The organism is Mangrovibacterium sp., assembly GCF_041596335.1.
Taxonomy (GTDB): domain Bacteria; phylum Bacteroidota; class Bacteroidia; order Bacteroidales; family Prolixibacteraceae; genus Mangrovibacterium.
Map to the genome: position 1 here is coordinate 1 of NZ_JBFHIT010000003.1, position 57,671 is coordinate 57,671.

Genomic DNA, 57,671 nt, shown 5'->3' on the forward strand with positions numbered 1-57,671 from the left:
GGAGTTACTTTTTTATCGGAATACTCGATAGGAAGATTAACCATATGGGTGAAATGTAATAGGTTATAGAATACCTCTAAATTAAAGCTTTCTGTAGATTTTTCTATTCTCTATTGCATAAAGTAGGGTCAAAGGCCTTTGTTGCCATAAGAGCGGTTAATACCGTATTGGAAAACATAAATTTATTAAAAGAATATCCTGCAGAAACGGGTTATACAGCTGAGGAATTGGAAGATCAACTGATTGGTCAATGTTATTTTTTAAGAGCATTTCACTATTTTCAGATTATCCGTCGTTATGGGGGCTATACGATTATGAATCAGGTTTTTGGACCAGATCATGATTTTGATAAAGCAAGGCCAAGTTACTTACAAAGTTCTGATTCGTTGGTAGCTGACCTTGATAAGGCTATTAAATTACTTCCGGTTAAATGGAATGATCAAAACAAGGGACGTGTAACAAAAACAACAGCTCAGGCCTTAAAAGGAATGGCTTTGTTATATGCTGCCAGTCCGTTGATGAACCCACAGTTAAATCCTTATGGTTCAAGTTCAAAAGAATATAATCTGGAGTATGCTGAGAAAGCTGTATTTGCAACGCTAGAAGCTATCGAGAGTTATGCGGAAGGAGGCTATCAAATGTATTCTAAAGAAGATTATACAAAAAACTGGTATCGCCGCGAATATGGTTTTTCTGATGAAGCTCTTTTAGTGCCCCCATTATCAAGCGCAAGTTCTCCAGATGGAACAGGATTAGCTGGTAAGGGTTGGTTTTTGCCTCAATTTATGGGAGGATGGTTATCTGAAGGGCAACCTACTCAAAACGCAGTTGACTGGTTTGAAACTGCAGACGGTTATGATGTTAATGATCCTGACGCGATTACAAGTGGAAGTTTTGACCCTGCAAATCCTTATGAAAACCGTGACCCACGATTGAAAATGCTTGTTTTTGTTCACGGTGATGATATGTATGGGGAGCTTTCTTCTCCAACAAGTGGTGTTCCTCGTGATTTACAGGCTACTCCAGATGGGTATCACTATAAGTACGAAGAAGGCAAAAGTAAGTTTTGGTGTGGATACTACCATAAAGGCAAGCACAGATGGCCGGGATGCGATAAGTGGCATACGTCAACAGGATGGTATCGAAACTTCCCGCATATCAGGGTTGCACAATTGTATCTGGATTTTGCTGAAGCTGCCAACGAAGTTTATGGTCCAACAGGTGCTGTTCCAGGAACATCTTTAACCGCTGTAGGTGCTATTAATCTTCTTCGCCAAAGGGTAGATATGCCTCCTGTTTTAGCCAAGTACACAACCGATAGCGAGGCTTTTAAAGAGCGGATTTACAATGAGCGAGCTGTTGAACTTTACCACGAATTTCATCGTTGGTTCGATCTTCGGAGATGGAAATTGGCAAAAGAAGTTTTACCACAGGGGATCTATGCTGCGGATATTCGTAAGGTTGATGGGCAACTGGTTTATGGTAAAAAGAAATTAGAAACGTCTATGCGTGTATTCGAAGATAAACATTATTGGTATCCGTTCCCGACCGATATGATGAATATGATGTCCGAATTTGAACAAAATCCAGGATGGTAATCTAAAAACTGAAAAAAAATGAAGTATTATATATTAATATTATTATTGCTTATAGGGGGCTTTGCTTCGGCACAGCAAACGAACGTCTTATTGGCAAATGATACAACAGCTACACCTAAAATGGATGCTAAAGTGGCATTGCCCTTTGGTAATTTAACCAAAAACAGATTAGTTGGTGCTGTTGATGTGATTAAAGGCGAAAACCTGATGCACTCTTCGGATTATAATGTGGAATCGGTTTTGGCAGGGCAAGCACCTGGTTTAATTGTAACAAAGGGGGCTGGCGATCCGGGTATAGACAATACCTGGTTGAAAATACGGGGGCTGTCGCGTGGAGGGAGCGAAGATTCGCCTCTTATTGTGATTGATGGAATTGCAAACCGTTCGCTTTCAAGTATCACCCTAGAGGAAATTGAAAGCATTGAAGTGTTAAAAGACGTAACGGCAAAAATGCTTTATGGTAGTAAAGCTGCCAATGGTGTAATTCAGGTTACGACAAAACGCGGTTACAACGGCAAGAAAAAAATTAGCTTTTCTGGGGAGTATGGAATTAAAGCACCATCGGTATTGCCGGACTATGTAACCTCGGCACAATATGCACGCTTGTACAATCAGGCGCGTATAAACGACGGACTTGAGCCAATCTATTCTGATGAGGATATTGCCGGATATGAAAATCCATCAATATTGTACCCAAATGTTGATTATTACGACGAATTCTTAAAATCCAATACTTCTTTTCAACGTGTAAATGCTCAGCTGATTGGTGGCGATGACAATACTCAATACTTTTTGAATGTGGGTTACGTTGGCGAAAAGGGCTTGGAGAATATTGGAAAACAACAAACATTCAATCGGTTAAATGTTCGCAGTAACCTTGATTATGAAGTTAACGAGGTCCTTTCTATGTTTCTCGACATTGCAGGACGTATGGATATGTGGGAGAGAGCCGATATTTCGAACAATGCATTTTTTGATGCCTTGTCTTCTCATCGTCCAAACGACTATCCACTATACGTTAGTCAACAACCCGATATCGATTCTTTGGGATGGAGTCCTCGGGTAAGTGAAAACCTTGTTGGGGAATTGGCGCGTTCAGGCTACTTAAATACTAAGAATTACTACGCGCAAACCAACATCGGTATTCAATTAGACTTGAATAAATATGTAAGCGGTTTAACTGCCGGAGCATATCTTACATTCGATGTTTACAATGAAATTAAATTGGGTAAGTCGCTCGATTATTCAAGAATCGCACCGAGTGATATGACCCGAATCGGAACGGATGTTTTAGAATCAGAGGAAAGTCGGAAAGGCGATGATATGAAACAAAATGTTGGCATTGTTGGAAGTATCGATTACCTAAAAAAATGGGGTGATCATGATTTCCAGTTGAACTTTGCCAGCGTTACACAAACATTAAGTCGCAAGGCAACGCTCGATGGCCGAAGTACACAGCAGGACGAGAAAAGCGTAAACCTCGGCTTGCGTGCCAATTATGTTTTTAAAGGTAAATATACCTTGGAGGGAACGACTTCGTATATGGGGTCTGACAAATTCACAAAAGACAACCGTTGGGGGTTGTTTGGCGGTGGTGGCTTGGGCTGGATTGCTTCAAACGAAGATTTTCTGAAAGGCAGCAAAATCATTAATTATCTGAAGTTAAAGGGGGCTTTTGGTGTGATGGGGTACGATCGGCAAGGCGATGATGCGTTCGATTATTTGTTGTATGAGGATTTCTATGTGAGCAGCGGTTCATTCCGGACCGGCGAAAAAAACTCAACCATCGATTACGGCTGGAAAGCAAGCCAGATAGGTAATCCTGACCTTACTTTCGAAAAATAGAGAGAACAAATGCTCCAATATTCTCATTTTAATTGCCGTTTTATCGTTTGCTGCCAGTTGTACATCTACAAAAAAGATTCAGGAGAGCATGAATGCCGGAAGTTATTCTATGGCTTACATAATGGATTCAAAAATCTCCGATTTGCCTAAGAATATTGCTGTAACTGTTGATGATGTTTCATTCAACGTAGTAGCAATGAGTGATACAACTACTGTTAAGCGGGAGAAGGGGTGGTTTTTGCCCTTGGTTTTAGTTACGGTATGGAATTCCAAGAATAATTGTACGCAGGGAAAATCAATGATTGAAGAGGATATCCCTTCGTTTTTTAAAGGCTCATTGAGACAAGAAATCAGTCGTTCCGGGGATTTTAAAGTAGATACTTTAAATATCAGTGATTATTCAGTCGAACTATCCATTGATGAGCTAAAAACTGAAGGCCCTTATGTTAGTTCGGGGTTCTTTTATTTTGCACTTTATGCTTATGGTTATTCCTATTCCGATCGGGCCGGCCCTGCTCATTCAACACTGAAAGTATCTTATAAATTAAAAAAGGGCGATCAACTTATTCATAGCAATACGTTTACGTCCGAGAAAATTACCGAACAGATCAACCGAAAGTATACCAGTATTAACATGTTGCAGCAAGACTATGCCATCAGTATGGTCGAAGCGACATCGTACAACTTTAAAAACACTATTCAGCAAATTGTCAATGATTTAAATACGTTTTTTGCCGGAAGTTGATATCAATATTTTACAGAAGGAGTCAGCGTTAGTTTTAATAGATCCCCAGCAGAGTATTTACGTTTTTTGAAAGGGAGTGTAAAATAAACTCTGCATAAACTCTTTACACTTGGCCTAAACATTTGCTTCTGAATAATCTGGGATAGATTCCCTGTTATAAACGAACTGTAATTATTCCTGGTTGCTGAGCCGTTAATAGGTATTTTTGTGTCACATTTTAAAAGTTGAATAAATGATTACCGGACAACAACGCGACGATATTGATAAAATTTGGAAAGAGTTTCGTCAGCAAGCGCTTCAGAAAGAAGGAATCAGCAAACAGAGTGCACTTAAGTTGCTGTCGGAAAATGGCCCTTGCTTTATCGCCAGCGGGTTAGAGACACTGCATGCGACTAAAACTACAGCTAAACGTTCTTAGCTAAAAAAAATGCGAGGTTGCCCGGAAAAAAAATGAAAAAATAATAAAAGTGTAAGGTACTATTAATATATTTGTCACAGACATGTATGTTATGGGGGATAAGTACAACAAATTTTCAAAATATTTTGTAGCTGTCGACTGCGTCATCTTTGGGTACGAAGATGGCGACCTAAAGCTTCTACTTTACCATCGAGGTTTTGAGCCGGCAAAAGGAATGTGGTCGTTAATGGGCGGATTTGTTGGAGAGGAAGAATCATCGGATACAGCTGCCCGAAGGATCCTAAAAAATATAACCGGTTTAGATGATATCTATTTAGAGCAAGTGCAGGCATTTACTGATCCTAAGAGGGATATGGAAGGCCGGGTTGTCAGTCTTGCCTATTTCGCTTTGATAAGGATCGACAGGCACAAGTCGGATAGTGTTCGAGAAAATGGCGCTCATTGGTGGTCTCTTAAATCTTTACCAAATTTAGTCTTTGATCATAAGGAGATGGTTGAAAAAGCTTTGGAGAAGCTACAAAACAAGGCCGGGTTGGAGTTGGTTGGTAGTGAGTTGTTGCCTGACAAATTTACGCTCTTACAGCTAAGGCTGCTTTATGAGGCGATTTTTCAACGCGATCTGGATCCCGGAAATTTCAGAAAGAAGATATTGTCTTTAAACGTCCTTCAGCGTTTGTGTGAAAAAAATACGACAGAATCGAGACGTGGTGCACACTATTTTAAATTTATTGACGGAGCTACCGAAAGATCGTTTGAGCGGATAGTGAAAATTTAGACATCAATTTTTGAAATATATTTTTTGATATTAAGATAGTGTAAAGTACTATCTAAATGAGAATGTTTTTGTTCTGGATTTCTAGATGATCAGTTAATCAATTTGTTATATAATAGTATAAAGGGTTTTATTGTGAAATTTAATTAGATAAATATGATAGCGTTAAATCAATTAGAGGTTTGGTTGGTAACTGGAAGTCAGCATCTGTATGGGCAAAAGACATTGGATCAGGTTGCTTCGCATTCAAAAGAAATAGCAGCAGTATTTGATGCTGCATCAGAAATTCCGGTTAGAGTGGTTTGCAAACCCACAGGAACAGGATCTTCGGAGATTCATAAGATTTGTAAAGATGCCAACAGTGCCAAAAACTGCATCGGTATTATAACATGGATGCATACTTTTTCTCCTGCAAAAATGTGGATTCATGGGCTGCAAGAGTTGAGAAAGCCACTTCTTCATTTACATACCCAATACAATAAAGAGATTCCATGGGATGATATTGATATGGACTTTATGAACTTGAACCAAAGTGCTCATGGAGACAGGGAGTTTGGTCATATCATGGCTCGTATGAGAATGAATCGCAAAGTTGTTGTCGGGCATTGGCAAGATCCTAAAACTGTTTCGAATATAGCTGGTTGGACGCGTGTAGCTGCGGCATGGGCTGATTCTCAAGATATGTTGATCGTACGGTTTGGTGATCAAATGAACAATGTGGCAGTAACAGATGGAGACAAAGTCGAAGCTGAAAGAGTTTTCGGCTATCATGTCGATTATTGTCCAATTTCCGAATTAGTCAAAGCTCAGGACGAAGTGACCAATTTTGATGTTGCCGAATTAGTAAAAGTGTACGAGTCAGAATATGATTTAGCTGATAATTGCAGGGAAGGCGGAAAAGACCGGGGTCAAATTGTAATGGCAGCCCGTATTGAAATCGCGCTGCGCAGACTGCTGGAGGCAAAAGGAGCGAAAGCGTTTACTACTAACTTCGATGATCTTGAAGGAATTGATCAGCTTCCCGGACTAGCATCTCAGCGTTTGATGGCGGAAGGTTATGGATTTGGAGCAGAAGGAGATTGGAAAACAGCTGCTTTGTGCCGTACGATGTGGTATATGGGAATCGGATTGCCGAATGGTTGTTCTTTTCTGGAGGATTACACCCTTAATTTCGATGGTGAAAATAGTTCTATTCTTCAAGCCCATATGTTAGAAGTGTGTCCGTTGATAGCGGATCATAAACCAAAACTAGAAGTTCATCCACTAGGAATTGGAGGTAAAAACGATCCTGCTCGTTTGGTATTTACCAGCAAAAAAGGGTCAGGCGTTGCCGCTACTATCATTGACATGGGGAGTCGTTTCCGTATGATTATTAATAGGGTTGATTGTATCGAATCAAAGGCACTTCCTAAACTCCCCGTTGCCAGTGCACTTTGGATTCCACAACCAAATTTCGAAATTGGTGCTGCTGCATGGATCTTAGCAGGAGGAACACATCATACCAGCTTTTCATATGACTTAACAGTTGAAAACTTACTTGATTTTGCAGAGATGGCTGGAGTTGAGGCGGTAGTTATAGATGAGGACACTACGATCCCTGAGTTCAAAAAAGAACTGAAATGGAATGATCTCTATTATCACTTAGCAAAAGGACTATAATAGATTAACTAATTACGGGGTAGCTGTTAAGTTCTGATGCAAGCCCCCTTTAAAACTTGTAAAATGGTAACATTAGATTGGATTGTTATAGGGATATTTTTTGTTCTGCTAGTGGCTATTATTGTTTGGGTAGTTAGTCAGAAAAATAAAAATTCTGAAGACTATTTTTTAGGCGGGCGCGATGCATCCTGGATTGCTATTGGTGCATCTATTTTTGCATCGAATATTGGCTCAGAGCACCTGATTGGACTCGCAGGGGCAGGAGCGTCGAGTGGCATGGCTATGGCTCATTGGGAGATTCAGGGATGGATGATCCTGATCTTGGGCTGGGTGTTTGTTCCTTTTTATTCCAGAAGTATGGTGCTGACCATGCCCGAGTTTCTGGAGCGTCGATATAATAAAGAATCAAGGACGGTGCTGTCGTTAATCTCGTTGGTAAGCTATGTGCTAACCAAGGTTGCCGTAACAGTATATGCCGGAGGGCTGGTGTTTCAACAAGTATTCGGTATTGAAGAGATGTGGGGAATTGATTTTTTCTGGATCTCTGCCATAGGACTGGTAATGCTGACGGCGGTGTATACCATTTTCGGGGGAATGAAATCGGTATTGTATACTTCTGTTCTGCAAACGCCAATTTTGCTTGGAGGTTCGCTTATTATTCTTGTTTTGGGCCTAAAAGCCGTAGGCGGGTGGGAGCAAGTACTAGAAATATGTGGAGCGACAACTGTAAATGAATATGGCGATAGTATGGTAAACTTGATAAGAGATAACCGAGATCCGGATTTTCCTTGGTTAGGTGCGTTGATTGGATCTGCTATTATTGGTTTCTGGTATTGGTGTACTGATCAGTTCATTGTGCAGAGAGTATTATCCGGTAAAAATGAAACGCATGCGCGCAGGGGGGCCATTTTTGGCGCTTATCTGAAATTATTACCTGTATTCCTTTTCTTGATTCCAGGGATGATTGCTTATGCGATGAGTGTTAAAGGTGATATAATGCTCAATGGAGTAATATATGTGTTGCCAAGTGCAGATGCTGCTTTCCCTTCGTTGGTTGCGCAGTTGTTACCTGCAGGAGTGAAGGGATTGGTTGTATGTGGGATTTTGGCCGCCTTGATGAGTTCACTGGCTTCGCTTTTTAATTCTTCCGCTATGTTATTTACGATTGACTTCTATAAGCGGTTCAAACCGGAGACACCAGAGAAGAAATTGGTTAAAATCGGCCAATTCGCCACTGTTGTGATTGTGACGCTGGGGGTGTTGTGGATTCCAATAATGCGTAGTATCGGAGATGTTCTTTATGAGTATCTTCAGGATGTGCAATCTGTTTTGGCCCCAGGTATTGCGGCTGCCTTCTTGATGGGGATAACCTGGAAGCGTGCCTCAGCCCAGGGCGGATACTGGGGATTGATGTCAGGTTTTATTATAGGCGTCACTCGTTTGGGGGCTAAGGTGTATTATAACACGATTCATGATGCCCCGGATACTCTGTTTAAATCCGTGTTTTTCGACACGAATTGGCTTTTCTTCTGTGGTTGGATGCTGTTGGCCTGTATAATTGTGGTGGTCGTTGTAAGTTTGAATACAAAAGCTCCGAGTGCTGTACAAATCCAAGGTCTGGTATTTGGGACTTCAACACCAGATCAAAAGGCTCAATCTCGAGCTAGTTGGAATGTATGGGATGTTGTACATTCGGTGATCATAATAGGTTTTACGACTGCCTTCTATATTTATTTCTGGTAAAAGTTAAAGTTATGCTTGAACAATTGAAAAAAGAAGTATTTAAAGCAAATGTCGCCCTGGTAAAACACGGGTTGGTTATATTCACTTGGGGAAATGTGAGTGCTATCGACAGGGAGAAAGGTTTGATCGTTATCAAGCCCAGTGGCGTTGATTATGACGTAATGAAGGCTTCTGATATGGTCGTGGTTGATTTGGATGGAAAAGTGGTAGAGGGAGATTTAAAACCTTCATCAGATACCCCGACTCACCTTGAGCTATACAAGAACTTTTTAGAAATAGGTGGCGTTGTACACACGCACTCTACCTATGCAACAGCCTGGTCGCAGGCTGGTGTCGATTTGCCTGTGTTGGGAACTACTCATGCTGATTATTTCTATGGAGATATTCCTTGTGCGCGTTCGATGACGAACGAGGAGATTGATCGCGCTTACGAAAAAGAAACAGGTACAGTGATAGTAGAAGCTTTTGCAGATCGAAACCCGATGCACGTACCGGGTGTCGTAGTGAAAAATCACGGCCCATTTACCTGGGGGAAGGATGCTCATGATGCAGTGCATAATAGTGTCGTATTGGAGCAGGTTGCGAAGATGGCGTATATCGCACGACAGGTCAATCCGAGCACCAGTATGAATAAATATCTGGTTGAAAAGCATTTTAAGCGCAAACACGGCGACAACGCCTATTATGGTCAGTGACCGTGATTTTCCAGTCAGAGAGTATTGCTATGATGCTTATGGATTTTTGGGGGCTATTGGAGGCATCGCCAAAAATAAAAAATTTCCGATTGGGGTGCTTTTATTAAGAAATCAGAGAGATAAGCGTGTATGCGGCTCTTAAATATTATGAGAATTCAATATCTCTGCCTGACCTTTGGCAGATCTGAGTTTATCGTTATAAATAAAATGAGAAAATGAAAAAGCAATATGTAATAGGGCTAGACTATGGCTCAGACTCAGCACGATCAGTGATTGTAGATGTTGCAACAGGTGACGAATTGGCGTCATCGGTAAAGTATTATCCGCGTTGGGCGGAAGGTAGATACTGTTGTCCCGAAAAAGATCAGTATCGTCAGCATCCCCTTGATTATATTGAGGTAATGGAGTTTATCGTAACCGATGCTCTTAGGCAGGCTGGAGATGATGTTGCCCGAAATATCATCGGAATGTCGTTTGACACCACTGGAAGTACGCCGGTGATGGTAAATGAGCATGGCACACCATTGGCTATGTTGCCCGAGTTCGCGGAAAATCCAAATGCCATGTTTGTGCTGTGGAAAGATCATACAGCAGTGAAAGAAGCGGCAGAGATTAACGAATTAGCTGCAAAATGGAGTGAGAACTACACTAAGTTTGAAGGTGGAATTTATTCTTCAGAATGGGTTTGGGCAAAAGTACTTCATATATTGCGTGAAGACGACGAAGTGCGCGAGGCATCGTTTTCGTGGATTGAGCATTGTGACTGGCTGCCTGGGTTGATCACGGGAAAAGAAAATCCATTGAAAGTTCCTCGTAGTAGATGTGCCGCAGGACATAAAGCTATGTGGCATCCCAGTTGGGGTGGACTTCCTCCTCAGGATTTTTTATCTGCTTTAGATCCTGTGTTGGATGGCTACAGAGAGAGGTTATATCAAGATACTTATACCAGTGATATAGCAGTTGGTAATTTAATACCAGAATGGGCTGAGCGTTTAGGCCTGACGACCAACGTTAAAGTTGGAGTAGGAGCGTTTGATTGTCATATGGGGGCAGTAGGAGGAGAAGTGAGTCCCAATGTGTTAGCTCGTGCTATTGGCACATCTACATGTGATATTATGGTTGCAAAATGCGATGAAATTGGAGACAAACTAATCGCCGGTATATGCGGACAAGTAGATGGTTCTGTAATCCCTGGTTATGTCGGATTAGAGGCTGGGCAGTCAGCTTTTGGTGATATTTATGCGTGGTTTAAGCGTGTTGTGGCATGGCCTTTAGAAAATATTCTATCTAAATCAACTGTTATTGACGCGGAGACCAAAGCGACATTGATTGAAGAAACAATGAATGCGATCATCCCAGAGTTGTCAATGCAAGCTATGAAAATACCTATTGAGGAATCCTCTATTATTGCTGTTGATTGGATGAATGGAAGAAGAACGCCTGATGCCAGTCAGGAGGTAGCCGGTTCAATCGCTGGATTGAAATTGGGCTCCTCGGCTCCTCGGATCTTCCGTGCTTTGGTTGAAGCAACAGCTTTTGGATCTAAAGCTATCGTTGATCGATTTGCAAGGGAAGGGGTTGAAATTAAAGAGATTATTGGTTTGGGAGGTGTTGCGAAAAAGTCTCCTTTCGTGATGCAGACATTGGCTGATGTATTGAATATGCCGCTGAAAGTTGCGACCACAGAACAAACCTGTGCATTTGGGGCTGCAATGTTTGCAGCAGTAGTCGGTGGCGCATATGATAAAGTGGAAGACGCACAAAAGGCAATGGGGAAAGGATTCGAAAAAGAATACCAGCCAATAGTTGCTAATGTGCAGGCTTATCTTTCCATCTATGAAAAATATGTAAAGTTGGGTGAATTTACAGAAAGAGAGCTTTAGTTAATAATTTGAATAAAGCAGGGGAGGAAGTTGTGTCTTTCTGGATACAGGGCATTAGTCGTTATACTCTATGTTTGATTAGATCTGATCGATGCATGTACGATAGAAGAGTTGGCTCGCTTCCGTCAATGGGGGAGCTCAACACCAGACCATCCCGCGGTGGATTTTGTAAGGAGTATAGAAAACGCATGCGATCCTATGGGGCAGGGCATACGATGGCTGTGTAGAGCTATTGCGGATAAAATTTAAACGAGAGTTTTTGGATCGTTTTATCCCCATATTGTGGTTTAAAATTAGAGTCTTTATTGAATTTAAAATGATTGTTATGAAAACTAAAAGATTAGGACAGTATGCAAAGTGGTTGGTAAGTGGTACTTCGTATCTGTATATTAAAAACTATCTTGACAAGCAGGATAAGGTTCGTGATTTAAACCACAAAAAGTCTAAGTCTAACTAGGCAAGTAAAAATACATATTAGGTGTTATGTTCGATTTTTATTGCAAAGATAGATAAACGATTTCTGAGGACTATTAGGACAATAAAAATTCTATCTCCGCTGGCTTTGTTTTATTTTGGTGACAATCAGGAGCGGTTATAAATATTGAACAGAAATGATTTAGCGAATTATCAAAGAGAGGGTGGAATTCGACTAAGCAAGGGATACGGAAATTGAGATATCGCATGCTATAATGTTCCGGTAATTAGCCGTTAGGTTAGAAATGAGTAGGTTTGGGAGACATGAATTTTTAGACTTTCTCTGAGCCACAAAAGTATCCAATAGAGTGTTGCAGAGAGTTTATTTCTTGATTTTAATCAAGATTGGGATGTAAACAAGTTGGTTTACCAGTGATTTTTGAGTAAGTAGATTCGCTGTATAATGATTTGTATATAAGCTTATTAATTTTTCTTTTGAGGAGGCAAGTGAGAGGTTAAAACTTATCGGTAGCCTTAAATTGCCTTCTAGGTTTTAAGAAGCAGATTTCGAGAATAATTTAAATAATTACAAAATGAATAGAAACAAATTCGTTCTGATTATTGGTCTATTAGTTAGCGTGTTTAGTTGCACATCGCAAAAAACGAATGATGCAGTATGCTTTAATCTTAAAGTTGCTGATTTCCAGAAAACGATTGATGGAAAGCAAACGAGTTTATATTTTCTGAAAAACGGAAATATTGAGGCCGCGATTACTAACTATGGTGGGCGGATTGTTGGCTTGTGTACACCTGATAAAAATGGCGATATGGGAGATATTGTGTTGGGATTTAGCAGTATAGACGGTTATCTTGGTTCAAAGGAAGTTTTTCATGGAGCATTAATAGGGCGTGTTGGAAACCGTATAGCGAAAGGAGAGTTCATGCTAGACGATAAAGAGTATACGCTTCCATTGAACGATGGAGTAAACCATCTGCATGGTGGCCCAAAAGGCTTTCACAATGTGGTTTGGGATGTTAAAGCAGCAACTGATTCTTCAATCGTTTTGAAGTATCTTTCAATGGAAGGGGAAATGGGGTATCCCGGAAATCTTAGTGTCGAAATTCAATACCTGCTCGACTCAAAAAACGAACTTGTGATCAGCTATCGAGCGACAACGGATAAAAGCACCCCGGTTAACCTCACGAATCATGCTTTTTGGAACTTGGCAGGAGAAGGTAATGGAACTATTAACGACCATATCCTGACTATTAATTCTGATACTTTTACTCCCGTTGATTCAACATTGATTCCGTTTGGGCAGAATATCCCGGTTGAAGGAACCCCCTTCGATTTCAGGGTAGGTAAACCTATCGGGCAAGATTTGCATATGCAATCAGGCGATGAGCAGTTGAAAAATGGTATGGGGTACGACCATAATTTTGAGTTGAACAAGTCGAAACGAGATGAAATGGCGTGGGCAGCAACCGTTGTAGAGCCAGTAAGTGGGCGGAAGATTGAAATATTTACTCAGGAACCTGGCATACAGTTTTATGGTGGTAATTTTATGGATGGGACTGATACAGGTAAAAGTAGGAAAGCGTACAAATATCGTGAATCTTTTGCTTTAGAGACACAACACTTTCCTGATTCCCCCAATCAGCAACACTTTCCTTCAATAATCTTAAACCCCGGCGAAGTTTACCAAACAAGTTCAATTTACCGGTTTGGTGTTGATATGTAAGATTGGTAAGAAGGGCAAACCAATATGTAGTTAGAACCTCGAAATATTCTTCAACTACTCATTATGTAAAGCTAACTGTATTGATAAAAACAACTCAAAATGAAATTCAAAAACCTACTACTGACGCTTGCCGTTGTGCTGCTGGCGACTCACAGCTTTGCCCAACAGGATAAAATAGCATGGAATGAGATTTACCCGCAGATTTTGCAGCAGATCAAGCAACCAGTTTTTAAAAATGCTACATACAATATCACTGATTATGGTGCTGTAGCAAACGATTCGGCTGTGCTTAATCACGAAGCCATAAACCGAGCCATTGCTAAATGTAGCTTGAATGGAGGGGGAATGGTGCTGGTGCCTGCTGGTACATGGCATACCGGGCCAATTACGCTAAAAAGTAATGTCAATTTGCACCTTGATAAAGGTGTTGTCCTTCTTTTTACAACTGACACCAAATATTTTCCACCCGTCTTAACCCGTTGGGAAGGAGTTGATTGTTATAATCTCAAGCCTTTGGTTTACGCTTATGGCGAAACTGATATTGCCATTACGGGAAAAGGAACAATTGATGGCGCGGGTTCCAACGACAATTGGTGGAAAATGTGTGGCGCTTCGCATTTTGGATGGAAGGAAGGCGATATTTCGCAGAAAATCGGACGCCCGAAATTGCTGCAATGGAACAACGAAAATGTTCCGGTTACCGAACGGGTACTGACAGCCGAAGATGGTATGCGTCCACAGCTTATCAATTTATACTTATGTAAGAACGTGTTAATTGAAGGGGTGACCCTTTTGCGCTCACCGTTTTGGGTGATTCATCCGTTGTTGTGTGAGAACGTTACAGTGCGTGACGTGAAAATGATAAATGACGGCCCAAACGGAGACGGCTGCGATCCGGAATCGTGCAAAAATGTGCTAATTGAAGATTGTTTTTTCAATACTGGCGATGATTGTATCGCCATCAAATCCGGAAGGAATAACGACGGACGTCGTTGGAACAAACCAAGCGAAAATATAATTGTTCGCAATTGCGAAATGAAAAACGGACATGGCGGGGTGGTTGTCGGAAGTGAGATCACCGGTGGATATCGTAACCTGTTTGTCGAGAATTGCCGAATGGACAGCCCCGAATTGGATCGCGTAGTCCGCATAAAAACCAACACGCTGCGGGGCGGTATTATTGAAAACATTTATGTCCGCAACATCGAAGTAGGACAGTGTAAGATTGCGGTATTCAGCATAAACCTTTCGTATGATCCTAATGAAGTTGGTGAGCGGGGATTTATGCCTTTTGTGAGGAACGTTTATCTAAATGACATACGTTGCCAAAAAAGTCAATATGGAGTCTGGCTTAGCGGATTGGAAGAGCAGGAAAATATTGAAAATATAAGTATTAAGGATTGCATATTCAATAATGTGGAAATGGGAAATTTATTGAAAGGAGAAATCGGTACAATCCAATTGGAAAGCTTACAGATTAACGGCCGTTCTGTTTCAAAATTGGAGAATAGGTAGGCTTTCCAATGAAAGAAATAATTTTACAACCTTTAGCAGCATATTTTAGTCTGGATTCCTAACTTAGCTCATGAATGAAGAAATCAATCAAACTACTCAGTTGTTTAATTTTAGCGGCAATTCTAATACTTCCGGCAACATTGGTGAATGGGCAAAAAATAACCCAATCTGCTAATGATTATTCGGCTGTGATCAAATCCCATGTTTACAAAGATTACAAGGAAATGTATCGCCCGCCAAGTGGTTCTTTGCGTTTTCCGTTTTTAACACCAGGAAGCAATCAGTACGCCAACGTATTGTGGGATTGGGATTCGTGGTTGAGCAATGTAGCTCTTCGACAAATTCTAACTGATGTTGGTAAGGAAGCGGATTCAAAAGAAGCTCAGGAATATGAACAGGGATGTGTGTTGAATTTTTTGAGTTATGGCGACTGGGACGGTTACATTCCGATTGTGATTTGGGAAGATTCGAATCCAAGGGACATTGACGCCGAGGAAATTTATAAAATGAACATGCACAAGCCGGTACTGGCACAGCATGCCGCTTTTTTGTGTACGGTGCAAAATGATGATGCGGATTGGTTGCGGGAGAAGTTTTATTATCTGCAGGCTTTTGTCAACAGCTACAAAGCCCATCACCGCGACAAAAATACCGGACTGTTTTATTGGCAAACCGATGTGGCTATCGGTGTTGATAATGATCCCTGCACGTTCTTCAGGCCAAATGGAAGTTCGGCTTCTATCTATCTGAATTGCCTGATGTACCGCGAACTGCTGGCAATGGTTTATCTGGCCGATTGTTTGAAAATTCCGGAAGTTGGAAAGGAATTTGAGCAGGATGCCATCAATTTAAAAGCAGCAGTTCAGGAACATTGCTGGGACGAACGTGATGGTTTTTTTTACAGTGTCGATCTGAACCTTCGACCTGTTACTAACCAAATGGATCACTCTTTGGGGAAAGAATTCGCTATCCATGCCGGCTATCCGCGCGACTACGATTGCCTGATTCAGCGAATTGAAGTTTGGTCGGGATTTTTGCCTTTGTGGGCAGGAATTGCAACGCATGAACAAGCTGAGCGCGTGGTGAACGAACACTTTACCAATCCAAAAACCTTCAATTCGCCATCCGGTGTTCGCACCTTGTCGAAAATGGAAAAAATGTACAGTCTCCGCGCGAGCGCCAATCCCTCGAACTGGCGTGGGCCGATTTGGGGCATTTCAAACTATATGGTTTTTAGGGGATTGGTTCGCTATGGTTTCGATGTTGAGGCCACAGAGCTGGCGAACAAAACGGTTGCCTTGTTTGGTCGCGACCTAGAGCAAAACGGAGCCTTGCATGAATATTACGAACCAGAAACCGGCGAGCCACTTCTGAATAAGGGATTTCAAAACTGGAATTACCTGGTTGTGAATATGTTGGCCTGGCTTGAAGGCCGACCGGTTGTAGAAGAATTTTAACACAAATCCTATGAAAACGTCAATTTTATTCGGTGTGTTTCTTGTCTGTTTGAGCTTCAACCAGGCATTGGCACAGGAGGTGCATCCCTGGGGCGACCAGGGAACGGAACCTATATCAATCCGGTGTTGAATGCCGATTATTCTGATCCGGATGTCGTTCGGGTCGGAGTGGATTATTACATGGTTTGTTCCGAATTTCATTTTATGGGGATGCCGGTGCTGCATTCTACCGATCTGGTTAACTGGACCATTGTTAGTCAGGTCTACGATGAATTCAAGTTTGCCCCGGAATATAGTTCAAACCAGCGCTATGCGGGAGGCAGTTGGGCTCCGGCTATCCGCTTCCACGCCGGTAAGTTTTATGTGTATTTCTGCACCCCTAAAGAAGGGCTTTTCATGTCGTCAGCCGATAAGGCTGAAGGTCCCTGGGAGCCTTTAGTTCAGGTGGAATCAGTTGACGGATGGGAAGATCCATGCCCCTTCTGGGACGATAACGGGCAAGCCTATTTGGGGCATAGCAAGGTCGGAGCAGGGCCAATAATCATTCATAAAATGAGTGCAGACGGGAAGTCTCTTTTGGATGATGGTCTGACAGTATATACCGGTCCGGTAGCCGAAGGAACAAAAATACAAAAGCGGAACGGTTATTATTACCTGAGCATCCCCGAAGGTGGTGTTGAGAGAGGTTGGCAAACAATTTTGAGATCGAAAAATATTTATGGTCCCTATGAGAAGAAAGTCGTTCTGGAAACCGGTTCAACGCAGATCAACGGACCGCATCAGGGCGCAATGGTCGATACACCGGACGGGGAATGGTGGTTCCTGCATTTTCAGTCGATACTGGCAAAATCGGGCGAATAGACCATTTGCAACCTCCAGGTCGGAGCTAAAATGAGTTAACTACTGTAATATGTGATAATGGTTCTTTTTGCTTTGTTGTGTAAACGTTTTCATTTATATTTATTGCTTCTATTTACATGGAAATATAGATGGTTTTAGGTGATCCAAAATGAACATTAAAGCGAACAAACGAATCTTAAAGGTACCTTCAAAAACTGAACACAAGTTTGAAAGTATATTCCAGACTTATTTTGTTCGTTTGTGTTGCTTTGCAGATCGATATACCACAAATCCGGAAGAATCGAAAGAGATTGTACAGGAGGTCTTTTTGCAAGTCTGGAACAAACGGGAACAGTTAGCTTTCGACAGGGAAATTCATTCCTATTTGTTCCGAGCAGTTAAGAATGGCTGTTTGAATTTACTTCAACATAAACGTATCGTAGACAGTTATCACGCAGTTTTATACCTTTTGTACGCCAGGGAAGAGTTGCATTCCGATACTTACGAATCGCTTGAAATATCTGAATTAAGCGAAAAGATAGATCAGGCGATTCAGACACTTCCGGATGAATGCCGTAGAATTTTTTTATTAAGTCGAGAGAACGGACTAAAGTATGCCGAGATTGCCAAGGAACTTCAAATATCGGTTAAAACGGTTGAAACTCAGATGAGCCGGGCCTTGTCGCGTTTACGAACTTACCTGAAAGACTATCTGAACTGATTTGAGAATTCACGGTTAAAATTAAAATCTAAAAAAAAAAATAAGGCTGCTTGTCAGGGTGAAACGCAGTTGATCTGTATTGCTTATTGAAAAACGACAAATAATGGAGTCAAAATTCAATAACGATCAACTAAGCAGGTTTATCCACCGGGAGACAAGCCTGGAAGAAGATCGCCAGATTTTGATTTGGCTAACTAAAAACGATCAGGGACGTGAGGAGCTGAGACAGCTTTACGAAACCCAGAAATTGATCGATCTGAAAAGCCGATCAAAACACTATAATGTCAATGAAGCCTGGGCCGACTTTTCCAATCGCCGCCTAAAGAGTACCAATTCAAAACGGAATCTTTTTAGCCAGACCTGGATAAAGGTTGCAGCTTCCATTTTAATTCTTTTCTCAGTTGGCATCGGAAGTATAGAAACCTATCGTTTTTATGCTGAAAGCGGTGTGACTTCATCTAAAATGGTTCAGGTTGAAGTGCCCGGAGGTGAAAAATCGAAAGTAATTTTGGCCGACGGGACGGTCGTGTGGTTAAATTCCGAATCAACCTTAAGTTATGATGCGGAAGATCCCCGTTCTGTAAAACTGGTTGGTGAAGGTTATTTTGAGGTGACCAAAGACCCGGCGCATCCGTTTATTGTGCAAACAGCATCCGGGTTGAATGTAAGGGTGTTAGGTACGCGTTTTAATTTGCGCTGTTACGAGAATGAACAAACAGTTGAAACAACTTTGGAAGAGGGAAAGGTAGAGCTGTTTGGCAAGCAATTACAACACAAAGTGTCAATTGTTCCGGGCGAGCAAGCTGTAATGACAGATGAAGCCTTGAATATTAAAAAGGTGGATACAAAGCTATTTAGCGTTTGGCGAAACAATGAACTCAAATTTCAGGATATCACTTTTGCAGAATTGGTGCCCCGGATAGAGCGTTGGTATGGCGTAAATATCCAGTTAGATCCGATTCTGGCTGACCATGATCGGTTTACGTTGACCATTAAAACAGAATCTATACGGGAGTTATTTGCGATGATGCAACTAACCTCAAATTTTAACTATAAAATTAACGGAAGTCAAATCACTCTTATATCGAATTAAACAAAAAAGGAAAGTGTTGCTGCACTTCCCTTTAAAATTATTACGGTCGTAGCCGTAACAGCTTATTAATTTATAAACATTACAAACTTATGAAAAAAAATGGTATGAATTTTCGGATACCGCTATGGTATTTACCGAAGCAAATTTTACGCATTATGAAACTAACAAGCCTGTTTGTTCTGTTGGCTTTCCTGCAGGTTTCTGCGAGCGTGTATTCGCAGAACAGCAAGATGGTGCAAATCAAAGCAGTAAATCAATCTATTGTTGATGTTTTGAAAACGATAGAGGATAAAACAAACTTTACTTTTCTTTTTAACCGTGAAAACGTCGATGTTGACCAGAAAGTGAACCTTAACCTAGAGTTTTCGGATATTGAAAAAGCATTGGATGTGCTGTTGGTGGGAACCAATATCAGATACCGTTCTTTTAACAACAACTACGTGCTTTATTCGGCTGATAATACGTCGCAGGACTTTAGCAGCCAGCAAACTAAAACAATCAGAGGGCAGGTTGTTAGTAAGACGAGGGAAGGAATTCCCGGAGTGACCGTAGTTATTAAAGGAACAAGCGAAGGGGCGATTACCGATGCGGATGGAAAATACACGTTGGGAAATGTACCAGCTAACAGTATTCTGGTATTTTCATTTGTAGGAATGCAAACAGCAGAAGTGTCTGTGCTAGGGCTTTCAATAATCGATGTAACATTGGAGGAAGAAACAGTTGGTATTGAGGAGGTGGTGGCTATCGGTTATGGCACCGTGAGAAAGCGCGACTTAACAGGGGCTGTTTCATCCGTAAAAAGTGATGAAATTAAAATGTCACCGGTCGCTAATCCGATTGAAGCCATGCAAGGACGAGTGGCCGGTTTGGATATTACCCGCGAATCCGGGAGAGCTAATTCCGGATCAAGTGTTTTGCTACGTGGGAACCGCTCCTTAACCGCCAGCAGTGAACCAATTTATATTATCGACGGAATACAGGGCAGCATAAGCAACCTGAATCCAAACGACATTGAATCAATCGACATTTTGAAAGATGCCTCTTCGACTGCGATATATGGTTCGGCAGGTGCAAATGGGGTATTCATCATTACCACCAAGCAAGCTACAAAAGGAAAAATTCAAATCGACATGGATGCCTATGTCAGTGTAAACGGTTGGCCTTCCTACCCCAGCGCCTTACAGGGTGATGCCTGGCTTAATTACCTGGAAGAGGGTTATTATGCCACTCGCGGAAGTCATTCTTCCGGTACAGATCAATTGTTATCTGACTGGAATCTGGGATCGATAAAAACGTATATTGATCAAAATAAATGGGTAGACTGGGTTGATGAGACCTTAAAAACCGGAACCCAACAGAACTATTCTCTTTCCGTTCGCGGCGGCACCGAAGTAGTACAAGCTAATTTCTCGATGGGCTACAACCGTACAGACGGGATCTACAAAGACGACAACCTGGACAAATATACCATGCGTGGAAGTATCAACATCCAGATAGCCGACTGGGCTAAAACAGGTATCCAAACAGGACTGACTTACACCAATGGGAATACACGTTCCAGCCGAATCAACAAAACTTACGGTATCGTACCCTTAGGGGAAGTCTATGATGCTGACGGCAACATCAACCAATACCCTATGGAGGGAGAAGCTGTAGTTAGTCTTATCGCTGACGACATTCCAAACACCTATGAGAATAACACCAAAGCAATCGCAATCACAGCCAATCCTTACCTTGAGGTAACTCTTGCCAAAGGATTTACATTCAAATCAATCTTGGGAACCTCGCTGTCAACACGCCGCAATGGCATATACAACAGCGACCACACCTACATGATGTTAACCGGTAGTCAAACAGCTATTCGTAGCGGAACTTACAATACCGCACTGGCTTACAGTTATACCTGGGAAAACATTGCAAATTATACCACTACATTTGCCGACAACCACGAACTGACGGCAACCCTGATTTCATCCTGGGGGAACAGTCAGAGCGAATCGGAATCAGCCTACAGTGAGGGCTACCTTTACGATGACTTCCGCTACTATAATTTGGATGCAGGGATCAATCCGAGTGTTAGCTCCAGCTACACTCATACAAAAAAGATGTCAGTTGCCGGTCGCCTAAATTATTCCTTTAAAGGGAAATACCTGCTTACCGGCTCAGTGCGCTATGACGGAGCTTCGCAATTATACGACAAGTGGGATATCTTCCCAGCCGGGGCATTTGCCTGGCGAATTTCTGACGAAAGCTTTATGGCAGGCACTAAAAACTGGCTAAGTAATTTAAAGCTTCGTACAGGCTACGGTGTTTCCGGCAACTCCAATATTAGTGCCTACTCTACATTGACCGAGGTGACCAGTGGATCAGACAACCTGAATTTTGGAGCCGGACAAGTACCCACCACCATTCCGACCGAAGTTGTTGGAAATACCGCACTTGGATGGGAAAAATCGTACAACTTAAACATTGGACTTGATTTTGGCCTGTTCAGAAACCGGATAGACGGATCGTTGGAATGGTATGACACTGATACAAAAGATGTAATCTATGCCCGCGACCTTCCGTTCTCAAGCGGAGGCTATACTCCAAAAATTTCCTACAAGATGAACACCAACATTGCGGAAATGAAAAACAAGGGGATCGAGCTAACTTTGAATACACGAAACATCAAAACGACGAACTTCACGTGGAATTCATCCATTACCTTTGCCAGAAACTGGGAAGAAATTACCTCTATCGATCTTGGAAGCGGAACCACCGTAGATGACTTAATTTCACTGGGATTATTTATGGGATCGCCCAAAAATACGTTCTACAATTACCAGAAAATCGGAATCTGGCAATTAGGGGAAGAAGTAGATGCAGCCGTATTCGGTTTAAAGCCCGGGGATGTAAAGCTTCAAACCAGTTTGAATAAAAAAACAGATGGAGTATGGGTGAAGACAGCCACCGACGAGGCAGGAAATGTCACCGAAACGGAATACACCGCCGATAGCCCGTACACGATTAATGCCACCGACGACCGCCAGATTCTCGGACAAGAGTCACCAAAATGGACAGCAGGGTTTCAGAACACATTCACCTATAAAAACTTCGACCTCAGCGTCTTCATGACAGCTCGATGGGGACAAATGATCAATGGTGGCCTGCTCGGCTATTTCGGCTATGGTAAGGTAAATTTGCCGGATAATTACAACTACTGGACAGAAGACAATCCGACCAATGATTACCCTCGACCATATTTGTCTCGAACCAGCGGAGGGAATTTTACAGCATCACTAAATTCTCTTCCTTTTGCAGATGCTTCCTACATCAAGGTTAAAAATATTACTTTCGGGTATACCCTCCCCAAGAGTCTGAATACAAAATTAGGTGTCTCCAACCTGCGTGTGTACGGCACAGTTTACAATCCTTTTATAATTACAAAAAGCGAGCTTTTAAAAGAAATGGATCCCGAAACAGGAGCCTCCGACTCGTTTCCTTTATACAAACAAATTGTGTTTGGTGTTAATGTGTCATTTTAATAAAACAGTTTGAAAAATGAGAAAAATATATAAAAAAACAGCCATTGCGGCCATCTTCCTGATAGGCCTGTTTTCTGCATGTTCCCTGGAAGAGACCAATCCTTCAACGGTAGATCTTGAAATCGCTTATACCAGTCCGGAAGGATTCGAAAGCCTCATAAATTATTGCTACGATGCCTTGTATTACTACTATGGCAAGATTGATGGTATTGGGGCTATGGAGATGGGTACCGACCTTTGGGTGAGCGAAAGCAAGGAGTCCGGATTCACCATGTATGACAGCAAGATGAATACAGAGCTGGGAACGCTACGGGTGATCTGGAACGGTTTTTACGCCACCGTTAACTATTGCAACACGGCCATTTACTATGCCGATCTGGTTGCAGACTATTCAGAAGAGCAAAAAAATGCAAAAGTTGCTGAAGCCTATTTCATGCGTGGATGGAGTTATTTACACCTCGTGGAACAATTTGGCAATGTGGTGTTAAGAACAGAACCTTCATCAGTTTCCGGGATCGACAACTATCCCGTTCGCAGTACTGAAGCTGAGATTTATGACCAAATTATCAGTGATTTGAAATTTGCCTGCCAACATTTACCGCTCAGTCAGGGTGCAGAAAGAGGTCGGGTAGCGAAAAAAGCCGCCTATGGCATTTTAGCCAAAGCTTACCTCCAACGTACACGACTTGGCGAATCCAATAGCGCAGACTATGCAAAGCTAGCCCTCGAGACAGCAAAAGAACTGATTGATAATCAGAGCACCTATAACTGCGCTTTATACACCAGTGATGGCACCAAGTCGGGGTACTCAAAACTATGGGATGGGATAAACAACAAAAACAATCCTGAATTTTTGTTCCTGGAAGCGATCGATCACGAAGGATTTCTGAATCCGGATGGTGACAATCGTGGAAGAACGCGCCAATATTACCTGATGGATCTGAAAACCGTGGGAGCAGAATGGGGTACCGCTGAAAAGAACTGCGCTTGGTATAGTCGGGCAAACGACCGCGGTTTTAAACCAACCAAGTACTTGATGACGGAAATTTTTGAACCGGTAATGGATCCGGCAGATACGCGGTTTGGCGAAACCTTCTTCACTGAATATTACAATTCGAGATGGAGCGATTTTACAATCTCGCAAACGTTGGTTGATAAGTACGGAAAAGATCAATCTTTAGTTGGGAAAACGATTAAAAATACCGCAGCAACATACTTTCCGGGAGTTGATCACTATTTCGGGCAGACCTACTATACGGTAAACGCATCCGGCAATGTGAACATGTTAGACAGCGACATGGATGGCTATCTTGACGGTATATCAGTATTTACGCCCAACTATAATATATCAGCTGCAGAAAAAGCCTTGTTGCCATTCCTTTGCGTGGACCCATCAGACATGTATGATGCCTCCGGAAAATGGGTGTCAGCCGAAACCAGCACCCTTGGCACATACTATAAAGAATGCTATCCATCTATGCGGAAATTCTCCTCATTATACTGGATCTACAACAACCAAAAATGGCAAGGAGATTTTCCGATTCTCCGGTTGGGGGAAGTTTATCTCATTGCAGCCGAAGCTGCCCTTCGTTATAACAACGATCAAGCCACAGCGGCACAGTATCTAAACGACATTCGTCAGCGCGCTGCTGTTACCGGACGTGCGAGTGAAATGACAGTTGCTCAAGCAGGCGTTGACCTTGATTTTGTACTTGCCGAACGTGCACGCGAACTAGCAGGTGAACAAACCCGTTGGTACGACCTGAAACGTTACGGGAAATTAACTACTGCGTATCTTGCCGAAACAAATCCCGACATCACAACGTTCGATCAAGAGAAACACGTCGTCAGACCAATTCCGCAATCATTTCTGGATGCGATTGCCAATCCGGATGAATTTGGCAGTAATGGCTATTAATAACACAAGATCAACAGTTGGTTAGAATAGATGTATTTTAGATGGGGTTGCCTGATTTTCAAAGGCAGCCTCTTTTTTTTGCATTTTCCAACTCAGCAATGAGAGAATAAAATTCTGTTGTATGTATAAACGTTTTCAAATTAGAAAGATTTTAGTTAATATTAAAGCTCAATAAAACAGGACAATACAGAATGTAAACGTTAACATTAAAAATCTAAATATTAGAGAATTATCGATTGGTTAGATTCCTGCTAAGATTTCTATAAAGGTCTGACCGGATACAGGAAATGACGTTTTAGTGTTGCAGAGTGCTGAATTTAGACCTGAAAAAGCTGTTCGGAGAACGAAAAACAAAAACTGATGAAACGATTGACCTTATTTCTTTTGAGCCTGACTGTAATTTTTTCCTGTTCTTCCAATAGGGAACATCTCCGTATTTCGGATTGCTTGGTTGAGGGATGCTCAGGTCCATCGGCACTAATAGAAACCAAACAACCGCAGCTCAGCTGGAAGATCGATTCCGATTTTAACGGAACCAATCAGGCAGTCTATCAGATTCTGGTTAGTGACAGGTTTGAAAACCTGGAGAAAGGAAATGTTTGGAATTCGGATAAGGTTGAATCCCGACGATCGCAATTAATTTCCTATGCTGGCTCAAAGTTGAAGCCCGGAACCCGTTATTTCTGGAAAGTGAAAGTCTGGGATGAAAATGGAAATGGATCGCCCTGGAGCGACGTCTCTTCATTTCAGTTTGGTTTGCCGGAAACAGCCGAATGGGATGGAGCAAAATGGATCGGATTTGATGAGTTTCCCGCAGAAAAGCGCTTGGTCGAAGGCATTAGTGGTTATGGCGATGCTTCGCTGAATAAAGTGGAAGATCGTGCTATTGTGCCAATGTTCCGAAAAGGATTTCAACTGGATGGTGAGGTCGTTTCGGCAACGCTTTTTATCAGTGGGATCGGGCAATACGAAGCTTCACTGAACGGCGAAAAAGTTGGTGACGATTTTCTGACTCCAGGTTGGACGCATTACGATAAAAAAGTGCTTTACAATTGCTATGATGTGACTAGCCTAATACAAAACGGCGAAAATGTACTCGGTGCGATTGTTGGGAACAGTTTTCATTACAACAACCGCGAGCGCTACCGCAAGCTGATTATTGCTTATGGCTTTCCGAAGCTGATTTGCAAATTGCATCTAAGATATGCCGATGGTACAACTGAAATGATCGTTTCGGATAATAGCTGGAAAACATCACCTTCGGCCATCACCTACAGCGGTATCTACGGTGGAGAGGATTACGATGCAAACCTCGAACAAGCTGGTTGGGATGAAGCCGGGTTCGACGATCAAAACTGGCAGACGGTGAAACTCATTCAGGCTCCGGTCGGTCGCTTGAAAGCTGATTCGAATCACCCGATCAAGGTCATGGAATGCTTTGACCCGGTTTCAATAAAAAATATTGGTGATTCCATTTGGGTGTATGATTTTGGGCAAAATATGTCCGGAATTATTGCGATTAACGTAAAAGGCGAAAAAGGGCAGACTTTGAAGTTTTCGCCTGGCGAGAGTCTGAAAGAGGATGGCATGGTCAGCCAGCGTGGCTCCGGATCGCCATACAATTTTAATTATACCCTAAAGGGCGACGGTGAAGAAAAATGGCAACCCCGTTTTAGCTATGCCGGTTTTCGTTATGTGCAGGTTGAAGGGATTCACCCTGTTCCCTCAGTTTTTAAAATACAGGCACTGCATACGCGCAATTCAACCGAAACCGTTGGTTCTTTCGAATGCTCCAACGAGCTTTTCAACCAAACCTTTGACTTGATCAACTGGGGCATCAAAAGCAATCTTCAATCGGTGATGACCGACTGCCCAACCCGAGAAAAGCTGGGCTGGATTGAGCAGACTCATCTGATGGGCACCAGTGTGCATTTCAATTTCAACTTGTATAAATTATACGCCAAGTTACTGTCTGATATGCAGGATGCGCAGACCGAAAAAGGACTGGTGCCGAATATCGTTCCCGAATACATAAACTTTGAATACTACGACGCTGCTTTCCGCGATTCGCCCGAATGGGGCAGTGCATCGATCATTTTGCCCTGGCTGATTTATAAATGGTATGGTGATGCCGACATCATGGCAGAAACCTGGCCAATGATGCTGCACTACATGAGCTACCTGGAAAGTAAAGCCGATAACAATATTCTGTCGCATGGATTAGGCGATTGGTACGATGTTGGTCCCAATGAGCCGGGTTATGCACAGTTAACTCCCGTGCCGCTGGTGGCAACAGCCACCTACTTTTACGATGCTCAGTTGATGGCTAAAGTAGCCGATCAGTTGGGGAAAGCTGATGAAGCTGCACATTTTGAGGAATTGGCTGAAAAGATCAGGGAATCGTTCAATTCGGAATTCTACAAACCTGATTCGGCTGTTTATGCCACCGGGAGCCAAACTTCACTCGCCATGCCTTTGAGTATGGGCTTGGTTGAAGACCAAAATACGGCGAAGGTACTTGAAAATCTGGTCGCTAAAATTGAAGCAGATGGCAAGGCGATTACCGCCGGCGATGTCGGTTTTCACTATTTGGTGGATGCATTGACCCGCTTCGGTAAATCGGAATTGCTGTACAAAATGAACAACCGCGACGATGTTCCCGGCTATGGATACCAACTAAAAATGGGAGCTACTTCGCTGGCCGAGTCATGGCAGGCGCTGGCAAATAAATCACTGAATCACCTTATGCTGGGCCATCTGATGGAATGGTTTTATCAAGGTTTAGGTGGTATCCGGCAAGCAGAAAATTCGGTGGCTTACGAGTCGATTGTCATTCGCCCCGAGGTGGTTAAAGATCTTACATACGCGAATGTGTCATTCGATTCGCCTTACGGCAAGATTGTGAGCAACTGGCAGAAGAAAGACGGCTCATTTATCCTGCATGTTGAGATTCCGGTGAATACTAAGGCTAAAGTAATTATGCCTTTCGAGGGAGATTTACAAACCAGGGCGTTGCAGTCTTCTAATCAACACAAAGAGTTAATCAAGATACACGAAAAAGAGAATGGTAAGTCCGTATGTGAAATTCAATCGGGCAGTTATGAATTTGAACTAAAAATCGAACAATAAACCGGTCGACGACCGCTATCGAATAAACAGATGAGAAAAACATTTTTCGCTCTAGCACTGGCAATGATTTCAATGCTTGCCTGCTCGCCAAAAAAGAAAGAATTATCGGAAACCGTCTCGCAACAGAAGATGGAGGAGATTTATAAGGAGGTGAAAACACCATACAAATATGGCCTGATTATGGTGCCCGACAGCAATTCGTACAAAATGGATTGCCCGACGATTTTCCGGCACGATGACCAATGGGTGATGACCTACATTATTTTCGACGGCCGTGGCTACGAAACACACCTGGCCTTGAGCGACGACCTGATTAACTGGAAAGAACAGGGCGCGATCATGGAATTCTCCGACACAACCGACTGGGATGTGAACCAAAAAGCCGGCTATCCGTCGCTCATTGACTATGACTGGGGCGGTGCTTACGGCATCAATTCCTACGACGGAAAATACTGGATGAGCTACTTCGGCGGAAACTCAACCGGGTACGAAAAAGGCTTGCTATCAGTTGGAATGGCTTTCACGGAAGAAGATCCGGCAACCTTGCAACAGTGGAGTCGTCTGGAAAAACCGGTGTTGATGTCGACCGATGCTGATGCTGCCTGGTATGATAACATCACCATGTATAAAAACTATGTGCTGGAAGATAAAGACCAGTTGACCGGTCATCGCTTCGTTATGTATTACAATGCAAAAGGAGACAGTATTAGCAAAGTGCGCGGTGCCGAGCGTATCTCGATGGCTTTTTCAGACGATATGGTGAGCTGGAAACGCTACGATGACAACCCGGTATTGAATCACCACATCGGTATTACCGGCGACGCGGTGATTCAGAAGATCGGCGATTTGTATGTCATGTTCTTCTTCCGCGCCTACTGGCCCGAAGGTAAAACGGTCGTGTACAACAGCTTTGCGGCTTCGTACGACTTGCTGCACTGGACCGAATGGGACGGCCCGAAACTGGTTGAGCCCAGCGAAAGCTACGATAACCAATTCGCCCACAAATCCTTTGTTATTAAAGTTGACGACGTGGTGTACCACTATTACAATGCGGTGGATACCCTGGGCAATCGGGGAATTGCATTGGCCACATCAAAAGATTTGGGTAAGAGTACGATGACCTTTAATTCAACCGAGGAGTCCGAAGTGAAATAAAAGGAAATGTTCAGTCGCAGTAACAGTCACAGTTTTCAGAAATAGCAGATTTCAACTTTGTGTACTTTGCGATACCCTTTGTATTCTTTGTGTTAAAAAAGCGACTAACGATTATTGATTAACGAATAACGATTGAGCCAGAAAAAACTCTCCGCGCTATCCGCGGTTAAAAAATAGAAAATGAAACGAAAACAAAACATAAACTTATTCCTGCTGGCAATGGTGCTCGCCCTGGTTGGCTGCGGGCCGAAGAGTCAGCTGGCGGAACGCCAAAACTTTGACAAGGACTGGCGCTTTCTCCTGGGCGACGATTCGCTGGCCTTTCAACAGGCATTCGACGATTCGCAGTGGCGTAAGCTAAACCTTCCGCACGACTGGAGCATCGAGGGCGAATTCAGCGCCGATGCTCCCGCAACTCCCGAAGGCGGGGCGTTGCCAACCGGAACTGGCTGGTACCGGAAAACGTTCAAACTTGAAAAACCGGACGAAGCACAAGTTTTTTATATCGATTTTGACGGGGTGATGGCGAACAGCGAAGTGTGGATTAATGGCCACTACCTTGGCAAACGCCCCTTCGGCTATATTTCATTTCGCTACGATTTGACTCCCTATTTGAAGTTCGGTGAGGAAGGGAACACGCTTGCTGTTCGGGTCGATAATTCGGCTCAGCCGGCTTCGCGCTGGTACACCGGTTCGGGCATTTACCGACATGTTTGGTTGGTCGAAAAGAATCCGGTTCATGTGGCTCATTGGGGGACTTTTGTTACCACTCCCGAAGTTTCAGCTGAGCTGGCAAAAGTGAAATTGGATATTCAACTCGAAAATAGAAAAGAAACGAATTCGTCGGTAGTTGTGAAATCGACCATCACTGATGCAGATGGACAAGCGGTCGCAGAAGCGCAAAATAAACTTGACCTGACTGTCGGACTTTCAACATTGACTCAGAATTTTGAGCTGAAAAACCCGGCTTTGTGGTCTCCTGAAAATCCAAATTTATATACGATTTCGACTCAGGTTCTCAGTTCCGGGAAATTAGTCGATCAGTATGAAACGCCACTTGGTGTCCGTTTTTTCGAATTTACAGCTGATCAGGGTTTTTTCCTGAACGGCACACAGTACAAGCTTCACGGGGTCAATCAACATCACGATTTGGGTGCTCTGGGTGCAGCTGTGAACACCCGAGCCATGGAGCGTCAGCTGGAAATTCTGAAGGACATGGGTGTGAATGCCATTCGAATGGCCCACAATCCTCCGGCTCCGGAGCTGTTGCAATTGTGCGATAGAATGGGCTTTCTGGTGATTGACGAATCGTTCGATGAATGGAAAAAGCGGAAAGCCAAGCAGGGGTATCACCTTTATTGGGACGATTGGCACAAACGCGATTTGGAAGACATGATTTTGCGTGACCGCAACCATCCTTCAATTTTTGTGTGGAGCATTGGCAACGAAATTCCAGAACAGTTTGATACGACTGGGATTCGCATCACCCGCGAGCTAGCCGATATCGTAAAATCGTTAGACACGACTCGTCCGGTTACGGCAGCGCTGACTGAAACCGATCCGGAGAAAAATAATCTCTACAAATCAGGAGCGCTTGATCTGTTGAGCTTCAATTATAAGCATAAAGAATACCTGAAATTCCCGGATCGTTACCCAGGAGAGTGCATGTTGGCCTCCGAGAACATGTCGGCCTTGTCGACCCGAGGACAGTACGATTTTCCGTCGGACAGTGTGCGAATCTGGCCACCGGCTTACAACTCGCCGTTCGATGGAAATGCAGATCTGACTGCCTCGTCTTTCGATAATTGTATCGCTTATTGGGGTGCGACGCACGAGGACACCTGGGCTGTGGTGAAAAACAACGAATTCATTCCGGGCATGTTTATCTGGTCGGGCTTCGACTACATTGGCGAACCTCTGCCATACCCATACCCGGCGCGAAGCAGCTATTTGGGAATTATAGATCTGTGTGGTTTCCCGAAAGATGCTTACTACATGTACCAGAGCGAGTGGTCGGATAAAACGGTGTTGCACCTTTTTCCACACTGGAACTGGGATGAGGGACAAATCATCGATCTGTGGGCTTATTACAATAATGCTGACGAAGTAGAACTATTTGTGAATGGCGTCTCGCAAGGGCGAAAATCGAAGGCGACCGACAAATTTCATGTCATGTGGCGGGTGCCATTCCATCCGGGAAGCATAAAAGCCATCAGTTATAAAGACGGGCAAGAGATACTTGAGCAGGAAATTAAGACAGCTGGTCCGGCAGCCAAAATTGAATTGATAGCAGATCGCAGCAAAATAAACGCTAACGGAACTGATCTCTCTTTTATCACGGTGAAAGTGACCGATAAAGACGGAAATATGGTGCCGGATGCAGCGAATCTGATCAATTTTAATGTTGAAGGTGAAGGATTCGTAGCCGGTGTGGATAATGGTTATCAAGCTAGTACCGAGCCGTTCAAAGCCAACTACCGAAAAGTATTTAACGGTATGTGTCTGCTGATTGTACAAAGCACCGAAAAAGCAGGGACAATAAATGTCACAGCTAGCAGTGAAGGCTTAGACTCGAATTTTCTGACAGTTACTTCAAACTAATTCAGCATGAATCTAAATCATAAAATAATATCATTTACAGTGTTGCTGGTGGGGCTATTGTCAACATCAGAGCTGTGCGGCCAGGGAAAAACAGGTGTGTTGGCAGGCATTCCGCCACTAAATACGACGGAGATCGCCGAACCTTGGGAAAATCCCGAAGTCAGTGCCATCAATCGCGATGCGGCAAGAGTAACAGCTTATTCATTTGCATCAACCGAAGATGCTCTCAAGGGTGATCGGGAAACAAGCGGACGCTATGAAAGCTTGAATGGCGAATGGGACTTCTTTTTCGCGATGAAACCTGTTGACGCGCCGACCGACTTTTATAGAACGGAAGTGAGTGGCTGGGACAAAATCGAAGTGCCGTCGAATTGGGAAATGAAGGGATACGACAAGCCCATCTATAAAAGTGCAGTTTATCCGTTCCGACCCATCAATCCACCATACGTGCCTCGGGATTATAATCCGGTGGGATCGTACCAACGAGCATTCACGGTTCCTGCTGACTGGAAGAATATGAACATCACTCTGCATTTTGGCGGTGTGAGTTCCGGTTTCAAAGTTTGGGTGAATGGTCAGTTTTTGGGCTATGGCGAAGACAGTTGCTTACCCTCCGAGTTTAATGTAACACCATATTTGAAGGATGGCGAGAACATCGTTTCGGTACAGGTTATTCGCTGGAGCGACGGTGCCTATCTGGAAGACCAGGACCATTGGCGGATGAGCGGAATCCAGCGCGAAGTGTACCTGATGGCGGAGCCGAAACTGCGCATTGCCGACTTCTTTTATCAAACCAAATTGGACGATGATTATCGCGACGCCACCTTAAGTATCCGTCCGCGCATTGAAAATCTGACAGGCGATTCTGTGAAAGGTTACCAATTGGAAGCAATGTTGTACGACGCTAGCGGAAAACAAGTTTTCGAAAAACCGTTGGAAAAAGATGTCCGGTCGATTTTGGATGAGACCTGGCCACGACTCGATAATGTGAAATTTGGTATGCTGGAATCCCAGATAAAAAACCCGTTGAAATGGAGTGACGAAGAACCGAATTTATACACACTGGTTTTGACGATGAAAGACAGCACCGGTGCCATAACCGAAGCCAAAAGTTGCAAAGTCGGCTTTCGAAGCATCGGGTTCGATCCGGGGTCGGCAAAGCTGCTCATCAATGGAAAAGTAACGTATTTGTACGGTATCAATAGGCACGATCACGACCCGGTGAAAGGGAAGGCTCTATCTCGCGAAGATATTTTGAAGGACGTGAAGCAAATCAAGCAGTTTAATTTTAACTGCATCCGTGCGTCGCACTACCCGAATGATCCTTATTTCTACGATTTATGCGATGAGTACGGAATTTTGGTAATCGACGAGGCGAACTTCGAAACCCATGGTTTAGGCGGAAAACTGGCCAACGAACAAAAATGGTTGAATGCCCATCTGCAGCGAGTGGTGCGCATGGTAGAGCGCGATAAAAATCACCCTTCGGTCATTATCTGGAGTTTGGGAAACGAGGCGGGCAGTGGGCCGGCAACCGCTATCATGGCGGCTTTTTGTCACGATTTCGATGTGACTCGTCCGGTGCATTATGAGCCGGCAATGGGAGACCACAAAGTGAAAGGCTACATCCCGCCCGGGCATCCCAATTACCCGAAAGACCATTCACACCGCATCCAAACCCCGCTCGACCAATCGTACATCAACATCGTTAGCCGCATGTACCCGGCGCTTTATACAGGTCCGTTACTTGTTAGCCAGGATAATGGCGACAACCGCCCAATCTTCTGGTGCGAGTATTCACACTCCATGGGTAATTCGACTGGAAACCTGAAAGAGTGGTGGGACCAGATCCGCTCAACTCCCCGCATGATTGGCGGTTGTATCTGGGACTACAAAGACCAGGGATTGCTGAAAACCGATGAAAACGGAACCGTGTTTTATGGTTACGGCGGCGATTTTGGCGATACCTTACTAAACGACAATAATTTCTGTATCAACGGCATTGTTACCTCCGACGGGCGTCCGAAAGGGGCGATGTACGAGTTCAAATGGGTGAGCCAACCGGTGAGCTGCGAGTTGTTGGATACGAATGGTTTCAAGGTGAAAATTACCAACCGGCATGCCGTTAAAAATCTTTCAGCTTATATCCCGACATTGAAATTCCAGGAAGGTGGCAAAGTGATTAAAACCGTCGAACAGGATCCGATCAATTTAGCTGCCGGAAAAGACACGTTGATTAACTTCAAGCAATACCTGCCGAAAATGAAGCCGGGAGCCGAATACCTAGCCACCATTTCATTCAAACTGAAAGAAAAGACGACATGGGCAGATGCCGGCTATGACGTAGCGTTTGACCAATTTGCCCTGACTGGATTGAGCACGGAATCGTCAAAATTGAAAACTAAATCGGAAATCCAATTGGAGGAATCGGCGGATGCTTTTATGGTGAATGGAAAGAACTTCAAACTGGAAATTGATAAAACGAATGGCGCTTTGAGTTCGTACGTATGGAATGGCGAAGAACAACTATTTGCGCCGCTGTTGCCACACTTCACCCGTCCGCTCACCGATAACGATGAGCGTGGCTGGAAGCCCCATGAGAAGTTGAAAGTTTGGTACGATGCCCATCCCAAATTACAATCTGTGGCAACGGATACCAAAGCTGACGGAACAATACAGGTTCGAAGCAATTACGAGATTGTGAAAGATAGCGCCAGTTGTACCATCATTTACAGCTTGCGCGGAGATGGCGCGCTCAAAGTTGAGTACGAACTGAAAGCTTTACCACAGTTGCCAAACATCCCTAAAGTGGGTGTGCAATGCGGCATTGCCGATGTGTATCGTCAGATCAGCTGGTACGGAAAAGGGCCTTTGGAAAATTATTGCGACCGTAGCTTTGGATTTGAAGCTGCAACGTACTCGCTTCCGATCGATCAATTTATCGAGCCCTATGTGATGCCGCAGGAGACTGGAAATCGCATGGATGTACGCTGGATGTATTTGTCGAATGAGCAAAAAACGAAAGGTTTGCTGGTGGTGGCCGATAGTTTGTTGAGCATGAGCGCGTGGCCTTGGACTAAAGCTAATATTAATGCAGCCAAACATACGAACGAATTAGTAGAGTCGTGCTACCTGACCCTGAATATCGACCTGAAGCAAATGGGTGTTGGAGGTAACGATAGCTGGTCGGATGTGGCCGCTCCGGAACCACAATACCAAATTCCGGCGGGCACATACCGATATGCTTTCTACCTGATGCCAATGAGCACCGGGAAGAAAGATTGGAGTGAGGAAATTTATAAAGTGAAATTTTGATGAGACGTGAGTAGTGAGTAGTGAGTAGTGAGTAGTGAGTAGTGAGTAGTGAGTCGGGAAGGCCTGCTTGTTTTTAGTTTGTTAAGAACTGTCTTTAACTCAATACTCACGTCTCTGGACTCACGACTAGTAAAAATGAAATGAAACAAAACCGACAAAATAGAACGCTTCTGATGCTGCTTGGCTTGTTGCTGGTCATTTTAAGCGCATGCAGCCACCAATCGGAATCGCTGGTTAAAACGATTGTTCCGACAAAAAAGGATGCTCAACCCTGGACCTTTTGGTACTGGATGCACGGTGCGGTGAGCAAGGCCGGAATTACCGCCGATTTGGAGGCGATGAAAGAAGCCGGAATTGGAGGCACCTACCTGTTTGCTATTCGCGATACAGTCTCGGGTTTGTATCCTGATGCAGTGGTCACAATGAGCCCGGAATGGTGGGGGTTGGTGAAATTTGCAGCCAGTGAGGCCGATCGATTGGGATTGGATTTGGGGCTAAACTCTTGCGATGGTTTTACCTGTGCGGGAGGTCCGTGGATTACTCCGGAAATGTCGATGCAGAAGGTGGTTTGGGGTGATACTCTGGTAACCGGGGGGCAGGCTTTCGCAGGGAAGCTGCCACAACCTGAAATGGTGAAAAATTATTACGAAGATATTGCCACTTTCGCCTATCCGGCGCCGGAAGGGGCAGGGCAAAATTCGTGGATGATTAGGCCGGAGGTGAGTTCTAATTTGAGCTCGGAAAGTCTGCAATACCTGGCTGAAAAAGGAAATGCCCGTCAGTTTTCGACCAAAGAAAAAGGCTGGATTCAATATGCTTTTGACGCTCCGTTTACCTGTCGGTCGGTTCAAATAAAAACCGGGTGGAACAACTACCAATCAAATCGACTGATTGTGGAAACCAGCGGAGACGGTGTTCATTTTAAGTTTCATAGCCGGCTGGTCCCGCCGCGTTCGGGCTGGCTCGATTTGGACCAACCAAACACACATAGCATTGAGCCGGTGACGGCTAAATATTTCCGTTTTGTTTTTGACCCGGAAGGTTCTGAGCCGGGCGCCGAAGATCTGGATGATGCCAAATGGACTCCAACCTTGCGAGTTAAAGGAATTGCGCTTTCGTCGGAGACGAAAATCAATCAATTTGAAGGGAAGAATGGCTCTATCTGGCGTGTAGCTAATTGGTCTGATGAGAAAACCATACTGTCAAACGAATGTGTTGATCCGAAGAACATGATCAACATTTCGGAATATGTAGCTGCCGACGGAACCCTAAGCTGGCAAGTGCCCGAAGGAATTTGGGTGATTTTGCGCATGGGCCACACCAGCACCGGTCACGAAAACTACATCGGTGGTGGCGGTAAAGGATTGGAATGTGATAAGTTCGATCCAGAAATCGTTCGATTTCAGTACGATCGATGGTTTGGTGAGGCTTTTCGTCAGATTGGCGAAGGTTTGGCAGCAAAGGTGATCAAGCGTTTTCATGTGGATAGTTGGGAATGCGGTAGCCAAAACTGGTCGAAGGTGATGCTCGATGAGTTTCAAAAGCGACGCGGGTACGACCTGATGAATTACTTGCCGGTGATGGCTGGAATTCCGCTTCAAAGTGCAGAAACGTCGGAGCGGGTTTTGCAGGATGTGCGTGAAACGGTTGCCGACTTATTTAGTGATAATTTTTATAAGACGCTGCAAGAAGAATCGCATAAACGAGGAGTGCTGTTCTCTGCCGAGAGCATGTCTCCCGTTGGCGTGAGCGATGGTATGCAGCATTTCAAGTACGTCGATCTTCCGATGGGTGAATACTGGTTTCGTAGCCCCTCGCACGATAAGCCAAATGATATTCTCGATGCTATCTCAGGGGCACATGTGTACGGAAAGCCTATTGTGCAGGCTGAAAGTTTCACCGAAATCCGGCTGGACTGGGACGAAACACCTGGTTTGCTGAAGCCTTTGGCTGACCGGAATTTTGCGCTCGGCATCAACAAAGTTTTTGCGCATGTATTTACCCACAATCCGTGGATGGATCGCGCGCCCGGGATGACACTTGACAAAATCGGAACGGTCCTGCAACGCGATCAAATTTGGTGGCAACAAAGTTCGGCTTTCTGGAATTATCTGCACAATTGTCAGCAACTTTTGCAAAAGGGAAAGCCAGTGGTTGATCTGGCAGTTTTTACCGGCGAAGAAATGCCCCGTCGCTCAATTTTGCCCGATCGCCTGGTCGATTTCCTACCCGGGATAATGGGGGCAAGGCGGGTTGAAAGTGAAAAAACACGGTTAAAAAATGATGGCGCTCCAAAACGGGAAATGCCGCAAGGGGTGACTACCCAGTCAAATATGGCCGATCCCGAAAAATGGATTGATCCACTGAATGGTTATGCGTACGATTCGTTCAATAAAGATGCTTTACTGAATTTGGTGACGGTAAAAGATGGCCGGATTGTGCTCCCGGGAGGAGCGAATTACGCGATGTTGGTAATCCCGGGAAACCGGAAGCTGGCGCCAAACGGAGGTGAACAAATGAGTTTGGCTGTAGTTGAGAAACTGGATGAACTGATCCGGCAGGGAGCGATCGTGTTATGGATGGAAAAACCGGGTCAGACGATTGGTTTGAATGCTTCATCCGAAAATAATGAGCTTAAAAAATTAATTACCACTTTATTTGATGGCGAAAAAATTAGTTACACCGATGAAAATGGTTTCCGGTTCGAAGGAATCCAAAAAGGGAAGGGGCGAATTTTAGTTGGCCCTTATCAGGCGGCTTCGTTCAGCCCTCTTGGTGTAGCTAAAGATTTTATTGCCGTAAAAGACGATGAAATACTTCATGGAAAGCTGGCCTGGAACCATCGGGTTGATGGTGAAAAGGACAATTATTTCATTTCGAATCAAAGCGGCGAAAAACTGCTGGTCGAATTGAGTTTCCGCATCACCGGGAAAACTCCTTTGCTGTATGATCCGGTGTCGGGCGATACCTTGCCATGCCGCCAGTGGTCTTCTGACGATGATCGTACTAATTTGACCTATGAATTTGAAGCCAATGAGTCTGTTTTTGTGCTTTTCGATCCGGCAAATAAAGATGTTCGAAGCGAGAAGCCCAATAAGGTTCGTACGGCAACAGTTCAAAAAATTGAAGGGCCCTGGACGGTTGCTTTCAACCCGAAAAATGGCGGTCCGGCAGAACCTGTTGTGTTCAATGAGCTGACCGACTGGAGCAAAAACGCAGATGACCGAATTCGGTTTTACTCGGGAATGGCAACGTACACAACTTCATTTGAATGGCATGAAAACGTTGATTCGCAAGGGTTGTGGATTGATTTGGGGGATTTCGCGAATGTGGCCGAAGTGCGTCTGAATGGTGAATCGGTTGGCATTTGCTGGACTTTGCCGCATCGGTTGCAGTTAAACGGGCAATTGAAACCCGGTGAAAATATGCTGGAGATTGATATTGCCAATACCTGGAATAATCGACTGATTGGCGACCAAGATTTGCCGGAAGGAAAGCGCATTGCCTGGACAACGGCGCCCTACCGATTGGAAGGTCGGCCACTTTTACCGGCGGGCTTGTTCGGGCCAGTCAGGTTGCTTCGGCAAAATGAAGATTAGAAAGTTAGAAGGATGAAGATCAGAATCACAAATGCAAAAAGACTCAATCTGGAAATTACTCGAATCCAATTGCTTTGTGTCTTCGCTTCTTCACGTTCAACATGAATATAACTTACAAACAAAAGATAAACGAGATGAAATTTTTAATGAAACGAAGCCTGCTGGCGATGGTGCTTTTTGTCGCAGTTTTGCAGGCGCAAGCAATTGTGAAAATGCCGGCATTATTTGCCGACCATGGTATTTTGCAACGACAAACAAATGTGGCTATTTGGGGCTGGGCCGATGCAAAAGCCAAGGTGACGGTCATTCCTTCGTGGAACGGTACAACCTACGAAACCAAAGCCGACCACGATGGCAAATGGAAGCTGACAGTGGAAACCCCCGAAGCTGGAGGTCCTTACGAAATCCGCATCAGCGATGGAGCCGAGCTGATTTTGAAAAATATTCTGATCGGAGAAGTGTGGCTTTGCTCCGGGCAATCGAACATGGAAATGCCGATGAAGGGTTTTCCGGGTCAACCGGTTGTCGGATCTAATATCGACATTTTGAAATCGGACAACCATAACATTCGGGTAATTACTGTTCCGCGTAACTCGCAAACAACACCGCAGGACAATTTCACCGCCAAATGGAAAGTGGCTGATCCGGCTGCAATCCGCAATTTTAGTGCAACAGGCTATTACTTTGGCCGTATGCTGAACGAAATGTTGGGTATCCCGGTGGGATTAATCGAAGTGGCTTACGGCGGTTCCTGTGTTCAGGCCTGGATGAGCCCGAAGACCGCTGTTTCTTTCGTAGACAAACAGGTGCCTGCTCCGGGCGACAGTATTCCGGTTGCGAATCGCACACCCTCTGTTCTTTTCAATGGCATGCTAAATCCGGTGATCGGTTATGGAATTGCCGGATGCATTTGGTACCAGGGCGAAACCAACTACATTGAGCCGGATCGCTACCTGGACTTGTTCCCGACTATGGTTGCCGAGTGGCGTAAGCTATGGGGAATAGGTGACTTCCCGTTCTACTACGCTCAAATAGCACCATTCGATTATTCGGTGTTTACTCCCACCGAATTTCATGAGAAATTCAACTCAGCCTACTTGCGTGAGGCGCAGCTGAAAGCTCAGGACAAAATTCCGAACAGCGGTATGGCAGTGCTGATGGATGTCGGTGAAGAAACAAGTATCCACCCCATGCATAAGCAAGAAGGCGGTGAACGCCTGGCCTTGTGGGCATTGGCTAAAACTTACGGCATCCGCGATTTCAGTTACAAAAGTCCTGCGTACGATGCGATTGAGGTGAAAGGCAGCCAGGCGATTGTGTCATTCAAAGATGCGTCGAACGGCCTGACCACCTTTGGCAATGAACTGACCGGTTTTGAGATTGCCGGAGAGAATAAAGTTTTTTACCCGGCCGATGCTTTTTTGCGGGCTAAATCGGTGGTGGTGTCGTCCCCTCGGGTTGAAAAGCCTGTGGCGGTGCGCTATGCCTTTAAGAATTTTATTGTGGGAACACTTTGCGGAACTGATGGATTGCCGGTATCGTCATTCAGAAGCGACAACTGGTAGTTGGAAGATTAGAATGGCAGAATCTTGAATAATAGAATCGGAAACCTTGTGGTTTTCCGTTAATTCAATAAAAAATGAAACGAAACATTCAACTGATACTCGCGCTGTTGGTTTTGCTTGCCGGCAAAAGCTGGGCGCAACCGAACGGCCTGGACGATTACAACCTGGTTTGGACGAGTCAAAGTGCAAACTCATCCGAGTCGATGCCTTGCGGCGGTGGTGACATTGGCTTGAATGTGTGGGTTGAAAATGGCGATTTACTTTTTTACCTCTCGCAAAGCGGCACTTTTGACGAGAATAACTGTATGCTGAAGTTAGGGCGTGTGCGGATGAGATTGAGCCCAAATCCGTTTGATGGTGAAACGTTCAGGCAGGAGTTGCATATGAAAGAAGGCTTTGTAACCATTCAAGGTGAAAAAGGCGGACTGAAGGCAACGGCTAAACTTTGGGTTGACGTGTTTCGTCCGGTAGTTCATGTCGAAGTTGAAGCAAACCGCCCAGTTTCGGTCGAAGCTACATACGAAAGTTGGCGAACAAAAGACCGGTCATTGCGTAAGCTCGAAAGTGTCGCCAACTCTTACAAATGGGCAGCACCCGAGGGCTTGATGACCAAAGCCGATCAGGTTAAGTTCGCAGATGGAGGCGTGTTGTTTTGCCACCGAAATACCGGTGAAACGGTTTTTGATATCACAGTTCGTCAACAGCAACTGGATGCCGTAAAAGATCAACTGTCAAACCCGCTCGAAAACCGAACTTTCGGTGGATTGATGCAGGGTGAAAATATGATTTCGGCGGGAGAAACTTCCGGGAAATATATTGACACTGAATTCAAAGGATTCATGCTGAGAAGCAAGTCGCCTGCTAAAAAACAAGAACTAAAAATCTACTTACATACAGCTCAAACTGAAAGTCAGGACGTTTGGGAGAATGAGCTTACTGAGCTGCGTTCACAAAGTTTGAAAGCCGGAAAAACGGCCTTTCAGCAAACACAAAACTGGTGGAGCGATTTCTGGAACCGCAGCTTTGTATTCATTCAGCCGAATAACAAAAACGAGCGGTCAGAAAGCTGGCAGGTTGGTCGCAACTACCAGTTGTTTCGCTACATGTTGGCTTGTAATGCCTACGGGAAATACCCCACAAAATTCAACGGTGGTTTGTTTACGGTCGATCCGGTTTTTACAGATTCAACCCGGGCATTCACACCTGATTTCCGGAATTGGGGTGGGGGAACCTTTACCGCGCAGAACCAGCGGTTGGTCTATTTCCCGATGTTGAAAAACGGTGATTTTGATTTGCTGCCCGCTCAATTTGATTTCTATTTGCGGACGATGAAGAACGCAGAACTTCGGGCAAAAACCTATTGGGGACACGATGGCGCTTGCTTTACCGAACAACTGGAAAACTTCGGTTTACCTAATCCGAGTGAATATGGCTGGAAGCGTCCGGAAGATTATGATCCGGGTATGCAGTACAATGCCTGGCTCGAATACCAGTGGGATACGGTGCTGGAGTTTTGCCATATGATCATACAGAATCAGCAATACTCGGGAGCCGATATCTCAAAATATTTGCCATTGATCCAGAGTTCGCTTAAGTTTTTCGACGAGCATTACAGGTATTTGGCGCGTGAACGCGGAGCCAAAGATTTAAATGGTAACGGTCAGCTGGTTTTATACCCGGGTTCTTCCTGCGAAACCTACAAAATGGCTTACAATGCTACATCGACAGTCGCAGCATTAAAAACTGTTATCGAGGAATTGCTGGCCTTGCCGGAAGAATATTCTTCGAAGATAAACCATGAGTTTTTCTCGGATATGCAGAAGCGTATTCCACCGATCAGTTTTCGCGAAATTGGCGGGCATCAAACCATTGCGCCTGCCAGGCTATGGGAGCGGGTTAACAATACCGAAGTTCCGCAGTTGTACCCGGTTTATCCGTGGGGAATATACGGCGTCGGTTTACCCGATCTGGATGTTGCGCTGAATACCTGGAAGTATGATCCGGATGCGCTTCAATTTCGCAGTCACAAGGGCTGGAAGCAGGACGCGATTTTTGCTGCCCGACTTGGGCTGACCAATGAAGCAGACTCACTGGTCACGCTTAAGCTAAAAGACTCCGGTCGACGGTTTCCGGCATTCTGGGGCCCGGGTTTCGACTGGACACCCGACCATAACTGGGGCGGTTCGGGAATGATTGCCTTACAGGAAATGCTGGTGCAGGAAGTGAAAAGTAAAATTTTTTTATTGCCGGCTTGGCCGAAAGGAAAAGATGTGCATTTTAAATTGCACCTGAAGAATAATACGACGATAGAGGCAACGTGGGAAAGCGGCCGTTTAGTGAAGTTGGATGTTTGGCCTGTGGAACGAAAGGCTGACGTCGTGAATTGTTTGGAATGAAAACAACTCAACCTAGAAAACCGATAAACAATGAAACTAACACACAAGGAACGCTTCTATGCAACCATCAGCCACCAACCGGTCGACCGGCCTGCTTCGTGGCTGGGACTGCCGGTTCCGCAAGCAGAGAAAGCGCTTTGCTCACATTTTGGAGTTCAGTCGCTGGATGAATTGAGGATATTGATCGATGACGACATCTATCCGATTGAAGTTCCCTATCATTATCCGCCGTCAAACCACATTGCCTGTGCTTTCAAATTTGCCAAAATGGAGCACCTGGATTCTCCGGATGAACGTACGTTGACTGCGCCGGGCTTTTTTCAAGATTATTCCGATCCGTCGGATGTGAACAAGTTCGACTGGCCCGATCCGGCCAAATACTTAGATTGCGCGGAAGCCCTGAGACGAGCGAAGGCTGTTGATCCGGGCTATGTCAAGATGGGGATTATGTGGAGCGCTCATTTTCAGGACGCTTGCTCTGCCTTTGGCATGGAAACCGCCCTGATGAGCATGTTGATGAACCCGGAGATGTTCAAGGCCGTGATTGATCGGATTACTGACTTTTACCTGAAAGCCAACGAGCTGTTTTTTGAAGCCACCAAAGGATACCTGGATGCGGTGTTGATTGGTAATGACTTTGGTAGTCAGAACGGATTGATGATTGATCCGGATTTGCTTCGCTCCCTGGTGTTCCCCGGAACCAAAAAAATCATTGATCAGGCAAAGAGCTACGGACTAATGGTGATGCATCATTCCTGCGGATCCATTTTCCCAATTATTGATGATCTGATTGAGCTGGGAGTGGATATTATTCACCCGATTCAAGCGCTGGCTGCCAATATGGATGCTCCGAATCTGAAACAGCACTTTGGCGGAAAAACTGCTTTTTGTGGCGGGGTAGATGCTCAGTATTTGTTGGTGAATGGCGATGCGGAAGCTGTTGACCGAAAAGTTGAAGAACTGAAACAGCTATTTCCGACCGGTTTGATTATTTCACCAAGCCACGAGGCTATTTTGCCGGATATTCCTCCTGTAAATATTCAGGCAATGTTCAACGCATTAAACAGAAAATCATGAACAAACGATTTGGACAAATGATTCGGTTAAAGCCGGAAGGAGCAACAAAATATATTCAACTTCATGCGGAAGTATGGCCGGGAGTGTTGGCCAAAATAAAAGAATGTAAGCTGGAAAACTATTCCATCTTTTTGAAAGACATCTACCTTTTTGCCTATTTCGAATACTCCGGTTCCGATTTTGAACAGGATATGGCGAAAATGGCTGCTCACGAAGAGACCCAGCGGTGGTGGGATGTGGTGAAACCACTTATGGAGCCGATGGAAAACAGGGAGCCGGGTGAGTTTTGGTGTGCCATGGATGAAATTTTTCACTTAGATTAAAACGAATGCTATGGTACCATCGAGCCCAATTTTAGGAACAATGTTGCATGCGATAGGAGGCGTTTCTGCCTCTTCGTGCTATGTGCCCTACCAAAAAACAAAAGACTGGTCGTGGGGAACTTTTTGGTTGGTACAGGCGATGTTTGCCTGGATCCTGATGCCTTTAATAATCGGATTTATTACGGTCAATGATTTTTTCACGATTCTCCAAAATGCACCAAGCCGGGCGATCTGGGGAGCTTTTATTCTGGGAGCCGTTTACGGTTTCGGAAGTATGTCGTTTGGTGTGGCTATTCGATATATCGGTTATTCCCTCACCTATACGCTGGCTATTGGAATCTCTGCTGTTGTCGGGACAGTTTTGCCATTGCTGTTGTTTGGCGGGTTGACAGAATACTTTACCGGCCCGGGAGGACTTACGGTGTTTACCGGAATGCTTGTTTCATTGGTTGGCGTGGCTGGCTGTGGCTGGGCTGGTTTCCGCCGCGAAAAGGAACTGGCTGCCGGCTCGTCCGGTTCAGGACGATCGACCATGTCGGTAGGTCTTATTTTAACGATTATAGCCGGTATTTTGTCCGGCGTTTTCAATATCTCACTTGAATATGGTCAGCCAATTGCAGACATGGCTGCGGCCAAAGGATCCGGTCATTTTCAGGGGAATGCGAAATTGATCGTGTCTACAGCCGGTTGCTGGGTTGTGAATGTGACCTGGTTTCTGGTTCTCGGAATTAAACAAAAGACCTTGAGGGAGTTCACGAAGAAAAGTGGGATTGCAGCCAATCGGATGTTAAGAAACCTCGTTTGGTCAGCTTTGGCCGGTACCATGTGGTTTTTCCAGTTCTTCTTTTACGGACTGGGACATGTAAGTATGGGACGCTTTCAGTTTGCCAGCTGGGTGCTGCACATGTCGATGCTTATTTTCTTCAGCTATATTATTGGTGTGGTCATGAAAGAGTGGACGAATATCAGGAAGGCGACCTACTTTTTGCTAATCGTATCATTGCTGATTTTAGTCACTTCCTTTGTGATAATCGCTTACGGAAGCATGGCTTGAGAACGTTGTTTGTGATATTAAGTAAAAAGAATCAACAGTTGTTGTTTCCTTTTTTGAAAAAAAAAGCACTAAAAAGAAGTAAAACGAAAACAAAAACAAAAGCAAGCGAAAATATTTTGATTTGTTTTTGCTAAATTGGCCATCGTGTTTTTCAAATCAAACTAAAGCAATTTAAACTAAATTAAGAACTATGCAGATGAAAGGAGAAGTTGCATCGGCGGGTAGCGAAAACAGCCTGATTGACCGGCTGGATGCACTTTATGAATACGACCGGGAACCGGTCTCGGAAAAAAAACTACACGGATGGAAAACTTTTATAGCCATGTTTGCCGGCGAACATGTTGCAGGAACCGAGTTTGTTTTGGGGCCTTTGATGGTGATGCACGGTGTGTCGGCCAAGGATTTTTTTCTGGGCCTGTTGGTCGGTAATATTCTTGCTGTTTTAAGCTGGGCGCTGATGACGGCACCGGTTGCAGTAAAAACCCGTTTGACGATCTATTGGCAGCTGCGAAAAATAATCGGACCCTACCTGACGATTGCTTACAGCGCCTTTTATGCCTTGATACTTTGCCTGTTGGCAGGGGCGATGGTGACCGTGGCCGTGACTGCAGTTTCGATTCCTTTTGGAATTTCCAATCCGGATTATGTTGCAGGTGATTTAATTCCTTCCATGCCATGGATGGGCCTGGCCTTAATTGTGGGCGTGGTGATTGCCGCTTTAGCCGTCCTTGGATTTGAAAAAATAGCCACCTTTTCCAAAATTTGTGCTCCCTGGATGGTACTCGTATTTTTTGCTTCGGCTATTGCTGTTCTTGGAAAGCTAGGTGCTACTTCATTTAGCGATTTCTGGCAGATTGCCAACGACAAAATTTTCACGGGAGTACCGATTGGCAACAATTCAAAATATACCTTCTGGCATGTGGCCGGTTTTGCCTGGTTGTGCAACGCGCCGCAACATCTTGGCATGTCGGATGTGACGATTTTCCGCTACGCAAAAAGCTGGACGCAGGGTTTTGCCTCGGCTTTCGGCATGTTTCTGGGGCACTTCGGAGCCTGGATTGCTTCGGGTATTCTGTGTGCAGCTTTTCTTTCCGAGGGATTTGTTAATCCTCAACCGGGAGCAATTGGTTTGTACGGCGCCGGCATCGCCGGTGCGATTAGTGTGGTGATTGCCGGATGGACAACTGCCAACCCAACTTTGTATCGCGCCGGATTGGCCATTCAGGTGGCAACACCAAACTGGAAGCGATGGAAAGTGACTTTCGCTGCAGGCGCGTTTATGATTATCACCGCCTGTATTCCGGCAGTAAATGCCAACCTCGACCGGATTGTAAGTTACAATGCCCTGTTCTTTGTTCCGCTTGGAGCTTTTGTTTTAATGGATGTTTGGGTTTTTCCAAAAATTGGGCTGATCAGTAATTTCACAGAGAAATCAAAGAAATTATTTAGTTGGCCGGCAGCAATAGCCTGGCTGGGATCATTTTTAATTTGCTTTTTCCTGTACGGAAAAGACAATTTACCCTGGATGGAACAATCGATAGGTGGAAATTTGCCTGCCTGGCTGGATGCCATTAAAATGGATTTGACCTACCTGATTGCCCCTGAATGGATACTGGCATCGCTGATTTATGTCGGGCTCAGCTATTTTCAGCAGAATTCGCAAAAGAATGTACAATTAATTGCAGAAGGAGGACTGTCATGAAAAAAGTATTGATCGTAATTTCATTCATTGGATTGGTTTTGACTTTCGTTCCGGCCATCCTGGTTTTCGAACAATTTATTGAAATGGAAACACATTTTCATTTGATGGTTGCCGGTATGATCATCTGGTTTGCAACAGCGCCGTTCTGGATGAAAAGCAAGGCGCTGGACGAGGAAGAGGGTAAGTAAGTTTTTCACATTGATAAAAGAATAAAGGTGTTGGAAATCGTAAATCTTAGAACTGAATATAAGCAGAATCCGGTTGGAATTGGTACTGCTGAACCCCGTTTGAGCTGGGAAATCCTGGATGACAGGAGGGGGAGTTTACAAACAGCTTGTCAGCTTCGTTGTGCAAAGTCGGTTGAAAATCTGCAGTCTGGTGCCAATTTAATCTGGGATACCGGGAAACTGGAGACGAGTCAGTCGAACCAGTTTGTTTATTCCGGAGCTGATTTATTTTCGGGACAGCGGGTTTACTGGCAGGTGAAAATTTGGACGAATCACGGCACGGAATCGGAGTGGACCGAACCGGCATTTTTCGAACTCGGTTTGTTGAATCGTTCCGACTGGAAAGCCCAATGGATTGAGCCCAAATTGGATGAAGATGTGTCGGAATCGACGCCTTCTCCTTATTTGAGAAGAGCGTTTTCAGCATCGAAACCAATCCTGAAAGCAACAGCTTACGTGACCTGTCATGGTTTGTACGAGCTGAGCATGAACGGCTCGAAAGTAAGTGCAGATTTGTTTACGCCGGGCTGGACCAGCTACCAACAGCGCTTGCAATACCAGGCGTACGATGTAACCGACCTGCTGCAAGAAGGAGAAAATTCCATCGGCGTGATCCTGGGTGATGGTTGGTATCGCGGCTTCCTGGTGTGGCAGGGAAATAAGAATTTGTACGGCGATAAAGTGGCTCTGCTTTTTCAACTTAAAGTAGAATACAAGGATGGTAGTTCGGAGCTGGTTTGCAGCGATGAAAACTGGAAATCCAGTACCGGTCCGATCCTGAAATCGGATATCTACAACGGGGAAACTTATGATGCCCGATTGGAACAGAGTAACTGGAATACGACCGGATTTGACGACCACAATTGGCAAGGCATAGAAACGAAAGATTATGGCTACGACAACCTGGTTGCTTCTGACGGTGTGCCGGTTCGCGTAAGCCAGCGGCTGAAACCGATTGAGAAGATCATTACACAGAAAGGTGAGTTGGTGTTCGATTTTGGACAAAACCTGGTGGGCTGGGTGCACTTGAGATTAAAAGGAAACAAAGGTGATAAAATAATTCTAAATCATGCCGAGGTGCTTGATCAGGACGGTAACTTTTACACAGCCAACCTTCGGGCAGCCCAAGCGCAGGACGAGTATATCTTTAAGGGGGATGGCGTTGAAGAGTACTCGCCACGCTTTACTTTTCATGGATTTCGTTATCTAAAAATAAGCGGTTATCCGGGCGAAGTGAGTTTGGATGACCTGGAAGCCTGTGTTGTCCATTCGGATATGGTACCGACCGGCGACTTTGAATGCTCAGACACGCTGGTTAATCGGCTGCAAAAGAATATCCAGTGGGGATTGCGTGGTAACTTCCTTGATGTGCCAACTGACTGCCCGCAGCGAGACGAGCGCCTGGGATGGACCGGCGATGCGCAGGTATTTGCCCCAACGGCTTGTTTTAATGTCGATGCAGCCTCATTCTACACAAAATGGATGCAGGACTTCACGGTTGATCAGAAAGCCAACGGTAGTGTTCCATGGGTGGTGCCAAACGTTGTGGAAGACGGTGGCGGAACCGGTTGGTCGGATGGCTTTGGTGCAACAGCCTGGGCCGATGCTGCGGTGATTATTCCATGGACGGTTTACCGGGCCTATGGCGACACCCGGATTCTGGAGCGTCAGTATGAGTCGATGAAAGGTTGGGAGGAATATATGATCCGCGAATCGGGCGACAATTACGTGTTCAGCGCCGGATTCCATTTTGGCGACTGGCTGGCCTTTGCCGAGTATTATTCCTACTACTACAACGCTCCCGATTATGGTTATGCGGGTGCCAACACCGATAAAGAACTAATTGCAACAGCTTACTTTTACTACACCACCGGCTTAATGCAAAAAACGGCTGAACTGGTAGGTAATAACGAAGATGCGGAACGCTACACAGCCATTCTACCTAAAATAAAAGAAGCGTTTAACCGCGAGTTTGTTACCGAAACCGGTCGACTGACTTCAGGTACACAGACGGCTTATGTTTTGGCCTTGTGCTTCGATTTATTGCCTGAGGTATTGATTCCGGTTGTGGCAAAGCGCCTGGCCGACGATGTCATTCACTTTGGTCACCTGACTACTGGTTTTGTGGGAACGCCGCTGCTTTGTCAGGCTTTGAGCGATCATGGTTATGCCGATGTCGCCTATCAGTTGCTCTTCAACAAACGTTACCCGTCGTGGTTGTACCCCGTTACCAAAGGGGCGACTACGATTTGGGAGCGCTGGGATTGCATCAAGCCCGACGGTTCGTTTCAGGATGTGGGCATGAATTCGTTCAACCACTATGCCTATGGCGCGGTGGGCAATTGGCTGTATCAAACGGTTGCTGGTTTGCAAGAAGATCCGACTGTGGCAGGTTATAAAAAGATCGTCATCAAACCAACGCCAACCGGAAAATTGCAGTTTGCCAAGACAAATTATCATTCAATCTATGGCGAAATCCGATCCGGATGGGAACGTAAAGCTGATGCCTTTATTCAAACCGTCGAAATCCCTGCGAATACTTCTGCAAAGATCTACTTAATGGCTGATGATAATTCAATTGTGCATGAAAATGGTAAACCGATCACGGATCGAAAAGATATAGCGATTGCAGGTCGCGAAGGCGATTACCTGGTCGTCGAAGTTGGTTCCGGATCGTATTCATTTCAAATTAAATAAACACACTAAATGATGTTGAAAAAATATACGACTTCAATTTTGTTGCTTTTAGCCGCTGCGCCGTTTTCGCAGGGGCAGGATAAAGCTCTGGTGAATACGTCGAAGAGCCAATTCGCGAAGCTGCAAGCGGTGAACCTGACCGATGTGAAATGGACCACCGGCTTTTGGGCCGATCGGTACGAGGTGTGCGAAAAGAGTATGATGCCGCACATGCTGGACATGTATCTGAACGATTCGATCAGTCACGGTTACGCGAATTTCGAAATTGCTGCCGGGCTGAAAGAAGGTGAGCATATTGGTCCTCCGTTTCACGATGGCGACTTCTATAAAATGCTCGAAGCAGCCATTGTAATTGCAGCCGAAAACAACGACAAGGCACTGACAGAGAAGATCGATTCGATCATTGCGGTGATTGGAATGACGCAGCGTGCCGATGGCTACATCCACACGCCGGTGATGATCTCCGAACGACTTCACCCTGAAACGAAGAAGACATTTAGCGAACGTATGGATTTCGAAACCTATAACATGGGACACCTTCAAACGGCGGCCTGTGTGCATTACCGCCTGACAGGCAAACGCACCCTGATGGATATCGCAATCCGAGCGACCGAATTTCTGTACAACTATTACAAAGACCACGCCCACGAGCTGGCGCAAAATGCTATTTGTCCGTCGCACTATATGGGAGTGACCGAGATGTACCGCACCTTGGGCGATCCGCGCTATTTGGAACTGGCCACAGGGCTGATTGATATTCGCGATCAGGTTGAAGACGGGCACGATCATAACCAGGATCGGATTCCATTCCGCCGGCAAACCAAAGCGCAGGGGCATGCCGTTCGTGCCAATTACCTGTATGCCGGCGCTGCTGATGTGTATGCCGAAACCGGCGACCAGAGCCTGATGGCTGCGCTCGATGCGATTTGGAACGATTTAGTGGGCAACAAACTTTACATCACCGGCGGTTGCGGTGCGCTGTACGATGGTGTTTCGCCCAACGGAACAACCTACGACCAGCCTTCCATTCAGCAAGTACACCAGGCTTATGGTGCCGATTACGAGCTCCCCAATCTGACGGCTCACAACGAGTCGTGCGCCAATATTGGAAACCTTTTGTGGAACTACCGCATGTTGCAGGTTACTGCCGATGCGAAATACGCCGATGTGATGGAACGGGTCATGTACAACAGCCTGCTGGCGGCGGTGAGCCTCGATGGCATTCGTCATTTTTATACCAACCCGCTGGCCGTTGCCGATGAGCTTTCGCACGATTTGCGCTGGTCGAAGGACCGCGAACCCTATATCAGCTACTGCAACTGTTGTCCGCCAAACACAGCCCGTACGGTTGCCGAAATCAACAATTACATGTACAGTTTGTCAGACGACGGTTTGTATGTGAATTTCTACGGGGCAAATGAGTTGAACACAACCCTGGAGAACGGCGATGTCCTTCAGCTAGACCAGCAAACCGATTACCCGTGGGACGGAAAAGTTGAATTAAAGGTATTGAATACCTTGAAGAACGAGATGACCCTGCACTTGCGCATTCCGGCCTGGTGCAAGGATGCCGGACTGACGGTAAACGGGCAGCCTGTGGCAGCGAAACCGGAGGCCGGGACTTATTTCGCGGTTTCGCGCAAGTGGAAAAAAGGCGACCAAATCAGACTGAATTTGCCTATGCCGGTGCAACTGATGGAGTCGAACCCGATGGTGGAAGAAACCCGTGGTTTGGTGGCTGTGCAGCGTGGGCCGGTGGTGTATTGTGTGGAAACAGCCGATTTGCCCGCGGGGACGAATGTTTTTAATGTGGCCGTTGACGCGGCCAAAGAACTGAAGCCGGAACCCATCGAAATTGATGGTGCGAAAATGATTGCATTGAAAGGTGAAGGCGTTTTGCTGACCGGCAGCAGCTGGAAAAATAAGTTATACCAGCCGGTGAACCTGGACGAAAAAGCTACCCGAATCGCACTCAGTTTTGTGCCTTACTACGCTTGGGATAACCGGGGAAAAGGGGAAATGAGCGTCTGGATTCTATTGAAGAGATAGTTTAGTTTTTGTTTACACGATAGGTCTTTGATTATTAAAAAGCTTTGATTGAAATTCGTTTCAGTCAAAGCTTTATTTTTCGTATACACTTTGGTTTCGGCAACTTCCCTCGGACTTTATTCTTCAGGCTGCCTTGCTACCGCTTGAACCCTTTTGCGTGGTTCTTATCCTTAATTCGTCACACGTTGCAATCCGGCATCACGAAATTCAGGGCCAATGCTTTCATGTAATTTACGGTTGTCCGGATAAAAATTGAGGGCTTCACCTGGAGTGAAACCCTCAATCGGTTTTTAATCTATTTAGAGTCAATCATCTATTTATCGACTTCAATAGCGGCCAGTATAAACGGCGCCACACCTTTGGTGTCGTTGGTGTTGATTTTTTCGGTGGTGTAGTATTCGTAGCTGCCGTCACGATAGGTTGGTTTTCCTCCTAAACCACAGCTACCGCAGATATTCACCATATCCGGCAATCCGTCGTCGCCGGTGACGATGAAAGTGTCCACCATGTCGTCAAAGGCTTCTGCAGCAATCTCCTTATATTTTGTATCGAGGTAGCCGTTTTTTGCACCTTTGGCAAAAGCATAGATGTACATCGCCGTTCCCGAACCTTCAAGGTAGTTGCCTTCACGATTTCCCTGATCGAGTACCTGGTACCAGCAGCCAGATTGCGGATCGCGCACTTTCATCAACGCGTCGCAGGTTTCCTGCAAAATAGTGATGATTTCAGTCCGGTCTTTGTGATCTTCAGGCAGGTCGTCCAGAACATCCACAATGGCCATGACATACCAGCCCATCGCGCGGCTCCAAAAGTGGGGCGACTGGCCGGTTTCAGGGTTTGCCCACCGCTGCTCTTTGCTTTCGTCCCAGGCGTGGTAAAGCAAGCCTGTTGCAGGATCGAGCGTTTTTTCGTGCACCAGAATGATTTCGTGGGTTGCCACATCGAACCAGCGCGGATCGTCGAAATATTTCGCGTATTTCGACAGGAAGGGCATGCCCATGTAAACACCGTCGAGCCAAATTTGTGAGGGGTAGATTTTTTTGTGCCAGTAGCCACCTGATTCAGTTTTTGGGTGATTTTCCATTTGCCGCACAAACTGGCCAAGCGCCTTTTTATACTTTTCTTCACCGGTGCGCTCCCACAAAATCAAGATGTTTTTGGCCGGGTTGATGTAATCAATATTGAATTTAGTAGAATCGTAACGGGCAACGTTACCGTTTTCGTCAATCATGGCATCCATGTCGGTTTTCATGTAGTCCGAATATTTTGGGTCGATGCTTCCCAATTTATCGATGGCCATACCTAATAGCGCCACATCGTACGACCAGCCTCGGCGGATTCTACCGTTGTAATAACCAAGACTGTCGGAGCGGGTCATGACTGCATCCGCCATTTTAATGCTCCATTTTTCAGAATTGTTCGGTGTTTCGGGAATGGTCTTCTTGTTGCCTGGCTGGCATCCAAAACCAAGCGCTAGCATTAGAAACAGTGCAAAGTACTTCATGTTTGATTTTATTTTTAGTGGTAATGAGTTTTAATGGAATTAATAAGATTCTTTATAACGAATATTTCGCAAATAATTTTGTTGTTAACGTAAACGGCAGTAAAGAAAGCCGGAAAACTCGTGAAAAATACAATTATCTTCATGAAATCGTTTACATTTGCGAGGATTTTTTCTAAATTAGAAAAATCAAAGTGTATGTAAACCTCTAATTGTATCCATTTTATGGCAAGTATGAATGAAGTCGCCAAAAGGGCGGGTGTTTCTATAGCGACTGTTTCCCGGGTATTGAACAATAGCGAAAGTGTAAACGAAGAAACCCGGATGAAGATAATCAAAGCAATTAAAGAGCTTAAATATCAGCCAAGTCGGGTTGCCAAACGTCTCCGTTCTAAAAGCGGTGCCGGAAACCTGTTAGGTGTGCTGATTCCCGATATTCAAAACCCTTTTTACGTCGATGTGCTCCAAGGTATCGAAGATGTTGCTTACCAGAATAATTATGTGATTATCATGTGTAACTTCAGTCAGGATGAAAAGAAAGAAGCACACTATTTGGAAATTCTGGAATCGGAAGCAATCGACGGATTGATAGCTGCCCCTGCTCACGAAGATGATCCGCGTATTAAAAAGATTATGCGAAATGGACTGCCAGTGGTTTGCGTTGATCGGGGATTAAAAGGCATGGATGTAGACATTGTTTGGGTGAATAATGAAGAAGGCGCTTACCAGGCTGTTAGTTATATGATCGGAGAAGGCTACAAGAGAATTGCGCATATTGGTGGTTTAACAACCATTCCATCAAGCCGTTTGCGATTGTCCGGTTACCTAAAGGCTTTGAAAGATCATGGTTTGCAGGTTGATGAGAACCTGATTGTACAGGGTGACTCGAGCTACGCCGGTGGTGTCAAATTCACGGAACAATTATTGAAACTCAGTTCTCCTCCAGATGCTTTATTTACAGGTAACAACCTGATTACCCTGGGAGCTTTAGAGGTAATTAATCGTGAGAAACTGCAGATTCCGAGAGATATAGCGATTCTTGGATTTGATGATATGAATTGGGCGAATGCCTTAAATCCACCATTAACTGCTGTTCGACAACCCGCATATGAAATCGGTAAAAGGGCAGGGGAGTTACTTATTCAACGAATAAAGGATCCGAAAAGACCTTGTATTCAAATGACGCTGAATTCAGAACTGAAGATTCGCAATTCGTGCTGATTCGACTGAGTAGCGTTTCGTTTTCGTTACTGAATATATCGTTTACATAGAATAATGTCTTTATTGTTAGACATTATTTTTTTGCTTTTATTTGGAAAATGTAAACGTTTACATTATCTTCGGCCTGTGTTGATATTTATTGGCAGAACCAGTTTTTATGCTGCCATTTTTTACTATTAAGAACTGAGCTAAATGGAGTTAATCAATTTAAATATCCCGCCGCAGTTGGTCATCGGAGAGGGCGCTTTGATCCGATTTTTTGATGATTTTAAATTGCAGGGGTATAAACGTCTTTTTATTTTAAGTATCCCGGTTATTCGACCACTCATTCAGGAATTTATTTCAACGATGGAGCAATCCGGGATTTCAGTTTTTATTAACGAACAAATTGCAGCTGAACCGACCTTTTCTGAAGTAGAGAAAATTCTGGCTGAAGCTCGTGATTTTGAAACAGATGCTGTTGTCGGAATTGGAGGGGGTAGTGTGTTGGATGCTGCTAAGTTTATTGCTGCTCAATTGAAAAATAGCCAGCCGACCGCTGAAGTAATCGGTATTCGTAACCTTCGGGAGCGATCAACTTATTTGGCGTGTTTGCCATCAACTGCCGGCACCGGAAGTGAAGTTTCGCCCAATGCGATATTTTTAGACACAACCGATAATGAAAAGAAAGGCGTCATTAGTCCATTTTTAGTTCCAGATGCAGCTTATATCGATCCGCTACTAACAGTTGGTGTTCCGCCGGCGGTAACGGCTTTTACCGGAATTGATGCGTTCACCCATTGTTTGGAAGCCTTCGTTAACCGTTTTGCGAATCCGGTAATCGATCGATTCGCCCTGGATGGTATGCAGCTAATTTTCAAAAATCTGAAACAAGCTTATGATCATGGCGACGATCTCGATGCCCGGGCAGCCGTTGCACTTGGAAGTGTTTACGGTGGTGTATGTTTGGGACCGGTGAATACTGCTGCGGTTCATGCGTTGGCCTACCCGTTAGGGAGTAAGTTTAAAATTGCCCATGGCTTGTCGAATGCAGTCATGTTGCCCTATGTCCTGGAGTACAACCTCCCGGCAGCTATTGAGCGTTTTGCCATTCTTGCCAAAAACCTTGGAATAACCGGTTGTGCTTCGGATGAAGAATATGCGAAAGCGGGAATTGAAGCCATCAGGGAACTGATTGTCTCGTTGAATATTCCGCTGAAATTGTCTGCATTGGGAATTCCGGAATCCGCCTTGCCGGAAATTGTAGAATCAGCTATGAAAGTTCAGCGATTGCTGAATAACAATGTACGTGAAGTGAAATTCACAGATGCCCTTGAAATATTCAAAAAAGCCTATTAATACAATATTAAGATATTGAATCGGAAATTACTGAATCAAGATGAAAAATAATAATCCATATAAAGGAGTCATTGTCCCCATGGTTTCACCATTGAACGATGACTTTTCCATTGACCAGGCTGCTGTAGGCCGAGTTGTAGAGAACTTTCTGAAATACGATGTTGCTCCTTTTATTGCCGGGACAACCGGTGAAGCCAGTTCACTTTCATTTCAGCAAAAGAAGGATCTGGTGAAAGCGACCGTCAATGTGGCAAAAGGAAAGGCCGTTATTTACGCAGGAATCGCATCGAACTGTTTGCCCGATACCATAGAAATGGCACATGCTTTTGCCGATATGGGGGCCGATGTGGTAGTCGCCAACTTGCCCTCGTATTACCCAATTACCCATGCACAGGCTGCAAAATATTGTTTGAAATTGGCTGATGTTTCACCTGTGCCTCTCATCTTTTATAATATAACAGCGACAACCGGTTATTCTATTCCACTTGAGTTGATGGAGAAATTAAGTTATCACCCGAATATTGCCGGGTTGAAAGATTCGGAGCGGGACGAGGAACGGCTTGATCAGGCGTTGAAATTGTGGAAAGACCGCGAAGATTTTGTTCATCTGATTGGTTGGGCAGCCATGTCGGGTTACGCCCTGAAAAATGGTTCGGACGGCATAGTACCCAGTACCGGTAATTTTACCCCTGAACTATACGCCGACTTATACAAACAGGCGCTTAACGGAAATTGGCAGCAGGTAGAAGAACTGCAACAACTGACTAACCGCCTCGGTGCTTTATACCAAAAAGACCGCACCCTGGCTGAATCGTTGGCGGCTCTAAAAGTAGTGATGAACGAATGCGGATTATGCGGCACTCAGGTTATGCCACCGATCTACCGAATGGATGAGTTGAGTGAAGAAGCCTTTCGCAGTGAAGCTAATTCCTGTTTAAGCAATTCAAGATTGTAAAATTTCAACATGAAACGAGCCATGACAAAATAGTTTGGACTAACATGTTAATGTTTATTGGCGAGTTCTATCCATTGTAGGCTTAAGAAAAGAAATGAGATTATAGAGTTGCATATACCTAATTTGAAAAGATGAAAAAAGATAATATCATATTGGCAATAACCATGGGCGATCCGGCCGGAATCGGTCCTGAGATTGCTGCGAAAGCTTTTGCCGATCCCGCTGTTTTTGAAAAATGTAGCCCGCTGTTGATAGGTAATGTGGCGGTAATGGAAGAGGCCATCAAGTTAACCGGGGTGGATCTGAAAATCAATCCGATAAAAGAGGTAAATGAGGCTAAATTGACTTTTGGCACCATCGATATTTACGATATTCCGGCTGATTTAAGTAAGATCAATCATGGTAAAGTATCAGCCGAGGCTGGAGATCTCGCTTTCAAAGCCGTGCGAAAAGCGATTGAATTAGCGATGAATGGTGAAGTTGACGGAACGGTGACCGGTCCGATTCACAAAGAAGCCATAAACTTGGCCGGCCATCATTTTTCGGGCCATACTGAAATTTACGCGCATTTCACTAATACCGAAAAATACACCATGCTGCTGGCCGACGAAAAGATTAAAGTCACGCACGTCAGCACCCATGTTTCGTTGCGTCAGGCCTGCGATTTGGTTAAAAAACAACGCGTGTTTGATGTGATTCGTCTGACCAATGATGCGTTGAAACGCGTTGGAATTCAGAATCCCCGGATCGGTGTTGCCGGATTAAATCCGCATGCAGGCGACGGCGGCTTGTTTGGTACTGAGGAAACCGAAGAAATTTTACCGGCGATCAATGAAGCGAAGCAGTTGGGGATTACCGTAGCCGGACCATATCCGCCGGATACACTTTTTGCGTTGGCCAATGGCGGAAGTTTTGATGGTTGTGTGGCCATGTACCACGACCAGGGGCATATCCCATTCAAACTGGTAGGCTTTATTTGGGACGAAAAAAAGCAGGCGATGAAAAGTGTGAAAGGAGTGAATATCACCCTGGGATTGCCGATTATCCGTACCTCCGTTGATCATGGCACGGCTTTCGAAATTGCAGGGAAAGGTATCGCCAGTGCCGATGCGTTGGTTTTTGCCATTGATTATGCCATTAAACTTTATCAAAACCAATAATAAGCGGACGATGATAGCAGTT

38 protein-coding genes (1 of these 38 running past the window's edge) are annotated in these 57,671 nt (G+C 44.7%); 37 read left to right on the forward strand and 1 reads right to left on the reverse strand.

The window, feature by feature from the left end:
• The first annotated feature begins 113 nt into the window (after positions 1-113).
• From ABZD21_RS02020 to ABZD21_RS02175, 32 genes are all read left to right on the forward strand, one after another.
• A complete protein-coding gene (locus ABZD21_RS02020) occupies positions 114-1,598 on the forward strand; it encodes a RagB/SusD family nutrient uptake outer membrane protein (RefSeq protein WP_372772502.1) in 1,485 nt (494 codons plus the stop codon).
• Positions 1,599-1,616: 18 nt separating this feature from the next.
• On the forward strand, positions 1,617-3,443 hold the full coding sequence (locus tag ABZD21_RS02025) for a TonB-dependent receptor plug domain-containing protein (protein ID WP_372772503.1): 1,827 nt from the start codon (positions 1,617-1,619) through the stop codon (positions 3,441-3,443).
• An 88-nt stretch (positions 3,444-3,531) separates the two neighbouring features.
• On the forward strand, positions 3,532-4,188 hold the full coding sequence (locus ABZD21_RS02030; RefSeq protein WP_372772504.1) for a hypothetical protein: 657 nt from the start codon (positions 3,532-3,534) through the stop codon (positions 4,186-4,188).
• A 232-nt stretch (positions 4,189-4,420) separates the two neighbouring features.
• Positions 4,421-4,606 (forward strand): hypothetical protein, encoded by a 186-nt coding sequence (locus ABZD21_RS02035; protein ID WP_372772505.1) that lies wholly within the window; start codon positions 4,421-4,423, stop codon positions 4,604-4,606.
• Positions 4,607-4,697: 91 nt separating this feature from the next.
• Positions 4,698-5,381 carry an NUDIX domain-containing protein gene (locus ABZD21_RS02040; RefSeq protein ID WP_372772507.1) on the forward strand — a complete coding sequence of 228 codons (684 nt, stop codon included), beginning with the start codon at positions 4,698-4,700 and terminating at the stop codon, positions 5,379-5,381.
• Positions 5,382-5,534: 153 nt separating this feature from the next.
• Entirely contained in the window at positions 5,535-7,037 is a 1,503-nt protein-coding gene (araA, locus tag ABZD21_RS02045; protein ID WP_372772508.1) for an L-arabinose isomerase, read from the forward strand.
• A gap of 63 nt (positions 7,038-7,100) precedes the next feature.
• Positions 7,101-8,780: a sodium:solute symporter gene (locus ABZD21_RS02050; RefSeq protein ID WP_372772509.1), complete on the forward strand. Its 1,680-nt coding sequence runs from the start codon at positions 7,101-7,103 to the stop codon at positions 8,778-8,780.
• 11 nt (positions 8,781-8,791) lie between these two features.
• The gene (araD, locus tag ABZD21_RS02055) at positions 8,792-9,475 is read left to right on the forward strand and encodes an L-ribulose-5-phosphate 4-epimerase (protein ID WP_372772510.1); all 684 of its coding nucleotides are present in this window, start codon (positions 8,792-8,794) and stop codon (positions 9,473-9,475) included.
• 215 nt (positions 9,476-9,690) lie between these two features.
• Entirely contained in the window at positions 9,691-11,358 is a 1,668-nt protein-coding gene (locus tag ABZD21_RS02060) for a ribulokinase (protein ID WP_372772512.1), read from the forward strand.
• A 111-nt stretch (positions 11,359-11,469) separates the two neighbouring features.
• On the forward strand, positions 11,470-11,607 hold the full coding sequence (locus tag ABZD21_RS02065) for a hypothetical protein (RefSeq protein WP_372772514.1): 138 nt from the start codon (positions 11,470-11,472) through the stop codon (positions 11,605-11,607).
• A gap of 758 nt (positions 11,608-12,365) precedes the next feature.
• On the forward strand, positions 12,366-13,514 hold the full coding sequence (locus ABZD21_RS02070; RefSeq protein ID WP_372772516.1) for an aldose epimerase family protein: 1,149 nt from the start codon (positions 12,366-12,368) through the stop codon (positions 13,512-13,514).
• Positions 13,515-13,613: 99 nt separating this feature from the next.
• Entirely contained in the window at positions 13,614-15,029 is a 1,416-nt protein-coding gene (locus tag ABZD21_RS02075) for a glycoside hydrolase family 28 protein (RefSeq protein WP_372772517.1), read from the forward strand.
• Between the two features lie 74 nt (positions 15,030-15,103).
• Positions 15,104-16,486 carry a trehalase family glycosidase gene (locus ABZD21_RS02080; protein WP_372772519.1) on the forward strand — a complete coding sequence of 461 codons (1,383 nt, stop codon included), beginning with the start codon at positions 15,104-15,106 and terminating at the stop codon, positions 16,484-16,486.
• 126 nt (positions 16,487-16,612) lie between these two features.
• On the forward strand, positions 16,613-17,347 hold the full coding sequence (locus ABZD21_RS02085; RefSeq protein WP_372772521.1) for a glycoside hydrolase 43 family protein: 735 nt from the start codon (positions 16,613-16,615) through the stop codon (positions 17,345-17,347).
• Between the two features lie 148 nt (positions 17,348-17,495).
• Positions 17,496-18,047, forward strand: coding sequence for an RNA polymerase sigma-70 factor (locus ABZD21_RS02090; RefSeq protein ID WP_372772523.1), 552 nt, complete (start codon positions 17,496-17,498; stop codon positions 18,045-18,047).
• Between the two features lie 103 nt (positions 18,048-18,150).
• Entirely contained in the window at positions 18,151-19,140 is a 990-nt protein-coding gene (locus ABZD21_RS02095) for a FecR family protein (protein ID WP_372772524.1), read from the forward strand.
• Positions 19,141-19,295: 155 nt separating this feature from the next.
• On the forward strand, positions 19,296-22,667 hold the full coding sequence (locus tag ABZD21_RS02100) for a TonB-dependent receptor (RefSeq protein ID WP_372772526.1): 3,372 nt from the start codon (positions 19,296-19,298) through the stop codon (positions 22,665-22,667).
• A 16-nt stretch (positions 22,668-22,683) separates the two neighbouring features.
• Entirely contained in the window at positions 22,684-24,585 is a 1,902-nt protein-coding gene (locus ABZD21_RS02105; protein ID WP_372772527.1) for a RagB/SusD family nutrient uptake outer membrane protein, read from the forward strand.
• 360 nt (positions 24,586-24,945) lie between these two features.
• Positions 24,946-27,714 carry a family 78 glycoside hydrolase catalytic domain gene (locus ABZD21_RS02110; protein ID WP_372772529.1) on the forward strand — a complete coding sequence of 923 codons (2,769 nt, stop codon included), beginning with the start codon at positions 24,946-24,948 and terminating at the stop codon, positions 27,712-27,714.
• 30 nt (positions 27,715-27,744) lie between these two features.
• A complete protein-coding gene (locus tag ABZD21_RS02115) occupies positions 27,745-28,869 on the forward strand; it encodes a hypothetical protein (protein WP_372772531.1) in 1,125 nt (374 codons plus the stop codon).
• Positions 28,870-29,049: 180 nt separating this feature from the next.
• Positions 29,050-31,470: a beta-galactosidase GalB gene (galB, locus tag ABZD21_RS02120; RefSeq protein WP_372772533.1), complete on the forward strand. Its 2,421-nt coding sequence runs from the start codon at positions 29,050-29,052 to the stop codon at positions 31,468-31,470.
• A gap of 6 nt (positions 31,471-31,476) precedes the next feature.
• A complete protein-coding gene (locus tag ABZD21_RS02125; protein ID WP_372772535.1) occupies positions 31,477-34,785 on the forward strand; it encodes a glycoside hydrolase family 2 TIM barrel-domain containing protein in 3,309 nt (1,102 codons plus the stop codon).
• A gap of 140 nt (positions 34,786-34,925) precedes the next feature.
• Positions 34,926-38,384: a glycosyl hydrolase gene (locus ABZD21_RS02130; protein ID WP_372772537.1), complete on the forward strand. Its 3,459-nt coding sequence runs from the start codon at positions 34,926-34,928 to the stop codon at positions 38,382-38,384.
• Positions 38,385-38,518: 134 nt separating this feature from the next.
• Complete coding sequence (locus tag ABZD21_RS02135; RefSeq protein ID WP_372772539.1) at positions 38,519-39,949, forward strand: sialate O-acetylesterase; 1,431 nt, start codon at positions 38,519-38,521, stop codon at positions 39,947-39,949.
• Positions 39,950-40,023: 74 nt separating this feature from the next.
• Complete coding sequence (locus tag ABZD21_RS02140; protein ID WP_372772541.1) at positions 40,024-42,345, forward strand: DUF5703 domain-containing protein; 2,322 nt, start codon at positions 40,024-40,026, stop codon at positions 42,343-42,345.
• A gap of 30 nt (positions 42,346-42,375) precedes the next feature.
• Positions 42,376-43,422, forward strand: coding sequence for a uroporphyrinogen decarboxylase family protein (locus ABZD21_RS02145; protein WP_372772543.1), 1,047 nt, complete (start codon positions 42,376-42,378; stop codon positions 43,420-43,422).
• A complete protein-coding gene (locus tag ABZD21_RS02150) occupies positions 43,419-43,745 on the forward strand; it encodes an L-rhamnose mutarotase (RefSeq protein WP_372772544.1) in 327 nt (108 codons plus the stop codon). Before ABZD21_RS02145 ends, ABZD21_RS02150 begins: the two co-directional genes overlap by 4 nt.
• Before the next feature lie 10 nt (positions 43,746-43,755).
• The gene (locus ABZD21_RS02155; protein ID WP_372772546.1) at positions 43,756-44,799 is read left to right on the forward strand and encodes an L-rhamnose/proton symporter RhaT; all 1,044 of its coding nucleotides are present in this window, start codon (positions 43,756-43,758) and stop codon (positions 44,797-44,799) included.
• Between the two features lie 190 nt (positions 44,800-44,989).
• Positions 44,990-46,501 (forward strand): cytosine permease, encoded by a 1,512-nt coding sequence (locus ABZD21_RS02160; RefSeq protein ID WP_372772548.1) that lies wholly within the window; start codon positions 44,990-44,992, stop codon positions 46,499-46,501.
• Positions 46,498-46,689, forward strand: coding sequence for a hypothetical protein (locus tag ABZD21_RS02165; RefSeq protein WP_372772550.1), 192 nt, complete (start codon positions 46,498-46,500; stop codon positions 46,687-46,689). Before ABZD21_RS02160 ends, ABZD21_RS02165 begins: the two co-directional genes overlap by 4 nt.
• A gap of 27 nt (positions 46,690-46,716) precedes the next feature.
• Positions 46,717-49,425, forward strand: a complete 2,709-nt coding sequence (locus tag ABZD21_RS02170; RefSeq protein WP_372772551.1) for a family 78 glycoside hydrolase catalytic domain — start codon at positions 46,717-46,719, stop codon at positions 49,423-49,425.
• A 9-nt stretch (positions 49,426-49,434) separates the two neighbouring features.
• Positions 49,435-51,474 carry a glycoside hydrolase family 127 protein gene (locus tag ABZD21_RS02175; protein WP_372772553.1) on the forward strand — a complete coding sequence of 680 codons (2,040 nt, stop codon included), beginning with the start codon at positions 49,435-49,437 and terminating at the stop codon, positions 51,472-51,474.
• Between the two features lie 313 nt (positions 51,475-51,787).
• On the opposite strand, the gene ABZD21_RS02180 is transcribed toward ABZD21_RS02175, so the two are convergent.
• Positions 51,788-52,978 (reverse strand): glycoside hydrolase family 105 protein, encoded by a 1,191-nt coding sequence (locus tag ABZD21_RS02180; RefSeq protein ID WP_372772555.1) that lies wholly within the window; start codon positions 52,976-52,978, stop codon positions 51,788-51,790.
• 222 nt (positions 52,979-53,200) lie between these two features.
• Here ABZD21_RS02180 and ABZD21_RS02185 point away from each other — a divergent pair, with 222 nt between their 5' ends.
• The 5 genes from ABZD21_RS02185 to ABZD21_RS02205 all read left to right on the forward strand — a co-directional run.
• A complete protein-coding gene (locus tag ABZD21_RS02185; protein WP_372772556.1) occupies positions 53,201-54,196 on the forward strand; it encodes a LacI family DNA-binding transcriptional regulator in 996 nt (331 codons plus the stop codon).
• Positions 54,197-54,388: 192 nt separating this feature from the next.
• Positions 54,389-55,534, forward strand: coding sequence for an iron-containing alcohol dehydrogenase (locus ABZD21_RS02190; RefSeq protein ID WP_372772558.1), 1,146 nt, complete (start codon positions 54,389-54,391; stop codon positions 55,532-55,534).
• A gap of 40 nt (positions 55,535-55,574) precedes the next feature.
• Complete coding sequence (locus ABZD21_RS02195; protein ID WP_372772560.1) at positions 55,575-56,489, forward strand: dihydrodipicolinate synthase family protein; 915 nt, start codon at positions 55,575-55,577, stop codon at positions 56,487-56,489.
• Positions 56,490-56,620: 131 nt separating this feature from the next.
• Complete coding sequence (gene pdxA / locus ABZD21_RS02200) at positions 56,621-57,649, forward strand: 4-hydroxythreonine-4-phosphate dehydrogenase PdxA (RefSeq protein ID WP_372772562.1); 1,029 nt, start codon at positions 56,621-56,623, stop codon at positions 57,647-57,649.
• Positions 57,650-57,659: 10 nt separating this feature from the next.
• Positions 57,660-57,671, forward strand: the start of a protein-coding gene (locus ABZD21_RS02205) for a four-carbon acid sugar kinase family protein (protein WP_372772564.1). Its footprint extends 1,149 nt past the window's final position; only the first 12 of its 1,161 coding nucleotides appear in the window; the start codon lies at positions 57,660-57,662; its stop codon lies off the right edge, out of view.

What these genes read in the sequence shown, in the direction of transcription:
- ABZD21_RS02195 (WP_372772560.1), top strand. Translation starts at nt 55,575, where the DNA reads ATGAAAAATAATAATCCATATAAAGGAGTCATTGTCCCCATGGTTTCA.
- ABZD21_RS02190 (WP_372772558.1), top strand. Translation starts at nt 54,389, where the DNA reads ATGGAGTTAATCAATTTAAATATCCCGCCGCAGTTGGTCATCGGAGAG.
- ABZD21_RS02185 (WP_372772556.1), top strand. Translation starts at nt 53,201, where the DNA reads ATGGCAAGTATGAATGAAGTCGCCAAAAGGGCGGGTGTTTCTATAGCG.
- ABZD21_RS02060 (WP_372772512.1), top strand. Translation starts at nt 9,691, where the DNA reads ATGAAAAAGCAATATGTAATAGGGCTAGACTATGGCTCAGACTCAGCA.
- galB (WP_372772533.1), top strand. Translation starts at nt 29,050, where the DNA reads ATGAAACGAAAACAAAACATAAACTTATTCCTGCTGGCAATGGTGCTC.
- ABZD21_RS02025 (WP_372772503.1), top strand. Translation starts at nt 1,617, where the DNA reads ATGAAGTATTATATATTAATATTATTATTGCTTATAGGGGGCTTTGCT.
- ABZD21_RS02050 (WP_372772509.1), top strand. Translation starts at nt 7,101, where the DNA reads ATGGTAACATTAGATTGGATTGTTATAGGGATATTTTTTGTTCTGCTA.
- ABZD21_RS02095 (WP_372772524.1), top strand. Translation starts at nt 18,151, where the DNA reads ATGGAGTCAAAATTCAATAACGATCAACTAAGCAGGTTTATCCACCGG.
- ABZD21_RS02155 (WP_372772546.1), top strand. Translation starts at nt 43,756, where the DNA reads ATGGTACCATCGAGCCCAATTTTAGGAACAATGTTGCATGCGATAGGA.
- ABZD21_RS02175 (WP_372772553.1), top strand. Translation starts at nt 49,435, where the DNA reads ATGATGTTGAAAAAATATACGACTTCAATTTTGTTGCTTTTAGCCGCT.
- ABZD21_RS02130 (WP_372772537.1), top strand. Translation starts at nt 34,926, where the DNA reads ATGAAACAAAACCGACAAAATAGAACGCTTCTGATGCTGCTTGGCTTG.
- ABZD21_RS02125 (WP_372772535.1), top strand. Translation starts at nt 31,477, where the DNA reads ATGAATCTAAATCATAAAATAATATCATTTACAGTGTTGCTGGTGGGG.
- ABZD21_RS02035 (WP_372772505.1), top strand. Translation starts at nt 4,421, where the DNA reads ATGATTACCGGACAACAACGCGACGATATTGATAAAATTTGGAAAGAG.
- ABZD21_RS02030 (WP_372772504.1), top strand. Translation starts at nt 3,532, where the DNA reads ATGAATGCCGGAAGTTATTCTATGGCTTACATAATGGATTCAAAAATC.
- pdxA (WP_372772562.1), top strand. Translation starts at nt 56,621, where the DNA reads ATGAAAAAAGATAATATCATATTGGCAATAACCATGGGCGATCCGGCC.
- ABZD21_RS02150 (WP_372772544.1), top strand. Translation starts at nt 43,419, where the DNA reads ATGAACAAACGATTTGGACAAATGATTCGGTTAAAGCCGGAAGGAGCA.
- ABZD21_RS02090 (WP_372772523.1), top strand. Translation starts at nt 17,496, where the DNA reads ATGAACATTAAAGCGAACAAACGAATCTTAAAGGTACCTTCAAAAACT.
- ABZD21_RS02180 (WP_372772555.1), bottom strand. Translation starts at nt 52,978, where the DNA reads ATGAAGTACTTTGCACTGTTTCTAATGCTAGCGCTTGGTTTTGGATGC.
- ABZD21_RS02115 (WP_372772531.1), top strand. Translation starts at nt 27,745, where the DNA reads ATGAGAAAAACATTTTTCGCTCTAGCACTGGCAATGATTTCAATGCTT.
- ABZD21_RS02040 (WP_372772507.1), top strand. Translation starts at nt 4,698, where the DNA reads ATGGGGGATAAGTACAACAAATTTTCAAAATATTTTGTAGCTGTCGAC.
- ABZD21_RS02105 (WP_372772527.1), top strand. Translation starts at nt 22,684, where the DNA reads ATGAGAAAAATATATAAAAAAACAGCCATTGCGGCCATCTTCCTGATA.
- ABZD21_RS02110 (WP_372772529.1), top strand. Translation starts at nt 24,946, where the DNA reads ATGAAACGATTGACCTTATTTCTTTTGAGCCTGACTGTAATTTTTTCC.
- ABZD21_RS02080 (WP_372772519.1), top strand. Translation starts at nt 15,104, where the DNA reads ATGAAGAAATCAATCAAACTACTCAGTTGTTTAATTTTAGCGGCAATT.
- araD (WP_372772510.1), top strand. Translation starts at nt 8,792, where the DNA reads ATGCTTGAACAATTGAAAAAAGAAGTATTTAAAGCAAATGTCGCCCTG.
- ABZD21_RS02140 (WP_372772541.1), top strand. Translation starts at nt 40,024, where the DNA reads ATGAAACGAAACATTCAACTGATACTCGCGCTGTTGGTTTTGCTTGCC.
- ABZD21_RS02075 (WP_372772517.1), top strand. Translation starts at nt 13,614, where the DNA reads ATGAAATTCAAAAACCTACTACTGACGCTTGCCGTTGTGCTGCTGGCG.
- ABZD21_RS02145 (WP_372772543.1), top strand. Translation starts at nt 42,376, where the DNA reads ATGAAACTAACACACAAGGAACGCTTCTATGCAACCATCAGCCACCAA.
- araA (WP_372772508.1), top strand. Translation starts at nt 5,535, where the DNA reads ATGATAGCGTTAAATCAATTAGAGGTTTGGTTGGTAACTGGAAGTCAG.
- ABZD21_RS02165 (WP_372772550.1), top strand. Translation starts at nt 46,498, where the DNA reads ATGAAAAAAGTATTGATCGTAATTTCATTCATTGGATTGGTTTTGACT.
- ABZD21_RS02070 (WP_372772516.1), top strand. Translation starts at nt 12,366, where the DNA reads ATGAATAGAAACAAATTCGTTCTGATTATTGGTCTATTAGTTAGCGTG.
- ABZD21_RS02160 (WP_372772548.1), top strand. Translation starts at nt 44,990, where the DNA reads ATGCAGATGAAAGGAGAAGTTGCATCGGCGGGTAGCGAAAACAGCCTG.
- ABZD21_RS02135 (WP_372772539.1), top strand. Translation starts at nt 38,519, where the DNA reads ATGAAATTTTTAATGAAACGAAGCCTGCTGGCGATGGTGCTTTTTGTC.
- ABZD21_RS02100 (WP_372772526.1), top strand. Translation starts at nt 19,296, where the DNA reads ATGAAACTAACAAGCCTGTTTGTTCTGTTGGCTTTCCTGCAGGTTTCT.